The sequence below is a fragment of the uncultured Oscillibacter sp. genome (genome assembly GCF_900546705.1).
Classification (GTDB): Bacteria; Bacillota; Clostridia; order Oscillospirales; family Oscillospiraceae; genus Oscillibacter.
In genome coordinates, this window is sequence record NZ_URDP01000013.1 from 1 (window position 1) to 48,124 (window position 48,124).

Consider the following 48,124-nt stretch of genomic DNA (forward strand, 5'->3'; position numbering starts at 1 on the left):
AGGACGCCCTGTTCGCCCGGTACTGCACCCTGGCTGCCATCGGCACCATCGCCGATGTCATGCGGATGGAGGGGGAAAACCGGACCATCGTCTCCTGCGGACTGGAGGCTCTGCCCCACACGGACTTTGTGGGCGTCCACGCCCTTTTGAAAGAAGCCGGGCTTCTGGGCAAACCCATCACCTCCATCCAGATCGGCTTTGTTCTCTCTCCCCGCATCAACGCTGCCGGACGCATGGGCGCAGCAGACCTGGCCGCGGACCTTTTGGAGACTTCCGACCCGGCCCGGGCGGAAGCGCTGGCCAAGGAGCTGTGCGATCTGAACCGGGAGCGGCAGGCAGTGGAACAGGCCATCTGCGCCGACGCCGTGGAGAAAATCGGCCATCTGCCCAGTGAAGAGCGCAGCGCGCTGGTCCTCTCCAGCGAACACTGGCACCAGGGCGTGGTGGGGATCGTCGCCTCCCGCCTGAGTGAAAAATATGCCTGTCCCAGCTTCATGATCCATCTCAAGGACGGCACCGGCAAGGGCTCGTGCCGCTCCTACGGAGGCTTCAACCTCTTTGCCGCCCTGGAGTCCTGTGCAGATCTTTTGGACGGCTTCGGCGGCCACGAGCTGGCGGCGGGCTTCACCATCCCGGAGGAGAACATTGACGCTTTCCGCCAGCGGATGAACCGGTATGTCCGCTCCGTCTCCGGCGGCGAGGTGCCCGTCAGCTGTCTGGACATTGACGCGGCTGTGTCCTGCCCCTCGGAGATGACCCTGCAGGAGGTGGAGCACCTGAGCTTCCTGGAGCCCTATGGTGCCGGGAATCCCCGGCCCACCCTGGCACTGCTGGGGGCCACGGTGGACTCCATCCAGTCCGTGGGACAGGGCCGGCACCTGAAGCTGCGGCTCTCCAAGGGCACCTGCCGGTTTGACGCCATCTTTTTCTCGGTGACGGAGGCGGAGTGCGGCATCTGCGCCGGCAGCCGGGTGGACGCGGCCTTTTATCTCCAGGCCAACACCTTCCGGGGCAACACCACGCTGCAACTGCAGCTCATCGACATCCGTCCCTCCCTGACTCCCAGCCGCCACGAGGCCTCCGACCTGGAACTATTGAACCGGCTCACCGACGGCGGTCCCATTACCGCCCAGGAGACCGCCCGGCTCAGCGCCTCCCGGGACCAGTTCGGCGCGTTCTGGGTTGCGCTGGAGCGGCGGCTGCGCCAGGGCAAGCTTGCGGCAGACCGTCTGCCCTTTCTGCGGCAGCTGGCCGCCCAGGCCGGCGGTTCGGAGAGCTTCCTGCGGGCAGGCCTTGCCCTGCGGGTCTTTGCCGAGCGGGGCCTTTTGTCCCTGGCTGATTCCGGCGGTACCGTGACGCTCTCCCTCAACCCCATTCAGGGAAAGGTGGACTTAAACGCCTGTCCCTACCTCATGCGGCTGCACGGCTGTGCCGCCGCGCGGAACGGAGGCGATGGTCTGTGACCATTTTGGAACAATACGAGAATCTGGAAAAAACCGTCCGGGCCTATAACCCGTCGGCGGACTTTGCCCATATTCGGGCGGCCTTCGAGTTTGCCAACAAGGCCCACGAAAACCAAAAGCGGAAAAGCGGGGAACCCTATATCATCCACCCCCTGGCCGTGGCCCAGATCGTGGCGGAAGAGCTGCGGCTGGACTCGGAGTCCATCGAGGCGGCTTTGCTCCACGACGTGATCGAGGATACCCCCGCCACCCACGAAGACATCGCCAAGCTCTTTTCTCCCACCATCGCCGACCTGGTGGAAGGCGTCAGCAAGCTGACCCGGATCCAGTACGCCACCAAGGAAGACGAGCAGATGGAGAACCTCAGGAAAATGCTCATCGCCATGAGCAAGGATATCCGGGTCATTCTCATCAAGATCTCCGACCGGCTCCACAACATGCGTACCATGGAGTACCAGTCTCCCGCCAAGCAGAAGCAAAAGTCCCTGGAGACCATGGAGATCTACGCCCCCATCTCTCACCGGCTGGGCATGCAGCGCATCAAGTGGGAGCTGGAGGATCTGTCTTTAAAGTACCTGGACCCGGTGGGCTATGAGGAGATCGTCTCCAAGCTGGGCGCCAAGCAGCGGGAATACGAGGACTTCATGCAGCGCACCCAGATCCAGATCGACGATCGGCTCACGGAGCTTGGCATCGAGCACATCGTCTACGGCCGCATGAAGCACCCCTACTCCATCTACCGTAAGATGTTCAACCAGAACAAGTCCCTGGACGAGATTTTCGATCTGTTCGCCTTCCGGGTGATCGTGGAAAACGTGGGGGACTGCTACAATGTACTGGGCGTCATCCACGATATCTACAAGCCCATTCTGGGCCGCTTCAAGGACTATATCGGCACGCCCAAGCCCAACGGCTACCAGTCATTGCACACCACGGTCATGGGCACCGACGGCATCCCCTTCGAGGTGCAGATCCGCACCAAGGCCATGCACGAGATCGCCGAATACGGCGTGGCCGCCCACTGGAAGTATAAGCAAGGGGGCCAGGGCGCCGGCACCGAGGGAAAGTACGAGTGGGTGCGCCGCCTGCTGGAAAACCAGGAGGGTGCCGACGCCGAGGAGTATATCCATTCGCTGAAGGTGGATATGTTTGCCGACGAGGTCTTCGTGTTCACCCCTAACGGCGACGTGCAGAATCTGCCCGCCGGCGCCACCCCCATTGACTTCGCCTATGCCATCCACTCCGCCGTGGGCAACCACATGGTAGGCGCCAAGGTCAATAACCGCATTGTCACCTTCGACCACGTGCTTAAAAACGGTGACATTGTGGAGATCCTCACCTCCAAATCCGCCAAGGGTCCCAGCCGGGACTGGATGAACATTGCCAAGTCCAGCGAGGCCCGCAGCAAGATTCGCCAGTGGTTCAAAAAGGAGCGCCGGGACGAGAACATCGTCAACGGCCGCTCCGCCTTCGAGGCCGAGCTCAAGCACTGCGGCATCGCCATGCGGGATGTGCTGGCGGCGGACACCCTGCCGGTTTTGCTGAAGAAGGTGTCCTATCCCACTCTGGACGACATGTACGCCGCCATCGGCTACGGCGGCTTCACCGCCCAGAAGGCGGTCAGCCGTATGCAGGGCGAGCTCAACCGCATTGCCCGTCAGCACCAGGCGGAGCAGGCCGCCCTGGAGGCCGAGGCCAAGTCTGCCCGGCCCGAGGAGCCCAAGCCCGCCGCTCCCAAGCAGGTCAAAAGCGAGCAGGGGATCATTGTCGAGGGGCTGGACAACTGCCTGGTGAAGTTCTCCAAGTGCTGTACCCCAGTGCCCGGCGACGAGATCATCGGCTTTATCACCCGGGGCTACGGCGTATCCGTCCATCGGGCGGACTGCCCCAACGCCTCGCCCGCCAAGCGGGCCCAGCCGGGGCAGGAGGGCCGGTGGATTCATGTCTCCTGGGGCAAGAACACCAATGAGAGCTATCCCACCACCCTGGAAGTGGTGTGCAAGGACCGGCAGGGCCTGCTGCTGGATATCTCTGCGGCCCTGTCCACCACCAACACCTTTGTGCTGGGCATCCAGTCCCGCAGCACGGAGGATCAGTTTGCCATTTTCCGGCTGGAAGTCCGCATCCGGGACAGTAAGCAGCTCTCCGCCCTTATGCGCCGGCTCAACCAGATCTCCGGCGTGCTGAAAGTGAACCGGCCCGCGGGCTGACGGCGTCGCAAGCTCTGGATCGCTCCCTTTGCCCTCTGGGGCAAAGGTCTCTCCCGCCGCTGCTCCGCCGTTTCCTCCGCAAACGCTTTGCTGGTTTGCGTTCGGAGAAGAACGGGAGAACGATTCGAAGGGGGACCAGTCCCCCCTCGAACTCCCCCCACCCCAGTGACATCGGTCACTGGGGTGCGCGCCCCCGGCGCGCAGGTCCCGGTATGTTCGCCACGTACACGCCGCGGCGAACATCCTCCGCAAACGCTTCGCTGGTTTGCGTTCGGAGAAGAACGCCGGGTTGGTCGCAAGCTCTGGATCGCTCCCTTTGCCCTCCGGGGCAAAGGGAGACGGCTTTTCCCCATCTTCGCGCCTGTCCGGCGCCACACTGAAAGGAGTTTTTTCCTATGCGCGCAGTTGTCACCCGCGTTGACCACGCCTCTGTGACCATCGGCGGCCGCGTCAACGGCCAGATCGGCCGGGGCTTTCTCGTCTTGCTGGGCGTTGGTCCCCACGACACCGAAGAGACCGCCCGGCGCCTGGCAGACAAAATCTGCAACCTGCGGATTTTTGAAGATGAAAACGAGAAGATGAACCTGAATCTGGAGCAGGTAGGCGGAAGCCTGCTGGTGGTATCCCAGTTCACGCTGTACGCCGACACCTCCTCCCGCCGTCCGGGCTTTTCCGGTGCGGCCAAACCGGACCTCGCCATTCCCCTGTACGAGACGTTCATGGACCACTGCCGCAGCCGGGGCTTCACCGTCGAGCACGGGGAGTTCGGCGCCAAAATGGAGGTGGACTCCCTGAACCACGGTCCGGTCACCATTCTCTTCGACACGGATCAGACCTGATATTTTCTTGCTTCGGAGGCATCTATGAACATCCAGACCTTACAGGTTGGCCCCATCGGCACCAATTGCTACATTCTCAGCGACCCGCCGTCCGGCGTTTGCGCCGTCATTGATCCGGGCGGGGACGCCCCCCGGGTGGCCGCTGCCGTGAAAGAGAGCGGCTGCACCCCCTGTGCCATTCTCCTCACCCACGGCCACTACGACCACACCGGCGCTGTGGCGGCACTGCGGCAGCAGTGGCCGGGCATCCCCGTCTACCTGAGCCACCTGGACCAGGCGGGGGACAACCCCTATCTGCGGGAGCTGTTTCCGCCGGTGGAGGGCGCCGCGGACTATGACGAGGGCGACACGGTGTCCGTGGGCGGACTGACTGTGAACGTGCTGGCCACCCCCGGCCACTCCGAGGGCAGTGTGACGCTGCGCTGCGGCGACGTTCTCTTCTGCGGGGACACCCTCTTTGCCGGCTCCTGCGGCCGTGCGGACTTCCCCGGCGGCAGCATGAAAAAGATGCTCGCCTCCCTGCGCCGTCTGGGCCGCCTGGAGGGAGATCTGGCCGTGTATCCCGGCCACATGGAACCCTCCACTCTGGAGCGGGAGCGCATGTACAATCCCTATCTCCAGCAGGCCATGCAGATGGAGTGAGATGCCATGAAGCTTGAATTGCGGGGCAACGACGAGCGCTATATCGTCGAGCAGAGCCTTTTGAACCTGTTTCCCGGGGAAAAGCCCGTCTACGAGCCCATTACGCCGGAGGACGAGTCCTGGGCAGTGGTTTCACTGCACGAGGAGCCGGACCGGTGCCGTGTAACGGTGGAACTGTGCTTTGACGGCAAGACGGCGCCCTACAGCCTGGACGCCTCCCTCACCGGCACGGACTTTGAGCGGGAGGGGCAGCGCCGCCACGCCATCGCCCGGTGCTTTTTCCTGGCAGCCCGTGCCGTCACCGGCGTCACGCCTCCCTGGGGTATGCTCACCGGCGTGCGGCCCGACAAGCCCGTCACCTGGGCCCTGGAACAGGGGAAGACTCCCGATGAGGCCCGTGCCATGCTGGAAGAGGAATACTTCGTCACGCCGGAGCGGGCGGCTTTGGCCGCCGAGACCGGCGCGGTGGCGGCAAGCGCCGCCCGGGGCCTTGGAAAGCGGGACATTGCCGTATACGTAGGCATCCCCTTTTGTCCCACCCGCTGCGCTTACTGCTCTTTTGTGAGTCAATCGGTGGAAAAGAGCTTTTCTCTGGTGGAGCCCTATGTGGACGCCCTCATCGCCGAGATCCGTGCCGGCGGTGAGATGGTGCGCCGGGCGGGACTGCGGGTGCGTGCCTTTTACATGGGCGGCGGTACGCCCACTACGCTGACCGCGGACCAGATGGACCGGGTGCTCTCCGCCTTTGAAGAATCCTTTGACCGCACCGGGTGCGATGAGATTACCGTGGAGGCCGGCCGGCCCGACACCATCACCGCCGAGAAGCTCTCCGTCCTGAAAGCCCACGGGGTGGATCGGGTATCCGTGAATCCTCAGACCATGGAGGACCACGTGCTGCGGGCCATCGGCCGCCGCCACACTGCCGCGGAGCTGACGGAGGCCATGGCCCTGGTGAATTCCTTCGGCTTCGCCCATGTGAATATGGACCTGATTGCGGGGCTTCCCGAGGACACGCCGGAGGGCTTCCGGCGCTCTTTGGACCAGTGCCTGGCCTTCGGCACGGACAACATCACCGTCCACACCCTGTCCCTCAAAAAGGGCAGCCGCATTTTGCTGGAGGGGCTGAAGGTGCCCGCGCCGGAGGACGTGGCCGCCATGCTGGACTACGCCGCGCCCACGCTCCGCGCCGCCGGTTTTGCCCCCTACTACCTCTACCGGCAAAAGTACATGTCCGGCAGTTTTGAAAACATCGGCTGGTGCCGCAGCGGTGCCGAATGCCTGTACAACATCTACATTATGTCGGAGCTGTGCTCCATTTTGTCCTTCGGCGCCGGCGGTTCCACCAAGATGGTGGAACCGGGCACCAATCACATCCAGCGGGCCTTCAACCTCAAGTACCCCAAGGAATACACGGAGCGCCCGGAAAAGTGTCTGGATAACCAGGCCGCCTTTGCCGCGTTTTACGAATCTTTGAAAGGAGCATTGTGACATGCCGTATTCCCTGTCCCAGATCAACGAGGCCATCCGCTCAGACCCCAAGGGCTTTGCCGACGAATGCGACGCCGCCTTTGCCCAGAAAGTCACCATGGCCGCCGAGAAGATCGCCCGGCACCGTTCCGAGTCCCACGTGATTCTGCTCTCCGGCCCCTCCGGCTCCGGCAAGACCACCACCGCGCTGAAGATCGAAGAGCAGCTGGACAAGATGGGCATCGTGACCCACACCGTGTCCATGGACAACTATTTCAACACCATCGACCCGGAGACGGCCCCCCGGAACCGGGAGGGGAACATCGACTACGAGTCCCCCTTCTGCCTGGACATCGAGCTTTTGAACCGGCACTTTGCCATGCTGGACCGGGGCGAGACCATTCATGTGCCCAAGTACGAGTTCTCCCGTCAGATGCGCTCGGATATTCTGTCCCAGCCCCTGCACCTGGGTCCCGATGAGCTGGCCATCTTCGAGGGCATCCACGCCCTCAACGACATTATCGTGGGCAAGAACCCCCACGCCTTCAAGCTCTACATCGCCGCCCGCAGCAACCTGGTGGACGACGAGGGGAAGGTGGTGTTTCAGCACGCCTGGCTGCGGCTTTGCCGCCGGATTGTCCGGGACTTCAAGTTCCGGGGCAGCGACGCCGCCTTTACCCTGAAGATGTGGCCCAACGTGCAGCGGGGCGAAAAGCTGTATATTTCGCCCTACAAGGAAAACGCGGATCTCATGTTTGACTCGTCCCTGGCCTTTGAGTTTGCGGTGCTCAAGCCCTTCGTGGTGCCCCTGCTGGAGAAAATCCCCGTGGGCAAATACGCGGTGGTGGACGACATGCTCGCCGCTTTCCGGCGCATTGAGCCCATGGATGAGAGCTGCGTGGCGCCGGATTCCCTGGCCCGGGAGTTTATCGGCGGCAGCACCTACGACAATCACTGAGCGTTTCAGCCGGGCTGCGCCCCGTTCACTTCCGGGCGGCATGCCGCCCCTGGTCAGGAGGTCTTTTTATGAACGAAACCCTGAACCGTCTTTTCTCCAAGGCCCGCCGCACCGGCGGAGCCATCGCCTACGGCGCCGGAAAGCAGGCCGCCGCGGCCACCGACCGGGTCCGGCGGGGTGCCCGTCTGGTGCGGCTGCGCGCGTCCGTCCACAGCCGGCTGCAGACGGTGGGCCAGATGCTCTACGACACCCACTCCGGCCATCCCGCCGACTCCGAGCAGCTCTTGGACCAGCTGCGCCGGATCGACACGCTCAATGACGAGATTGCCCGCTGCCGGGGCACCTCGTCTCCCCGGCGGTGCCGCACCTGCGGTGCCGCCGCCCATCCCGGCGACCGCTACTGCCGTCAGTGCGGGCAAAAGCTCTGAGGATTGCTCCCCTGCGGCCTCCCGCACACAAGCGCAGTGCCCCGGCATCCGTCTTATGGGTGCGGGCATGTTTTTTCCCCTCCGGCCATACCCTTGGGTATGACCCGCCATCTTTGAATCAATTTGAGGTAATCGCTTCATGTCAAAAAACGAAAAAAAGCCGTCCTTCCTGGGCGGCGCCGCCGTGCTGGCCGCGGCTGTAGCCATTGTCAAAGTCATCGGCGCCATCTACAAGATTCCCCTGGGCAACATCATCGGCGACGAGGGCAAAGCCCACTTCACCGTGGCCTACAACATCTACAACCTGCTTTTGACCATCTCCACCGCCGGTCTGCCCCTGGCCATCTCCAAGCTCACCAGCGAGGCCCACGCTCTGGGCCGGGAGAATGAAAAGCGCAAGCTCTTCCGCACCGCCATCTGGCTGTTCTTCGGCCTGGGACTGGTCTTCTCCCTGGTGATGTTCTTCGGCTCGGCACAGCTGGCCGCCTTTATGAACGACTCCCTGGCCTTCTGGTCCATCCGGGCCCTGGCGCCGGCGGTATTCTGCGTGTGCCTGCTGGCCTGCATGCGAGGCTATACCCAGGGCCAGGGGAACATGACCCCCACCGCCGTCAGCCAGATTCTGGAGGCACTGTGCAAGCTGGGCTTCGGACTGTCTCTGGCCTGGTACTTCCTGCAGATCGGCCAGGGCGTGGAGATGGCTGCCGCCGGCGCCATTCTGGGCGTGACCATCGGCACCGTCATGTCCATGCTGTTTTTGATCTTCTACCTGGTGACCCACCGGGACAACACCAAGTCCCTGGACGTGCCGGAGAGCAGCGGCACACTCATGAAGAAGGTGCTGCTCATCGGCGTGCCCATCACGCTGAGCAACTCCGCCATGAGCATCATTACCCTGATTGATTCCAAAATCGTACTGGGTCGGCTGGAGTCCATCTCCGCTCTGCTGCCCGAAACACCCACCGCCCTCTACGGCCAGTACACCTTCGGCATGGACCTCATTAACCTGCCGCCCTCCTTCGTCTATCCCGTGACCATGAGCCTGATTCCCTTTGCTGCGGCGGCCATGGCCCGCAAGGACAGCGCCGGAGCCAACCGCATCATCTCCTCCGCCTTCCGGCTCATTGCCATTTTGGCCATTCCGGCCGGCGTGGGATTGAGCGTGCTCTCCGGCCCCATTCTGCGCATGCTCTATCCGGCCCAGCCGGAGGCCGCCGCGGCCGCCGGTCCCCACCTGCAGGTGCTGGGCATTGCCTGCATCTTCATCTGCCTCATGACGCTGACCAACGCCATCTTGCAGTCCTACGGCCATGAGCGCATCCCCATCTGCACCATGATCGCCGGCGGCGTCACCAAGATCGTCATGAACTACGTCCTGGTGGGCAATCCGGACATCAACATCCACGGCGCTCCCATCTCCACGCTGTGCTGCTACCTGGTCATCTGCGGGCTGAACCTGCTGTTCGTGTGGAAATACTCCCCCGAAAAGCCCAAGTACGTCCAGCTGTTTGCCAAGCCCGTGGTGGCCTCCGTCCTCATGGGCGTCATGGCCTGGGCAGGCTACGGGCTGACCATGCGGGTGCTCACCGGCGGGGAATACGCCTACGGCGCCAGCGCCCTGGCCACCGTGGTGGGCATCGGCGCCGGCGTGGTAGTCTACGCCGTGCTGGTGGTGGCGCTGGGTATTTTGCGGGCCGAGGACCTGGAGTCCGTTCCCAAGGGCCGGAAACTTATTAAACTTCTGCACTTGAAATAATCTTTTCCGGGATTTTCCCCCGGTTTACCGTTGAATTTTCTTGCAATGGGAGATAATGTATGGTAGATTTTCAATGTAAGAAACGCTATGACTATCAGGACTTTCTGACGGTCATGCGCCTTTTGCGCGGTCCCGGGGGCTGCCCCTGGGACGCTGAGCAGACCCATCAGTCCATCCGCCGGAATTTCCTGGAGGAGACGTACGAGGTCATCGACGCGCTGGACAAGGACAGTGCGCCGGACATGTGCGAGGAGCTAGGGGACGTTTTCATGCAGGTGGTGTTCCACGCCATCATGGAGGAGGAGCGGGGACGCTTTACCATGGACGACGTGGTGGACGGCGTCACCAAAAAAATGATCTACCGCCACCCCCATGTGTTCGGCGGGTCCATGACGGCCGACACCAGCGAGCAGGTGCTCACCAACTGGGAGGTTCTCAAGCGGGAGGAGAAGGGACAAGCCTCCACCTCCGACGCCATCGAGGCTGTGCCCCACACGCTGCCGGCCCTGTGGCGGGCGGAAAAGGTCCAGAAGAAAACCGCCAAGGCCGGTTTTGACTGGCCGGACGCCCTCTCCGCGCTGGACAAGCTGGAAGAGGAGGTCCGGGAGCTGCGCTCCGCCCTGGAGCGCGGCGGCAGTCCGGACGAGCCCCACGGCGTCCGGGAAGAGCTGGGGGATGCGCTGTTCATGGCCGCCAAGGTGGGCCAGATGTGCGCCGTGGACCCGGAGGACGCCCTGCACCGGGCCTGCGACAAATTTGACCGCCGCTTCCGCTATGTGGAGCAGCATGCAGACCGGCCTCTGGTCCAGTGCCCCCAGGAGACGCTGGTGAAGCTGTGGCAGGAAGCTAAAGAGAACGAGTCTTAAACGCGTACCCGCGTTGAGAAATAAAAACGAACTGCAATACTAGGAGGATATGTTCCATGAACAAGGCTGAACTCATCAACGCTGTCGCCGAAAAGGCGGACGTTTCCAAAAAGGACGCCGAGGCTGTAATCTCCGCCACTCTGGAGACCATCACCGCCGCGCTGAAGGAAGGCGACAAGGTCCAGCTGGTGGGCTTTGGTTCCTTTGAGGTGAAAAAGCGCGCCGCCCGTATGGGCCGCAACCCCAAGACCAAGGAGTCCATTGAGATTCCCGCCTCCGTCGTGCCCGTGTTCAAGGCCGGCAAGGCGCTCAAGGACAGCGTCGGTCAGTAAGGAAACCATACCGCACAAAATCGGGTAAGCAGGCTGCCGGCGCAAATGTGCCGGCAGCCTTTCTCTTCCCGGAAGGAGGATTTATGCGCCTGGACAAATATCTGAAGGTCTCCCGCCTCATCAAGCGGCGCACCGTGGCCAACGAGGCCTGCGACAACGGACTCATTACCGTCAACGGCAAGGCCGCCCGGGCCAGCTATGACGTGAAGGTGGGCGACCGGATTTCCCTGCGGTTCGGTCAGCGGACGCTGACGGTGGAAGTGCTGTCCGTACAGGAGACCGTGAAGCAAGCCGACGCAGGCACGCTGTACCGGGAGATCGCCCAGTAATATTTCCCGCCCTCCGCCCATATCATGGGGCAGGGGAGGGACGAGGAAATGAACGACTACAACACCATGCCCGCCGCGGGCCACCATTTGGAGCTGGAGGGCCGGGAGAAGCTCACTGTCTCCGGTGTGGAGGACGTGGAGCGCTTTGACGAAACCGGCATTGTCATGACGACATCCGCCGGCACCCTGGTGGTCACCGGCGATCAGCTGCACATCGGAAAGCTCTCCCTGGAGGGCGGGGAGCTCCACGTGGAGGGCCGGATCGACTCCATCTCCTACGAAGACGGCCCTCAGGTCCAGGGCGGCTTTTTCCGCCGGCTTCTGGGGTAGGCGCCTATGGAGATCCACATCTCCCAGCAGCTGGCCCTCTTCGGCCAGTCGGTGCTCCTGGGCGCCGGCGCCGCCGTGCTCTACGACCTGCTGCGGGCACTGCGGATGCATCTGCCCCGCACCACCGCCCTTTTGGACGGCCTGTACTGTCTGTGCATGGGAACGGGGCTGTTCCTCTTCACGCTGCGGCGGGCCGCCGGACTGCTGCGGGGATATGTGCTGCTGGGAGCCCTGGGCGGTGCCGTGCTCTACTTTTGCCTGCTGTCGGCACTGCTGCGGCCCGTGTGGGCCTTTTGGGTTGACACCCTGGCCTTTTTGGCGCACCTGCTGGCATTTCCTCTGATTTGGGCGAAAATTTTTTGCAAAAAAATCGCCGTTCGGGGAAAAAATGTCTTTTATTTTGCTTGGAAATGCTATACAATAAGGAAAACTGGATGCAAATCGTCCGCAGAGAGGGGAGTGGGCCATCATGGCAAGGCAGCAAAAGCGGCGCCGCGCGCGGGCAAGTCTCGTGACCAAAATCCTGGTGGTGGCCCTGCTGGGCGGAATCGGCTGGCAGCTCCATACGCTGCAGGGCCAGTTGGAAAGCGCGCAGGAACAGCGGGACGCGCTCAAAGCCCAGGTGGAGACCCAGCAGCAGGAGAACGACGCCCTCTCCGCAGACATCGCCGAGGGCAACACCCAGGAGAAAATGGAGGACATGGCCCGCCATGAGCTGGGTCTGGTCTATCCGAATGAGCGTGTGTTTTCAGATATCAGCAACTGACCGGTGCCGGGCGACGAGGGAGCTTTGCTCCCCCGCTTGCGCCAGCGCCGGTTTATTTTAACGCCGCGGTCCCGCGGGCCGCGGAAAATTACCGGAAGGAGAAACAACATACCATATGGAGCCTCAGGTTGGGAGCATTGTGGAAGGCAAGGTGACCTCCATCACCAAATTCGGCGCGTTTGTGGCCCTGGACAATGGGAAGTCCGGTTTGGTCCACATTTCGGAGATCGCCAACAGCTTTGTCAACGACGTACATGACTTTTTGCAGGAGGGGCAGACCGTCAAGGTTCTGGTCCTCTCCACGGAAAACGGAAAGATCAATCTTTCCATCAAGAAAACGCTGCCGCAGCAGGAGCGCCCGGCGCAGCGCGGACGCAGTACCGGCGGCCCCCGGCCCGGCGGTTCCCACTTCGGCGGCAGCGCTCATTCCAGCGGCGGTGCGCCCCGGCCTGCCCAGCAGTCCCGGCCCGCATTTTCCCGCCAGCAGTCCACACTGCCCCCGTCGGCAGATCAGTCCTTTGAGGACAAGCTCAAGCAGTTTCTCTCCTCTTCGGAGGGGAAGATGGCCGATCTGAACCGCAGCATTGACGGCAAGCGGGGCGGCGGCCGCAGACGCAGATAAAAAAGCCAGGAGAGACGCAGGTCTCTCCTGGTTTTTTTGTGCCTGTTTTTTTCTTCTTCCGTGCACGTTTCCGTGCAATTTTTCGCTCCCGGACGCATATACTGGCAGGGAACCAATTGCGAAGGAGGAAAAAATATGGTTGAACAGGCAGTACGATATGACGTGGACGATCTGATTTATCAGGATATCTGGCTCATCAGCGAGCGATGATGAAGTCCCGGGCGCCGCAAATGCGGCGCCCGTTTTGCGTCTTAGCAGATGATCCCGCCGCCCACCACGGCCTCGCCGTCGTAAAATACCGCCGCCTGTCCGGCGGTGACGGCCCGCTGGGGCTCCCGGAACTCCGCCCGAACCTTTCCGCCGGGCAGGGGATAGAGCACCGCCTCCGCCTCACGCTGGCTGTACCGGGTCTTGGCAGTAACCGCCATGGGCTCCGTCAGCTCCGGCACGGAGATCCAGTTCATCCGCTCCGCCGTCAGCGTCCGGGTATAGAGGGCACTGTCCGGTCCCAGCACCACATCGCCGGTAGCAAGGTCTTTGCGCAGCACATACAGCGGTGCCGGCGCGCTGACGCCCAGTCCCTTGCGCTGTCCGGCAGTATACCGCTCCAGTCCCCGGTGGGGTCCCAGCACCCGGCCGGACTCGTCTACAAAATTCCCCGGACGCAGCGTCACACCCTGCCGCTCCAAAAAGGCGGCATAGTCCCCGTCCGGCACGAAGCAAATGTCCTGGCTGTCGGGCTTCCGGGCGTTTTCCAGGCCATGCTCCGCTGCCAGGGCCCGAATCTCGCTCTTTTCGTATTCTCCCACCGGCAGCACCAGGCGGGAGAGCTGGCTCTGGGTCAGCTGGAAGAGAAAATAGCTCTGGTCCTTCCGCCGGTCCAGTCCCCGCAGCAGCAGCCAGCGGCCTTTTTCCTCATCGTACTCCACCCGGGCATAGTGGCCGGTGGCCATGGCGTCCATGCCGTTTTCCAGGGCCCAGTCCAGCAGGGCGCCGAATTTGATCTCCCGGTTGCAGTCCACACAGGGGTTGGGAGTCCGGCCCCGGACGTACTCCTGGGTAAAGTGCGCCATCACCGTATCCCGGAACAGCGCACACAGGTCCAGCACCGTGTGCTCCACGCCCATGGATGCAGCCACCTTCCGGGCCACATCGATATCGTCTCCGGAGCCGCATACGCCGGGCCGGTCGTCTCCCCGGCGCAATCGCAGCGTTACCGCCCGGACGTCATATCCTCTCTCACGCAGCAGCAGTGCCGCCACAGCGCTGTCCACGCCGCCGCTCATGGCGAGGCAAATCTTCTTGGGTGACATTGAGTGGTTCCTCCTTCGTGGTTTCGCTCTCTATTGTACCCGATTTTCAGGCAAAAGGAAAGCGGGGGACATTCCCCCGTCTTTCACGCCTGATTCCGCAGCAAAAACGCCCTGGCCGGCAGCGCGTCCGCCAGATACAAAAGTGTACGGTTGAAGCCGCCGGAGTAGTCCAGCGGAATGTCGCTGACCGATCCGCTCTCCGCCCGACGGTCCGGCAGCGACACGGTAAAGCGGCTGCCCTGCCCCTGGCGGGACTGGGCCATGATGCTGCCGCCGTGCCCCTGGGCAATGGCCCGGCACAGTGCCAGTCCCAACCCCAGACCGTGGGGACGGGGGTCCATGAGACTCTCGTGGAGGCACCGGTCAAACAGCGTCTCCAGACGCTCCGGCTCCATGCCACGGCCCGTATCCTCCACCGATAGGAGCACATGTCCCTCCGCCGTCCGCAATTCCACGGTGACCGTCCCGCCGGCGGGTGTGAACTTGAAAGCGTTGGACAAAAGCTGATACAAAAGGCGCTCGATCTCCCGGGGAGACACTGCACACACATGGTGTTCCATGGGACAGACAAATCGCAGGGTCAGTCCCAGTTCCGCTGCCAGCGGCTCCGCCCGACGGCAGATTTCCTCCGTCAGCTCTACCAGGTCCGTGTCCTTCAGGGAAAACACGGTCCGGCCGCTCAGCATTGCCGCGTCCGAGAGGTTGTTCACCAATCGCAGCAGCTGATAATAACTCTGGTCCAGCAGCGCAGCCTTGGCATCCAGCTCCGGGTCCTGCTCCCGCCGCTGGGGAGGCGCCAGCTGGGCAGCCGCCAGATGCAGCGTGCTCAGGGCATTGCGCAGCTGGGCAGCAAGGTTGGGAAACAACCTGGAAAGTTCTTCAAAATCCTGTTCCATGAGGTCTCCTTTCCGATGCGAAGAGCACCGAGTGGTAGCATTTGCACACCATGGCCTCCAAAACCGTGGAAAAGCCTGGCTGCGTTACCTCAAGCATAGCAAACCGCCGCCGCAAAAACAAGAATTTTGTCGAATCTTGTCGAAAACCTGATACGCAGACATGTTCGATTCTGTTTTTAGACAACCTGTCCCATATATTTACGCAAAATGCGGCGCAATTTTACGTAAATAACAAGGAAATTTTTTGTCCGGTATGGTACAATGAGACATCGCTGCCTGCAAGGCGGCATTACCAAAGAAAACGGGAGGCAAGACGGCATGGCAATCAAGGTAGGCATCAATGGCTTCGGCCGCATCGGCCGGGTGGCACTGCGGATTATGGTGGAGCGGGGCAGCAGCAGCTACCAGCTCTGCGGCATCAATCTGCGCAACGCGGATCTGGACTACATGGTCTATCAGGTGAAGTACGATTCCGTATTCAAGACGTTCCAGGGCACCGTGGAGCGGGACGAGCGGCATCTGATCGTCAACGGCAAAAAGATCCGGGTGTACAGCGAGAGCGACGCAGCTCTGATCCCCTGGGATGACTGCGGCGCAGAATATATCATTGAGTCCACCGGCGCCTATACCACCACAGAGCAGGCCTCCGTTCACCTGCGGGGCGGTGCCCGGAAAGTCATTCTCTCCGCCCCCGCCAAGGACGACGTAACCCCCACCTTCGTCATGGGCGTCAACCACCGGACCTACACGCCGGACATGGACGTGGTCTCCAACGCCTCCTGCACCACCAACTGCCTGGCCCCCATGACCAAGGTGATCCATGACACCTTCGGCATCCGCCAAGCCCTCATGTCCACCATTCACGCCGCCACTGCCAAGCAGAAGGCTGTGGACGCCCGGGCAGGGCGGGACTGGCGCACCGGCCGCAGCGTTCTGGGCAACATCATCCCCTCCACCACCGGCGCCGCCAAGGCAGTGGGACGGGTGATTCCGGAGCTGAAGGGCCGCATGACGGGCATGAGTTTCCGGGTGCCCACCAACGACGTCTCCGTGGTGGATCTGACCGCCCGGCTGATCCAGCCGGCCACCTACCACGACGTGTGCGTAGCCATGGAAAACGCCGCCCGCAACTCCATGAAGGGCATCATTACCTGCACCCGGGATCAGGTGGTGTCCTCCGACCTGACGGGCTTTTCCGAAACGTGCATCTTTGACGAAACCGCCGGCATCATGCTGGATGACGACTTTGTCAAGCTCATTGCCTGGTACGACAACGAGTGGGGCTACACCAACAAAATCCTGGATCTGATGGCCCACATGTACGCCGTGGACCACGCCTGAACGCAAAAAAGCCGCCGCGCCAATCGGCGCGGCGGCTTTTCCTGTTCGGTTATTCAGTGGACTTTTCTCCGCCCCGCTTGCGGCGGCCGCCCCGGCGGGAGCGGACGGGCTTGGGCTGCTTCTCCGGCTCCGCAGGCTTTTGGAACAGCTCCTGCAGATGGGTAAACAGCGCCTCTCCCTGGGCCTGGCCATACTCCCGGATCAGGCCCTCGTGCAGCTCCTGCACGCTGGCGGCCCGGCGCAGGAAGGCCAGGTGGAGGCAAGACTCGATGGACGGCCGCAATGCCACCTCCTGGAACGCGTCGGCATAACGGGCCCGCAGGGCGTCGATGGAGGCGGCATAGCCCTTGTCCTGACTGATCACATAGGCGTAGTCGGCCTCCTGCTTGCCCACCAGCACCCCCAGCTCCGTGATGATCTGAAAGTCGATGGAATTCTTGCCGCCCCGGACGCTCTCCACATACTGCACGTCCGCCTGTGTGCCCTCGCACAGCTTCTGGATCTTACTCAAGGCCAGACCGCTTTTCTGATAGAACACCAGCACCGCGTCCTCCTTGCAGAGCATGTCGATGCCCTTGAGTCCAGTACCGATGTTGTTGTCACCGTCTACTAAAAAAATCATTTTCATGCAAATAGTTCTTTCTTTCCCTTTATTTTCTCGCTTTTTACAGCAAATGTAAGTTCAGTATACCAGCTTTCCATAAAAAGCGCAAGGGCGGCAAAAGGAAAGAGGGCGGCCTGGCCGCCCTCTTCTCGGGATCTTCATTCCTCTTCGTCGGTCACGATCAATCCGTAGCCGCCGTTTTTACGCTGGTAGACGATGCACAGGCTGTCATCCTCGCTGTTGCGGAAGACGAAGAAGTTGTGGTCCAGCAGGTTCATCTGCAAAATGGCCTCTTCGGCGCTCATGGGCTTTACGGCAAAGCGCTTGGTCCGGACGATGTTGAACTCCTTTTCCTCGGCTACCTCAAAATCATCGGCAGGTGCAGGGGGCGGGAAGCCCTCGGTGCGCAGCCGCTTGGCAAGGCGCGTTTTGTTCTTCAGGATCTGGCGCTCGATATAGCCCACCGCAGCGTCAATGGCGCCGCGCATATCTCCGTCCGGTGCCTGGGTCTGGGCCCGGAGCAACGTTCCGCCATCCCGGATGGTAATCTCCACCGTGCACAGGTGATCTTTCTCCACGGAAAACGTTACGAAAGCCGTGGTATCATTCTCCCGGAAATACCGCTCCAGCTTGGAGATCTTTTTCTCGGCGTATTCCTTGATGGAATTGTTCAGGGAGACTTTCTTGCAGGCGTAGGTATACTTCATCGAGATCGCTCCTTTCGTGTGGAAGAGAGGGCTGCCTCTCTTTGGTACAGTATAACACACACATTTGTCTTTGGGAAGAGGAAAGCCGGAGATTTACAAAATGTTCAACCGACGCCTTCCGGCAAAAGAAGACCGCTCTCCCCAAAAGCTCCTATTTACACGGCTGTCCCCGGGTGCTATCATACTTTTGGAAGCTTTCCAATATCCCACCCGCTTGGGCCGCCCGTCGCCGCGCGTCGAGCGGCTCTTTTTTACCCGGGCCGGGGACGAACTTTGTCGAAAACTTTTTTTCGTAAACTCTTGACAGTTCCGGGGATAATGTGGTATTCTATTCATTGCCGAAAAGCTGCCGGTGTGGTGGAATGGTAGACACAGGAGACTTAAAATCTCCCGGCAGCGATGCTGTACCGGTTCGAGTCCGGTCACCGGCACCATTTTGGTTAATATCGCGGAGTAGAGCAGTTGGTAGCTCGTCGGGCTCATAACCCGGAGGTCGCAGGTTCGAGTCCTGTCTCCGCAACCATAAAACCGCTGATTTCTTACGAAATCAGCGGTTTTATTTTTTTTAGTTCTGAAAATCAACTTGTGATGCAATTGCCTTTTCCGGCATGATGCGTGTGATACAGCTTTTCAAAGGTCCTTTGATGCCAAACAAGACAGGCCATTTTCACATGCTGTGCAGCGCATATTTTGCGCGTTTCCATATAAATACAACATTAAATTTCCTGTAATGGGATAATTGAGGTTATCTGCCCGAAAAAGCAAAAACACAAGGTAAATATCCTGGCTTTGGTGCTGCATTGCTGACGGTTGAAATCGGAGTGGCAAAGTATTTCTGCGGTCTCCAGAGGGCGGCAGGTGCATTGCGGAACTGCGCGTATACCCCAATGGGGCTTTGGCCAAGGCGGCCCCTGGTACATGGGCTGGGAACAGCAGGCTTTATCATGTGGAGCTCCCAGAAGTGCCATGCAGTCTGGAAGACAACCTGCGGCTGACGATTGCCTACCGGACTGCTCAGGATATAGATATGAAGTTACAGTTGGCCGTTGGGAGATCACCTCCGATGGGGACGTCCAAAAAAGCCTGAACGAAGGACATTGACCCGGCTTTAACCTGGCCGCAGAAAGCCGGAAAAACGACTCAAAAGTTTTTAGCTCGTATCGTCTCCCATAGATCAGCTCCCTAGAGTCTTTGATTTTCCTGGCACAGCAGTAAGATGGCAAAGAAATTGCAAAGAAAACGCAAAGGCCTATGGATATAATAAAGAATATAAAAGTAGCTACTGTGCGACTTGGTCCGGGTCATCGTCTGCAGCGCGAACGAAACGTTTGGGAGGTATGTTCAATGGTCAATTTGGATTGCTGGTTGCCGGAAAAAGAGATGTTCGGCAGATTTTCTGTAGAAACGATCTGTGCAAAGCGGGAGCAGTTGGAAGTTGTCGTGTCCAACGAGGTCTTTCGATTTACGATTCACTTCCCCGGCGGTGTAAGTACGTATTGTGTGATGACCGCAGAGCAGGCACAGGGGCGATTGACTACTCTCCGGGCTGATCACGAGGTCTATATGCGGGGGAACACGTTTTTCAAGCTCAGCGGCAGCCCCTGCGAAGCAGAATACAGCCGGCCGGGGGATACACACTATCTGATTGCCTCCTCGAATTATGTGGTTGATATTTTTGCTGGTACACAGCCGACCGTGCAGTTGGCTCAGGCCAAGAAGGGCTGACGTCTTTCCGCAAAAGCCCTCTCTGCGCTTTCAGGCTCTTTTTCATGGAACTGATCTAAAAAGCACACCGGCCATACGGCCGGTGTGCTTTTTGGATTGCGGAACAGCGGGACAATGATACCACCCCCGCCGGAACCTCACTTTTTCTCATAGGTATAGAAACCCTCGCCGCTTTTACGGCCCAGCAGACCGGAGTCAACAAATCGCTGAAGCACCGGGCTGGGGCGGAAACGGTCACCGTAGGCGTCAAAGAGGATCTGATCCACGCTGATGTTGAGATCATGGCCCAACTGGTCCAGCAGCTTGCAAATGCCAATCGGATGGCCCAAGCCGTAAACGCAGATCTTGTCAATATCCTCCGGGGTGGCAACGCCCTCTTCGATCAGGCGCAGCGCCTCGCCGTAGAAACAATGGAACAGTCTGTTCAGTGCAAAGCCCGTAACATCCTTCACGCGCACCGGCTCTTTTTCAATGGAGAGCAGCAACTCGGTCGCCATATCCGCGGTCTCATCGGAGGTCAACAGGCCTGGGATCACCTCCACCAGTTTCATCACACTGGCAGGGGAGTTGAAGTGCATACCCAAAAACCGGGGCGCCCGTTCACGGCTGACCGAAGCCGCCAGCTTGGAAATGGAGATGCTGGAGGTGTTGGAGGCAAGAATGGTCTCCGGCTTGCAGATGGCGTCCAGCTTGCGGAACGTATCTGCCTTGATCTCCAGTTTTTCCAGAACCGCCTCAATGACGAAATCGCAGTCCGCCATCTGGTCCAGATCCACCGTGGGCGTTACGCGGGCCAGAATGTCCGCTTTCTGCTCTTCGCTCATGCGTCCCTTGGCCACCTGCTTGGAAAGGATCGCCTCCTGCTTGCGCTTTCCACCCTCCGCAAATTCCTGTTTGATGTCGGCCAAGATCACATTCATGCCGCTGCGGGCAAAGCACAGGGCAATTTCGGAGCCCATCATGCCCGCACCTACAACACCGATCTTTTTCATGCTCATATTCATTCTTTCCTTTCTCAGATGCAGTTTTCCACAATAATGGCCATTCCCTGACCGCCGCCGATGCACAGGCTCTCCAGCCCATAGCGCACATTCCGGCGCTTCATCTCATAAATGAGGGTAGTCAACAGGCGCGTGCCGCTGTTTGCCAGCGCATGACCGTGGGCGATGGCGCCGCCGTTGACGTTCACACGCTTGTACATCTCCGTTCCCATATCCATGCCAAGCTCTTTCAAGCAACCCAGAGACTGGGCGGCAAAGGCCTCGTTCAGTTCAATCAAATCCATGTCCTCCAGCTGCAAATCGACCTTTTTCAGGACCTTGCGGATGGCGGGGACCGGTCCCAGACCCATATAGCGGGGGTCCACACCGGCACTGGATGTGGCCAAAATCCGCACCAGCGGCTTCAGGCCAAGCTCCAGGGCTTTCTCCTCACTCATGACCACTACGGCGGACGCGCCGTCGTTCATACCGGAGGAGTTGCCTGCAGTCACGATTCCGTCCGGCTTGAATGCGGGCTTCAGCTTGGCCAGGGACTCCATGGTCGTATCTGGCTTGGGGTGTTCATCGGTGTCGAAAACAAACGAATGCTTTCGGTCCTTTACCTCATAGGGGAAGATCTCCTCTTTGAATTTTCCGGCATCCTGAGCTGCCTTGGTCTTGCGCTGACTGTCCACAGCGAACGCATCCAGCTCCTCGCGGGTCATATGATAGCGCTCAGCAACGTTTTCTGCCGTGATGCCCATGTTTGTGCCGGGGTACTTTTCCTGGGGCTGAACAATGGTCACACCGTGGGAAAATGTATCGTACAGAGGCTTGTCCCCCAGACGCAGAGGCTGAAAGCGGGCCGTAGGAGGAAGATAATACGTCATTCTGGACATAACCTCCACGCCGCCTGCCACGATAATATCCGCTTCTCCCGCGGCGATCTCATAGCAGGCGCTCTGCACGGCCTGCAGGGAAGAAGCACACTGCCGGTCCACCGTATAGGCAGGCGTCTCTTCCGGTACGCCCGCCATCAGGGCGGCGCAGCGGGAGACGTTGGGGGTATAGCCATACACATCTCCGAAAATCACCTGGTCGATCTGATCCAAAGTGATCCCGCCCCGCTTGGCAGCTTCCTGGATGGCGGCGGCGCCCAGGTCCTGCGCCTCCACCGTCTTCAGGCTTCCCAGATAGGCGCCTACGGCAGTACGGGCGGCGCCGGTAATCACAATATTTTTCATAGGTATCAGCTCCTTTTGTTTTTCGGTCATTGACCGGTGAATACAGGCTTACGTTTTTCCATGAAGGCCGCCATGCCCTCTTTTTGATCGTGGTGATTGAACAGCTCGGCCCACAGCTCGCCTTCGTGATTGCAGGCGCTGTCAAATTCCGGGTGGCCGATGCCATACTCGATGGCCGCCTTGGCAGCAGCCAGGGAAAGGCTGCTGCGGGTGCAGAGCTTCGCCGCCCACTGGTTTGCCGTTTGGAGCAGGTCCTCCGGTTCCACCGCCACGTTTGCCAGACCAATCCGCTCCGCTTCGGCCCCGTCCACGACCCGGCTGAGATAGATCATCTCCTTGGCCTTGCTCTCTCCCACCAGCCTGGGCAGCAAGACCGTACCCCCGGCGCCGGGGATGATGCCCAGGTTCAGCTCCGTCAGCCCCAATTTGGCAGTTTTTGAGACGATGCGGAAGTCACAGCGCAGCGCCAGCTCCAGCCCGCCGCCAAATGCATATCCATCCACAACGGCAATCGTCGGAATGGGGAGCGCCTGGATTTTGTTGTATGTGGGGGTAAACAAAAAGGCCCGTGCGCCCGCCTCATCGCAGCGTGCCATGTCCTTGATGTCCGCTCCGGCCGCAAAATTCTTTTCGCTGTAAAACAGCAGGACGCGGATGCCGGGGTCCTGCCGAACCTCATCCACCAGGACATCCATTTCATCCACAATGGACCGGGACAGTGCATTGAGGGCCTCCGGCCGCAGCACCTTGATGAAAGCGGTCTCTCCGTTCCGTTCCAGCACAATTTGCTTTGCCATGTTCTGCTCCTTTCCGCAGTGGGATTTTTTCAATTCCATGATACAAAGGAGCACTTTAGAAAAGCTTTTTTGAATCTTTGAAAAATCTTTGTTTTCATAGAAACTACTTAGTGTTATACTAAAAAAAAGCCGCGCAGGGAGGAAACGCAAATGGAATTGGAGCAATTGGGGCTCGGGCTTTCAAAACCGCGCTATGAAGCGGAGCGATCCTTTATACGGCAGTGGCTGGCGTCTGCGCCGGATCTGACGCTGCTCGCGCTGGAGGTCCCCACCCTGACAGATCTGGCACGGGAAGCCTCTGTTTTCCTGCGGGAGCAGGGCCTGTGCCTGTCCTTTCGGATGGGCAGCGGAGACGATGCAGACTGTCAGCGGCTTTGCAGGGCGCTTTGGAAGCTCTGGGCCAAGGAGCCCGCCCCGCAGACACCCACCGTTTGGGATCTGATGGACCGGCAACCGGAAAAAGACTGTTTTCTGCTGGTGTCCCAGGCAGAACAGCTGACCTGCGATATGCCGTTGGGAGAATTTCTGTTGGATCTGCTTTCCCACTGCAGCCCCATGCTGCATGTCGTCATGATGGCCGAGTATGCAATCCCCCTCCTTTCCCAGGCGGAGGATCTGCCCCGCCTGGCAGCCGCAGTGACACCCGGTGCGTTGGTGCAGGACACCGGGGCCATAACTGCTGTTTTGCAGGAGGCCTACCCAGGTCTGTCCGAGCTTGATTGCCAATCCGTCTGCCAGCACTGCGGTGGATGGATCTCCGCGCTGGATGCAGCAGTTGCAAATCTTACTGCACAGCAGGAGCAGCGGACCGACGCCGCATCTGACGAACCGACCTGCTTTGCCCCCGAGGTCAGCGCTCTGCTGGAACAGTGGGTATCCTTCTGGCCGGAGACATACCTGTCCTGTCTAGAACGGCTCTGTGTCTGTCGGGAAGCCCCGGAGAAGCTGGCAGAGCGCCTGGCAGGGGAAGCCTTCAGCACGCTGCTCCTCCTGGCGCAGACGGGCTTTCCTCTGCGCGCCTGCGGTGCCCCGGAGCCCACATACACGCTCAACCCCGTATTCCAGACGTGGCTGTATCATCGGACCGGGCAAACAAGAGGGCGGGGCTTTTTGCTGGAACAGCATAAAATCGCCGCGGAATATCACTTGGAAACGGAAAACTGGCCCGAGGTGTTCCGCCACCAGCTCAGCCGCGGATACGTTGAAGAAGCGGCCAAAGTCATGCGGTACCTGGCTTTTTCTGATCTGGACCCGACGCAGCTGGAGGCGTACAGGAGCCTGCTGCGCAAACAGCAGCCGGCCGCAATGGACCGGCTGCCCTGGGTACAGTTCGGATATGCCATCGCAGTGAAGTACCGTTATCCCAATATCGCATTTCGGTGTCTGGACCGTGCACTGGAGTTGTTCGAAGCTGCGGAAGATCATGTGGGTATCGTGCTGGTATGCTGCCAGAAAATCAGCCTTGGCTTTTTTGCCACCGAGCAGAAGAGCATGCTGGAGGAGGCCCTGCGGATCCTGACGGAAAACTCGTTTGATATCGATCAGCTGGATCCTATTCTGGATGGATACCGCAAAGTTTTTACCGCCTATGCCCTGCTTCAGCAGGGGAACACAGGCAGCCAAACGATCGATCTGCTGGAGCAGGCCCGCGAAAGCGCCATTATCCGCAACGACAGGAACCTTCGTCTTTGGGCCTGCTTTGTGCTGATTCTTGCCTACAAGCAGGATATCCGCTATACAGCCGGCCTGTCCGCAGTGCTGAATGAGGCCATGGAGCTTGCCGAATCTCACCATGTACAGAAATCCTTAAAAATGTGCCTTTACCAAACGGTGGCCTTTTTGTGCTTTGTGGAAGGTGGCCGCTATGGAGAGGCCTGCAGCTGCTGCGAAAAGGCCATCCGAATCGCCGACGCCATTGAAGCCACGGGCTACAGCGTCTATATCAATATGATCCACGCATACGCGCTGGACTGCCTGGGACGTTATGCAAAGGCCGAACAGGTGATTCTGGATACCGCCCGCAAAAGCAACAGCATTCTGAACGTCCGCAACGAACATCTCCTGGCATACTATTTCATTGGCCAGAGCTATCACTATTTTTCAAAAGGAGACTGGGGGCTGGCGCTGGACACGGCGGAAAAAGCCGTCAGGTACGCGGTCCGCTCCGGACGGACGTCCTACCTGGCAAGGAGTCTGCTGGCCCTGGGGAACATCCTGGCAGAGCACGATCTCTGCGACCGGGCCCAAGCGCTTGCCTGCCAGTGTCTGGATCTGTGCGCCCAGCAGGAGAAATATCGGTTTTATTCCATATCCGCCCGGTTTCTGCAGGCCCAGGTTCTGAAAAAGCAGAATCGCTGCGGAGATTTTGAAGAAGTCATGGCCGCGTTGGCGGAGGAGAGCAAAAACGCCGGGATCTTTCATTACAACTTTGCAAAGCCCTCCGTGATCTCCGGCCTGTGTCAGGGATATACACCGCCGGAACAACATCGTCGGTTCTTTATGCAGCTGCAATCCTGCAACACGGTGCGCACGCACTCCGGCGAGGCGCCCATATTGACGCAAATTCGGGCAACTACTCCTTTGGAGGTCTGCATTTTAGGACCGCTTCAGGTTTTTTCCGACGGACAGAGACTGGATGCCTGCGCTTCCGCCAGAGCGGGACAACTGCTGCGTCTGCTGGCACTGGACGGCAGCCCGCTGAGCGTGCACAAGCTGTTGGAGGCAATCTGGCCCGAATGGGATGAAAAGGCCGCAATGAACAGCTTTTATTTTACGCTGTATCAGCTGCGCAGCTATTTGAATATGAAGGACGCCATTTTGTACCGGCGCAGTCAGTGCAGCCTCAATCCCGCCCTGGTGACCGTCGACGCCGTGCTGTTCCGGGAGCTCATCCAGAGTGCGCGGCAATATCTGCGCGCGGACAATCTGTATGCCGCCAGCCGCTATTACGATCAGGCGCTGGTGCTGTGTCGCGGCCCTGTCCTGGACGGAGACGATTTGCCGGAGGACTTTGTTCTCCAGCAAGAGGACCTAGAGCGCAATATGTACGCAGCCATGCGGGAATACGGCTCAGTCTGCCTGCGTCAGCACATGGCGGACAAGGCTGAGCGAATCCTGAGCCGGGCGATGCAGAACACATTTGCAGATGAGGGAGCCGCCCGTCTGCTCATGCTGGCCCAATATCTGTCCGGCAACAAAAGCGGGGCGCTCTCCACCTATGAGCGCCTGTGCAGGCTGTTGCAAACAGAGCTGGGTGTGGAGCCCCACCGCCTCACCAACAGCCTCATCGATCGCATCCGCCGCAACCAGGAGGTCACCGACCTTTTTCAGGAGGCGCAGAGCCTGTTTTAATCAAAAAAGAACGCGCATCGGCTGTACGCCGATGCGCGTTCCTCGTTTAAGAAAGGCCATATCTCCGCATTTTCCGCACTACAGTGGACTGATCCACCCGGAGGTAGCGGGCCATTTCCCGGGTGGAGCCGCAGGTTTCCTTTGCCTGCTTCAAAAGCCGAATCTCCAGCTCCTCCACCGCCAGGTTGAGGTCCGTATCAGGCACCGGCTCGGTAACGGAGCCGGCATCCGCAGGGTCCGTCTGCTTTCCGTTGCACTGCTGGATGATCCACGGCACATCGCTGATCTGAAACTGGGTGTTTGCACTCATAATGACCATGCGTTCGATCACATTCCGCAGCTCCCGGACGTTCCCCTCCCAGTCATATTCTTCCAGCCGTTTGATGACCTCGGGCGTCATGGCCTTGTGCTGGTTGTATCTGTGATTGAAGATATTCAGGAAGTAGAGGCTCAGGGGCAGGATATCCTCCCGCCGCTGCCGCAGGGGCGGAACGGTAATGGAGACCACGTTCAGCCGGTAATAAAGGTCTTCGCGGAACGTGCCCTCCCGGACCATTTTGCTCAGATTGCGGTTGGTGGCGGCAATAAAACGCACATCGATGCTCTTGGATCGCACACCGCCCACCCGAGTCACTTGCTTCGTCTCCAAAACACGCAGGAGTTTCACTTGAAAAGACAGGGGCAATTCGCCCACCTCATCCAAAAACACCGTCCCGCCATTGGCCGCCTCCAGCAGCCCAATCTTCCCCGATACGGATGCGCCGGTAAACGCACCCTTCTCATAGCCGAACAGCTCGCTTTCCAGCAAGGCCTCCGGAATAGCGCCGCAGTTGATGGTCACCAGCGCGTGGTCTTGCCGAATGCTGCTGTTGTGTATTTTCCGGGCCACTTCTTCCTTCCCCACGCCAGACTCGCCTAAAATCAGCACTGTGGCGTCAAAGGGTCCTACCTGCTTGGCAAGAGAAAAGACCTTCTTGGTACTCTCGCTCACCGCCACGATCTGTTCTGTCCTCACGCCCGTCTCGTCGATCAGCGCCTCATAGTGCTGAAGCTCTCGGCTCTTTGCATTGAGCAGCTCCTCCCGAAGCTGAAAGATCTCCGTAATGTCGCGGGCATTGATCACAATCCGCTTGATATCTCCATTCTGGTCGAACACCGGCTTTCCGGTCACGATAATGTCCCGGCCGTCCTTGGTGATCTGGCGCTTGGAAACCGGCCGTTTTTCATCTCGCACCACAAAGGCCACCGAATTTTCCATCCATACGGGGTTGATAAGGGCACGCATATTGCGTCCTTCCAGCTGCTCCTTGGGAATGGCCGCCACCCGCTCATAGGAGCTGTTGAAAAACTGTACGTTTCCATCGCCGTCGGTTACAAGTATCCCGTCAAAAGACCCCTCCAGAATCTCCTCCATCTCGCTTGTCAGCTTCCACGCCGCCTCCAGCTCCGATTTGGATAAGAGTACCTCCTCCGATTCCATAATGATCAGTGCATATCCATACTGCCGTGTCTCTCCCCAGATGGAGATCACCCGATAGTGCACGGTTCCCTTATCCACCTGCATGGTAAACACCGCGTCTTCTTTCAGATTCCGCAAGTCGATGGTGTGGATCAGCGCCCGTATATCCACCACATCATGAAAGTTCAGCAGACGCCGCGCCGCCGGATTGGCAAATGTAATCTGATAGTCCTCTCCAAAAAAAACAATTCCATTGGAGGCATATTGCGCCAGTGTGAGCATGGCGGGAATTGGAAAGCAGTCCGGCATTTCTAAAGGCAACATAGCACAATCCTTTCATCTTGATGGAGTTTAGCGCTTGGAACGAGGCGTCCCCTTTCATAAACGCGCAGTATTATCGCTCATAAAGGCATGGTAAATTTTACAATTTTCATAACCTATATGACATCAGAACTGTTCTGATCGTCTCATTTTAGCATGAAACGGTACGTTCTTCAAGAAAATCGCTCCGCCCTCCCCACCCAGGCGCTCCCCGCCGGGCAGGCAGGGAAGGGCGGTCCTTTGCCGCCGCCCTTCCCTGCAGATGTGCGTCTGCGCTGCCGTCACAGGGTGACGCCGTCCCGCAGAATCCCCATCTGGTAATACCGGTTTTCCTCATTGCGGGTGTGGTAGTCGCCGTTGCAGGTGTCCAGCACAGCCTGATACAACGCGTCCGTCAGCGCCTCCAGTGCCTCCTGTGAGGTCTGCTCCAGCAGCACGCCCGCATCAAAGTCGATCCATCCGCTCTTTCTGCGGGCAAGCACGCTGTTGGACGAGAGGCGGAACGTGGGGCCCGCAAACCCGCAGGGCGTTCCCCGCCCGGTGGTAAAAATGGTGAGCACCGCGCCGGCGGCGATCTGTCCGGTCACGCCGGTGAGGTCGTTGCCCGGGCCGGACACCAGCACAAAGCCGTGCTCTGTCGCCCGCTGGCCATACTCCAAAACCTCCGTCACCGCGCAGCGCCCTCCCTTTTGAATGCAGCCCAGGGATTTTTCCTCAATAGTGGAAAGGCCGCCGGCCTTGTTGCCCTGGGTGGGATTGTCACTTACCTTTTCTCCGTAGCGGCGGAAGTAGTCGCTGTAATCGCGGATCATGCCCACCACCGCGTCAAAAATTTTCTCGTTGGCCGCCCGGTTCATCAAAAGGTGTTCCGCGCCGAACATCTCCGGAACTTCGGTCATGTTGACAGTAGCTCCCTGCCGCACCAGCCGCTCTGTCAGCCGGCCCACCAGCTTGTTGGCGGTGATGCCGGAAAAGCCATCGGAGCCGCCGCAGTTGACCGCCACATGAAGCTCGCTCAGATTCACTGGCTCTCTGCGGTCCTGCTCGATTTCCTCCATCAGCTCCCCGCACAGCCGCAGGCCGTCGGCAAATTCGTCCTCGCTTTCCTGCAAAACCAGGAACTTGACCCGCTTTTCGTCCACATAGTCCATGTATTTGCGCAGCGTGGCCAGGTCGTTGATCTCACATCCCAGGCTGATGACCAGCACGCCGCCGAAATTGGCGTTGCGGATGACACCCGCCAGAGTCTTGGCGGTCATGGCCAGATCCCGGCCCGTCTGGCTGCACCCGTAGGGATGGGTCAGGGGCAGTACGCCGTCAAAATGGTCGTTGCCGGGGTAGCGCTCCTTTACCATATCCGCCAGCTTCTGGAGCGGTCCGTTGGCACAGAACACCGACGGGATGATGGCCAGGTGGTTCCGGATACCCACGCCGCCGTCGCTGCGGCGGTAGCCCAGAAAGGTCTGCTCCGTACGCCCGGGATAGACTGCCTCCCCGTCCGGAACATAGGTATAGCTCCGGCTCCCGTTGGCCATCGTGGCCACATTGTGGTCGTGCACATAGCCGCCTTTCAAAATGGGTGCCGATGCCACGCCGATCCGGTTGCCATATTTCACGACCCGGCCTCCGGCGGGGATGTCCTCCAGGGCGATCTTATGCCCGTTGGGAATGTTCTCCAGAGCGGTGATGCGCTGTCCGTCCACCTCCACGGTCTCCAGGGCCTTTACATCCCGCAGCGCCACGGCAACATTGTCCGCGGCGTAAATTCTGATGAAATCCTTCATGACTACGCTCCTTTTCAAGATGGAAACACATACTCGGCCACTTCTTCGTTGACCAGGCACTCCGGCCGCCGCCCCTCCAGAACGGCACGCACCTGCTGGGCTGCCTTTCGCTGCAGCAATCGCTGGGACGAGGGGGAATACCATGCGGCGTGGGGCGTGAGCAGCACCTGCTCCATTTGCCGCAGCGGGCTTTCCAGCGGCAGTGGCTCTTCTTCAAAAACATCCAGTGCGGCATAGGCCAGATGGCCGGACCGCAGCGCCGCCGTAAGGTCCTCCTCACACAGTACAGACCCTCTGGCCACATTCACCAGGCAGGCGCCCATCTTCATTCTCTGAAAGACCGCCCGGTTGAAAAGATGGTAGTTTTCCGGGGTTCCGGGCGTATGGATGCAGAGGTAATCCGCCTGTGCGATGACCCGGTCAAAGGGCTGCTTCACCCCGCCCGCGGCCGCGATCTCCTCCGCGCCTGCACGGCTGGTCACCTGGATCTCCCGGCAAAAGGGCCGCATTTTCTGCATGACCCGCCGGGCGATCTTTCCAAATCCCACGATCCCCAACACCCCCTGCCGAAGATCCGGCAGAGATCTTGCCGCATGATAGTCATAGATTCCCCGCCGGATATTCCGGTCGTGGAGCGGCAGCCCCCGAGACAGCGCCAGCAGCATGGCGCAGGCGTGGTCGGAAACCTCCTCCGTGCAGTAATCCGTCACGTTGGTCACGCAGATCCGCCGCTCGGTGGCTGCCAGGAGATCCACCCCGTCGGTGCCCGTGGCATATTTGGCAAGGACGCGGCAGCGGTCCATGGAGCGGATTATGGGAGCCGTTAGCTTCGCCCACTGAAAAAGCACACCGTCCGCATCCCGGAGCGATCGCGCCAGAACGCTCTCATTCCGGACATTCAGCTTGACGATCTCGCAGCCAATGGGTTCCAGGATCTCTTGTTCCGCCGCGAAGTCCTCATAGTCACTGTCCGTAATGACAATCTTATAGTGATTCAACACACATCTCCTCCCGCTGAACAAAACGGCTGACGAAACCGAGGAAACCTCCGTTTCGTCAGCCGTGTGCTTATCTTCCCAGGAAGCCGCCGTCTACCGGCAGCACTACGCCGGAGAGATAATCCGACGCGGGCGACGCCAAAAACAGCAGTGCTCCTGCCAGATCTTCCGGATTTCCCCACCGCCCAGCAGGAATCCGGCTCAGGATCTCCTGATTGCGCACAGGGTCCGCCCGGATGGCAGCCGTATTGTCCGTAGCCAGGTATCCGGGCGCCAGTGCATTGACCTGGACGCCCCGTGCAGCCCAGTCGTTGGACAGAGCCTTTGTGATCTGCGCGATGCCGCCTTTGGAAGCCGCATAGGCCGGAACATGGTGGCCGCCGAAGAAACTGAGCATAGATGCGATATTGATGATCTTTCCGCTGCCCTGCGCCAGCATCTCCCGGCCCGCCAGTTGGGCCATCTGAAACGCCGACGTCAGGTTCACGCGGATCAGCTGCTCAAACTCCTCCATGGGAAAGTCCTCGCAGGGATAGCGGACCTGCGTCCCCGCATTGTTGACCAGGATATCCACACCGCCAAGAAATTCCAGTGCCTCTCGGAAGCAGCGTTCCACCGCCGCACCGTCCCGGAAGTCCCCGATGAACCCGCGGACCTTGTCGGAAGGTCCGATCCGCTCCGCCGCTTTATGGATGCTTGTTCCGCTGCCGGTAATCGCCACCGTGCAGCCGGCTTCATACAGTGTTTTGGCAAGGGTGAAGCCAATGCCGCGGCTCCCTCCGGTGACGATGGCCCGCTTGCCGGAAATATCAAAAAGATGGTTCATGGCACTTTATTCAATCATGCCCAGCGCGGTGGGAATGGCCTCCGTGATGGCAGGGACATAGGTGATAAGCAGCAGGCTGATGAACATGACCCCAATGAACGGAACGATCGCTTTGCAAAGATCCGTGAATTTGGTCTTTGTCATGCCGGAAGCCACAAACAGGTTCACGCCCACCGGCGGCGTAATAAAGCCGATGGCCATGTTGGTGACCATAATGAGGCCGAAGTGGATAATACCGATGCCGTAGGCCTGGGCCACAGGGTAGAGAATGGGGGAGAGGATGAGGATTGCGGGGGTGGTATCCATAATGCAGCCCACCACCAGCAGCAATAGGTTGATCAGCAGCAAAATAACGATCTTGCTGTCCGTCAGGGAGGTCATGCCTCTCATAATGGTGTCGGGAACGCGCTCCAGCGCCAGGATCTTACCCAGCACGGTGCCCGTACCGACCATGATCAGCACAGTGCCCACTGTTTCTGCAGAGCTGACCAGGGCATTGTAGAGCTTGGCCCAATTCAGCTCACGATAGATGAGCGTGCCCGCCAGCAAGCCGTACACACAGGCGATGACTGCTGCCTCGGTGGGAGTGAAAAAGCCGCCGTAAATACCGCCGAGAATGATAACAGGGACCAGCAGGGCCCAGATGGCACTGCGGAACTCCTTCAATAGTCTTGCAAAGGAGAAGTTCTCGCCGGTGCCCTTATAGCCGCGCTTTTTGGCAATGATCACACTCAGGACGCACAGGCCGCCGCCCAGCACGATGGCCGGACCGAAGCCGCCCATAAACAGCGTGCCTACGGACGCGCCGGTGGAAACGCCGTACAGCACCATGGGGATGCTGGGAGGTACGATGACACCCAGGCAGCCGGAGGCCGCGATCAGAGCCACGGAAAAGGACTTGTCATAGCCGTGCTCCACCATAGCGGGCACCATGACCGCGCCGATGGCCGCCACGGTGGCAGGACCAGAGCCGGAAATGGCGCCGAAGAACATGCAGGTGATGACCGTAACGATGGCAAATCCGCCGGTGACGTGGCCCACTGCCGCCGCGCCCAGATTGGCAAGCCGTTTGCTCAGGCCGCCGCCCTCCATGAGGGCGCCCGCCAGAACGAAGAAGGGGATGGCCATCAGGGGGAACGAATCCACGGCCGTGAACATGTTGGACGCCAGGTAGGTCATGGGCTGCGGGCTGCACAAGCCCAGATAAAGCGCCACGGACATGCCTACGGATACGCCGATGGGCACTTTGAGCAGCAGCAGGATGAAGAAAGAACCAAATAAAATCAAATTTGTCATAGGACATCAATCTCCTTTTTCCGCTCTTTGAAGCGGGCAATGGTGTCCTGGATCAGGCGAATCACCATGAGCGCGCTGCCCACCAGAACAGAACTGTACGGAATGGACATGGGCATCCGAATCGCCGGAGACAGCTGTGTGGTCACGCGCTGCACCACAAAAAAGCTGTAATAGGTCAAGATCACAGCGAAAATCAGGAAAACCACATTGGAGATGATGTTCAGGACAAACTTCCCGCGCTCTTTCAGAAAAAGATCCAGCAGCTCCACACTGATGTGCTTGCGCTTACGGATGGCACTGGCGCAGCCGATGTAGATCAGCCAGATGAACATATACCGTCCGATCTCCTCCGTCCAGGAAAGCGGAAGCCCCAGCAGACGCAGAACGATCTGCAGGAAGATCACGATGGTCATGACGGCAAGCAGCACCGCGCAGAGGATCTCCTCCAAATGCTTATCAATGAATGAGATTATTTTCATAACTTCCCTTTCTCCTCAGGTCTTTCCGGAGCGGCAGCCTTCTGCCGCCCCGGAACCCGCTTCCAGCTTCAGTTGGCCGCGTTCACTTCCTCGGCCTTGGCCAAAACCGTCTCCAAAGACACGGTGGGGGAGTAGTTCTCCTTGAAGAAGTCATAGCAGCCGGCAGTGGCTTCCTTAAAGGCTTCACGCTGCTCATCAGTCAGGAACGTGATCTCACAGCCGCCGTCCTCGATGGTCTTGATATACTCAGCTTCCATCTCGATAGACTTTTCACGGTTGACCTCCACCGCCGCCTTGGCAGCCTGATCCACCACCTCCCGCAAGTCCTCAGGCAGGCTCTGATAGAAATCATCATTGATGGAGTAGCAGGTAATGTCGAAGGTGTGGCTCAAATCGGTCAGGTACTTCTGGACCTCATAAAAGGCATTGGTGGCGGTGATGGCATAGGGGTTGTCCTGGCCGTCCACCGTGCCCTGCTGCAGGGCGGTATACAGCTCGCTGAAGGACATGGGCATGGGGTTGGCGCCCATCTCGGTAAACATTTCGATGTACAGGGGAGATTCCATGACCCGGATCTTCAGGCCCTTCATATCATCGGGCGTCACAACGGGATGCTTGGAGTTGGTCAGCTGGCGGATGCCGTTTTCAAAATAGCCGACGATCCGGATGCCGGTCTGCTCGCAGATGGCGTCGGAGATCTGCTGGCCCACTTCACTGTCGAAGAAATCATAGGCAGCCTCGCGGTTTTTGAACAGGAAAGGCAGACCCACGCTCATCAGTTCCTCTGTAAAGCTGGCATACATGGACTGGCTGGTCTCGCACATCTGCAGCTCGCCGGCCTGCACGGCTTCCACCAGCTCACGGCTGCCGCCCAGCGTATTGTTCACATAGGTCTCCACTTGGATGCGGCCGCCGGAAAGCTCCTCGGCCACCCGCTCAAACTCCATCATGCCCTGAGAAATCGGGTGCTCTTCGGGAACTGTGCCGCCGGCAGTGATGGTGTAGACCGTATCGTCGTCCGCGGGGGACTCGCTGCCCTTTTCACCGCAGGCAGCCAAAGACATTCCCATCGCCAGAGCCAGGAACAGAGCCGCAAATTTACGAACGTGCTTCATACCTAATTTCTCCTTTTAGATAAATTTTCATTTTTTGAGGATTACGTCGAATTATGTCAAATGCCGGACTTCTTATACAACTCAAAGAAGTCCCGCTCCAGCCCCTCCCGGAACTGCGGAGCCGCGATGCTGATGAGCGCCTTTGCCCGGTCCCGCAGGCACTTGCCGAACAAATCGGCAACGCCGTACTCCGTCACCACATAGAAAATGTCGTTCCTGGGCGTGGCCACCGGGGTGCCGGCCTGCATGCGGGCCACGATCCGGGAGATGGTGCCCTTCTTGGCCGTGGCGGGCAGCGCGATGATGGGCTTGCCGCCCTTGGACAGCGCCGCACCGCGGATGAAGTCCAGCTGGCCGCCGATACCGGAGAAAATGGTCATGCCCATGGAGTCCGCGGCCACCTGGCCGGTCAGATCCACCTCGATGGCGGAGTTGATGGCCACCATATTGTCGTTTTGGGCAATGACACCCACGTGGTTGGTGTAGTCCACGGGATACAGCGTCACCATATCGTTGTTGTCTACAAAATCGTACAGGTCCCGGGTGCCCTGGATAAAGGTGGAAACAATCTTTCCTGTATTGATGGTTTTTCTGGAGCCGTTGATAATGCCCTTTTCAATCAGGGGAAGCAGATTGTCGGAGAACACCTCCGTGTGAATGCCCAGGTCCTTCTTATCCCCCAGACACTTGAGGATGGCGTTGGGGATCTTGCCCTGGCCCATTTGCAGCGTGGCGCCGTCGTCGATTAGGGCGGCAATGTTTGCGCCGATTTTGTCCACCACAGGATCGCTGCTGTCGATGAGGGGCAGCTCGTACAGAGGGGTATCCGCTTCCACGAAATAGTCCAGTTCCGTAACATGGACCTTGGTATCGCCGCAGGTGCGGGGCATATTGCGGTTCACCTGGACAATTTTCAGCTTGGCCGCCTCCACGCAGGCACGGGCCATATCCACAGAAAGGCCGAAGCTGCAATAGCCGTCTTCATCAGGCGGGGTGACCTGTCCCAGATACACGTCGCAGGGAATCGCACCGGTGCGGACCGCCCGAGGCTGCAGCGAAAATGCCATGGGCGTAAACTCACCGCGCCCGTTTTGAATGCACTCTCGGTTCTTTGCCCCCAAAAACACAGAGCTGACCTTGAAGCTGCCCGCATACTCAGGCTGCGCATACTTGGCGGCGCCGATGTTCAGCCCCTGCCAGATCCGTACGTCTCTCAGCTCATCCTTGCGTTTGAGCAGCGCGTCAAACAGATACTCCGGTTCGGAAGCAGCGTGGGAAGGGACCACCCAATCTCCGGATTTGATGTGAGAAACGGCTTCTTCCGCAGAAACCAGCCTCTCCCTGTAATACTCTCTCCAATTCATCTTCGGTCTTCCTCTCATCTTTTATTTTCGCTTTCACTGGACCGGGATCCAGCAGATAGAACCGCTTCAGCGGGTCTTGTGATACTGCTCATGTGCCAGGACCGCGGCCCCGATAGCGCCGACCGCCTGGCAATCCGGAGCTGCCGCAACCGGATGCCCCAGTTCCTGGGACAGGATCTCCACCATGGTCTCATTCAGAGCCACGCCGCCGCTCATGGCAATCACATCCTCGATCCCCACCCGGCCGCAAAGGCCGGCCACCCGCTTTGCAACAGACCGCAACGCACCGCGCGCAACGTCATTGGGGTGTTTTCCCTGGGAAAGCTGGGAGATCGCCTCGCTCTCTGCAAACACCGTGCAGACACTGCTGATGGAAACATCTTCGGTAGATTGAGCTGCCAAGCAGCTTAGCTCCTGGATGCCGCAGCCCAAAACCCGCGCCATTACCTCCAAAAAGCGGCCGGTACCCGCAGCGCACTTTTCATTCATGGCAAAATTCTGTACGTTTCCGCATTTATCCATTCGAATAACCTTGGAGTCCTGTCCACCGATGTCCACCACCGTGCGGACCTGCGGCATCAGAAAGTGGATGCCCTTTGCATGGCAGGTGATCTCCGTGATCTGCTTATCCGCACCCTCATAAAGCAGCCGGCCGTACCCGGTGGCCACGGAATAGCGGATCTGACCCGCGGAGATTCCAGCCTGTGTATACAGCTCGTCCAGTGCAGTTCGGATCCCCTGGGTGCCTGTTCCCAGGTTTACCACCCGGGTCCCGACTACCTCTTTGTTCTCGTTGATCAGCGCCGCTTTGGAGGAGGAAGAACCGATATCGATTCCTAAATACATAGTCCCTCCTCAGCCCAGCATCTCCGCAAAACTCTGGATGCGGGTCCCAATCTGACCAAAGCTGTCCATCTGCTGTTCGACCTCCAGATACAAGTGCGGGATCTTTGCTTCCTCCAGTTCCGCTTTGTAAATGGGGTAATCAAACTCATCCGGGTCACAGAACTTCATCAGCAGCGTCACCACGGCGTCCGCATGGTACTTTTCCACCTGATCGATGAGCATCTGTCCGCGGGTCTTTTCCTTTTCATAGAGGAAGGGACAGCCCCGCTGGTCCACAATCCGCCACACCATTTTGGAAAGTGCGTCACCGTCAGGTCGGGCGGGGGTGCGGAACTGACGGCTCTCCTGGGCCAGATCATCGGCTACGATAGCCACATCATTTTCTACCAGCAGATCCAGCACCCCCACAGGCTCGGCGGTCAGGCCGGTGGCCACCACACGCACGGAACAACTCTCCTCGGGCATGTGCTTGAGTGCTTCGGTCAGCTCCCGGATCTTGCCGGTATAGTCCTTTTTGTCCGTAAACCACGCCGCCTTGATGACCAAGTGCCGCACCCGGGCGTTGATGGTCTTGGGATGGGAGGCGGCGGCTTCACAAAACTCGCGCATGGCACCGCGCCAGTCTTCATACAGGGCAAAGGCCTCCTCCAGTGCCTCATCCCGCACCGGCCGGCCGCCGATCTCCTCCAGCTCCCGGCGGACCCGGCTGAACTCATCCCTGAGGTACTGCTCTCCTGCGGCGATACCGCGGTTTTGCGGATACACCACCGGGATGACGGGGACCTGCGGAACCGCCACCTTCCAGTTTTCGCAGATGCATTTCAGCGTGTCGCAAAGCGTGGGCAGCAAAACGGCCTTCAGCCGATTGTAGACCCCCCGCATGCCGTATTCGATATTGGCGCGCATGATGGAACAGCAAAATCCCTGGAGATAGCGATCCGCCAGCTTGATCTCAGTGCTTCCGCCCCACATGCCCACAGGAAGAAAACCGGCCGCATAGACCAACTCCTCCGGCGTATAGATCGGGAAACATCCCACGGCCTCTTTCCCGGTGGCTTTGCAGCTTTCCGCAATCGTGCGGGCGGGATGCAGCGCCTGTTCGCAAAGGACATCGATGATTTTCTGTGCGCTGTTCATCGCAGGTCACCTCTCTGCTTTTTGATTTTGTTCTCTTCCATCATCTCCACCAGTGCCTGAATCCGCGTTTCATACTGCGCCTGGGAGAAAATGCGGGGATCTGTCTGATCGCCGTCAAACACCACGGACGGAATGCCGGTGGCCGCTTCGATCCGCCGCTGGACCTCATACTGCCGGAAGTCCATCAGCTTGCAGCTGCGGTTGGAGTGATACACAATGCCATCAAGGTCAAAGTCGCGCACCAGCTTGATCACGTTGCCTGTACCGTAATCCAGGTTACGGTTGGCGTAGTTGGCGCTGTATGCGCGGGCCATACCGTCCAGATCATTCTTTTCATAGACGATGGTCCAGGATTCTGGATAGGTGCTGGTCACCATATTGATGCCATACTTTTTCAGTGTCTTATAGGTGACGCCCAGGTGCGGCCAACAGGCGATGCCGTCCCACATGATGCGGTACTTCTCTTCTCCCTCTTTCCAGGGGCCCTTTCCCAGCCTGGCTTTTTCCGCCATCTCATCATGCCACAGCTTGAAAAGATCCCGGGTAGACTCCTTGCCTCTGGCGCAGACGATCATGGCCATGTAGTTGAACATGTCAAAGCCATTGAGCGGAGACGGATGATTTCTGCCCAGGTCCGTCGCCCGGCGCCACCAAAGCGCGCTCTCCGTGGAAACCTTCATAACCTCGCCGAATTTGTCGTAGTCGAACTTTTTTCCGGTAATCTCCACCAGCTGTTCAATGGCATGCTCGATCTGGCCGCGCATGTACTTGATGCTGTGATCCGGGACATCAAAGGTGTGGTTGAACGGCATGTCAAACATCACCAAAGGGACGTGCAGGGTTTTTGCCAGGTTTTCGTACCACTTGATGACCGTATTGCAGATATTGCTGCAGCAGAAAATCAGATCCGGCAGGGGAATGTTCTCCGCCTCTGAAAACTGAATATCCACATAACCCATATTGACGCGGGCATACGAGCAGATATCGGTGGAGTATCCCTTGGCCTCAGCATCTGCGATAAACCGCGGCGCATCCTTCCGCGCCCCGATGGCTGCTGCATGGTTTTCAGGATACACAACATCGATATCCAGGGTCTCCAGCAGTTCCTGGGGACAGATGGAAGTCGCCCAGGCAACCAGCCTGCCCTCTTTTTTTGCCTGCATCGCGCCGGCATAATGCTCTGCCTGCAGCTTTGCAAGAAGTTCTTTAGATGTCAGCTTATGCTCGTTTTCCATCATTGGCATTTCCTCACCTTCCCGGTTGGATTGGATGGCAGAAGAACGATTGGACGTTCTCATTCCCTTGTCCCGTCTATGTGAGCAATTTTTGTGCCAAAATTCGACATATACGAGTTCAAATATTTTCAATATTTTTGTGCATATATGACAATCACAAAGAAATTTCTCTACAGATCGATGCCGTTTTGCATCAAGCGATGCGCACTTGATTCAATTTTTCCGCATCGCACCCACGTCCGCCCGTGGTGCCGGTCAATTCTGATGCGAAAAACGCCAATTATATCTATAGCGGAAGAGCAATCCCTGCCGTTTTACGAAAAAATGACCGGCTATCGCGTTTTTGGCACGCGATTTGCTTTAATTCAAAATGAAAATACCCTATGAGGAGATGTAGCTATGAGAGCAAGCATGTACGAGGGAAATCACACATTTGGTCTCCACGACTATACCCCGGCTCCTCCTGGAGCACAGGAGGTGCAGGTGGACATATCCTACTGCGGGATCTGCGGTTCCGATCTGCATGTGCTGCACGGAGATTATGACTATCGGTTTTCTCAGCTGCCCCGCGCCATCGGGCACGAGTGCTCCGGCGTCATTTCCGCTGTAGGCTCGGATGTGACCGATTGGCGCATCGGCGACCGCGTGGTGATCTGCCCCCTGGACTATTGCGGAATCTGCGTTGCCTGCAGTACCGGAGACCACAACTGCTGTGCGCACCTGAATTTTATGGGGCTGGATTCTGCCGGCGCCATGTGCAACCGCTGGACGGTCCATCAGCGGACACTGCATCGGCTTCCGGATTCCATCAGTCTGCTGCACGGAGCTCTGGTGGAGCCCATGGCGGTGTGCTTCCACGCACTGCGCAGGTCCCGCTCCCGGGCAGGGGAGTTGGCCGTGGTCATCGGCTGCGGTCCCATCGGTCTGATGACCGCTCTGGTGGCCCGCCACCTGGGGCTGCGGGTGGTGATCTCCGAATTGAACGAAGCCCGCATCGCACTTGCGCAGAAGCTGGGATTCACCGTGGTAAATCCCACACAGGAAGATCTTCCGGCATTTGTGCTTGACCAAACCGGCGGCACCGGCGCCGACGCTGTATTTGAAGTGACCGGAACCCAGGCCGGCCTCGATACAGCGGTGGATCTGATCCACCCCCACTCCCGCATCGTGCTGGTAGCCGCTTACCCGCACCCCATGCAGCTTCAGCTTCAAAAATTGTTCATGCGGGAAGTGGATTTGACCATGACCCGGAATTATAACGAATCCGACTTTGAAGACGCCATTGGCATGATGTCTCACGCCTCCATCAACTTTGATCTCTTCATTACCGAAGTCCTGCCCTTGAGCCGGGTCCAGGAGGGGATGGAGCTGTGTGACTCTCACTCCGGCAACATCGTCAAGGTTCTGATTGACTGCCAAAAGGAATTCTGACTCCCCCACATAGTTTGATGATCGAAAGGAGAATCCCCTATGAAACTGGATCACGAGGCCGTACAGGCCATCATTCCCCATCGCGACCCCATGCTGCTGGTAGACACGGCGGAAGAGCTGGAGCCCGGTGTACAGATCATTGCTTCTTTTTATGTGGACCCCCAGCGAGAGATCTTCAAGGGCCATTTCCCCAACGACCCCGTCCTGCCCGGCGTATACTCCGTGGAATCCATGGCGCAGACCGCAGACCTCCTTCTGCTCTCCATGCCCCGCTACGCCGGAAAGACGCCGCTCTTTCTGGGCATTGACAAGGTCAGCTTTCGCAGAAAGATTCTGCCCGGTGATACGCTGGAGATCCACGCGGCAATGGCCTCCGAACGCCCGGAGAAAGCCATCGCCACCTGTTCGGCGGAGATCTATGTCCGCGGTGAGCTGGCAGCCACCGGCCAGGTGACCCTGGCCATGCGCTGAGGCCTCCGGGACTGCCGCAGACTCTACCCAAGGCCAATCCCGCCCCAGGGCGCATCCACAGCCGGCTTTCTCCCATTTTCCCAAGGCAGACCGCCAGTTCTATTGCTTGTATCCATTTTTGTATCACGGAGGTCAACATGAATTTTAATGAAACCTTTTCAGGGCTGCTGGTGACGGAAGACGCCATCATCCGCGGTGCCGTATTGCTGGGGCAAGGTGTCAGCGTCTGGTATCACGCGAAAATCAACGGCACAGACGGCGAAGTATCAGTGGGCGACCACACTAACATCCAGGATCATGTGCAAATCATCGGGCCGGTCAAAATCGGACAGGCCTGTACCATCGGCCACGGTGCAGTACTCCGGGGCTGCTTCGTGGGCGACCACACGCTCATCGGTATCGGCGCCGTGATCCCGGAGAACGTCCACATCGGAAATCACTGCATCATCGGCGCCGCCGCTTGTCTTGCGCCGGGAACCCAGATCCCGGACGGCATGATGGCTCTGGGAAACCCCGCCAGAGTCGTCCGTCCCCTGACCCAGGCAGATATCGAGGAAAATCAGGCGTATATCCATAAGTACGATCTGAACATCCAGCGATACCTGCGGGGAAAATGAGCTCTTTCCGTCACCCGCCAATAAAACCCAAAACCATATGATGCGGCCAGGTGACTCAATCCATAAAACAGAGCATAATAAAAAGCCCCCTGTTGTAGGATAACGGAAACTACTACAGGGGGCTCTTTATGTATAAACCAAACCGATGGATGGAATCACAGCTCTCCTATAAAAGTAAAGTTTATCTGATCGGCACTCCGCTCCGCCGCCACGGACCACGCATGCTGTCCGCAAGGTTGCCCCAGCAGGGGACGGGGCATACAGGTCCTCCCACAGATTGCGTACCCGCGGGAAAAATTGATCGTGTCCGGCTGCTTCTCCCGGCAGCCTCCATTTCCCGGTTCTCCACATTTTCCACGGAATTATCAACATATTGTGTTTTGGATGTTCTCTGCACGCCGAATATAGTAGGATTCTGAGAGATCGTGACGTTCCGACGCAGGCAGGCCCGCTCCTCCGGCTCCGGGAGCCACCGACGGAAGGCCCATGTATCCCCGGACTACGAGGGGTATCACTGGGCGGAGATGGCCGCATGCAGCCGCAGCGTGCACGATCCGCCCTCCGGCGGAGCGCGCCCATCCTTTACGGATAAAAAGGGGGGACGCTTTTACGCGTCCTCCTTTTCCGTCTCCTCCAGCCATCGCTGCAGCGTCTCTACATCGGGTACAAATCCCTCCAGACGGTGCTCACCGCACACCAGCGTGGGCACCATGCGGATCTCCAGCCCCTCCGCCGTCGCGTCCGTGTCCCGCTCCACCGCCTGGGCATAAATTCCGTCCTCCAGGGCCCGCCGCAGCGCCGCCGCGTCCAGCCCCACGTCCTGGGCCAGGGTACACAGCACCTCCACGTCTCCAATGTCCCGCTCCTCCTGGAAATAGGCCCGGAACACCCGCTTATAGAACCTGTCGCCTGCGCCCTGCTCCCGGGCGAAGTACCACCCCTGGAAGGCAAGGTCCGTATAGGGCCGGGGACTCACCCGGGGCGGCAGGTGCATGTCCACGCCCAATGCCGCGCAGGCAGGGGCCAGGGTCTGGGCATACCGGGCCCGGCGTTCCGGATCGGCTGCCACATCCACCGGTTCCTGGCCCCGCCGGGTCAGCTGATAAGGGGCATAACGCACCGCGGGATGCTCCGGCAGACGCTCCATCAGCGCCTCCAGCCAATAGCAGTAGGGGCATACAAAATCAGAAACCACCGTAATCTCCTGTGCCATAGAAATACTCCTTTCTCACCGGCGGTCCGTGCCGCCGTCTGAATGAACGCAGCCCGCCCGGTGTTTGCCGGGCGGGCTGCGTTATGGTTTTGCACTCTTACGTCCGGCTGAGGATCAGGTCCGCCGTCAGCTCCGCCACCGCCGCCAGTTCCTTTACAGAGGTATACTCCCCGCAGGAATGGCACCGATGCATGGCCGAAGGCAGCACCACACCGGTGATGCCGTGGGCCGAGAGCACGTTGTTGTCGCTGCCGCCGAAAGTATCCACTGCCGCCGTCTCATAGCCCCGGGACCGGCAGACGGCAAAATACCGCTGCACCACCGGTGCATCCTCCTTCACCCGGTAAGCCCGGATGAAACACCGGTCTGTAAAGTCCAGCACCGCGCCGCTTTCTGTGCACGCCCGTTCAAACGCCTGCCGCACCAGCTCCATCTGCTCCAGAGCCCGCTGGTGGCTCATGCTGCGGATTTCTCCCCGGACCGTACACGTCTCCGGCACGATATTGGTGCCGCTGCCGCCTTCCACCATGCCGAAATTCACGGTGGTATCCGGCGCCACCCGCCCGCTCCGGACACCGGTCACAGCCCGGGCCGCAGTCACCAGCGCGCTGATGCCCGCCTCCGGCGCAAACCCCGCGTGGGACGCCCTGCCGGTTACACGGGCAGTAAAATCCAGAATGGTGGGCGCTGCGGTCACCGCCTGTCCAAGCGGCCCCTCGTAATCGAGCACATAGGCCTCCCGGGAACGGATCCTGGAAAAATCAAAGGCGGAAGCCCCCACGCAGTAAGTCTCCTCCGAGGCGGAAAAGAGCACCTCGACAGGGCGGTGGGAAAGGCCGCTGTCCCTCAGAGCCTCCAGTACCTCCAAGATGACCGCCACCGCCGCCAGGTCATCGGCGCCCAGCACCGTATCCCCGGCGCTGCGGATGGTGCCGTCAGCTTCCCGGACAGCCCGTTTGCCCTGCCAGGGTGCCACCGTGTCCATATGGCCGCACAGCAGCAGGGGAGGGAGATCCAGCGTGCCGGGAAGAAAGCCGTAAAGATTGCCGCTGGTACCGCCGATCTTCTCCCCGGCATCGTCCTCCTCCACGCAAAGCCCCAGCGCCCGGAGCCGTTCCGTCAGCACATCGGCCATTTGCCGCTCCCCGTAGGAGGGACTGTCAATGGCCACCAGCGACATGAATGTGTCTGCCAGCCGCTCCGGCCGGATCGTAAGTTCCATGGTGCGCCTCCTTACAGGTATTCCTGAATCAGGGACGGCGTAATTTTCGTGCCGAAGCACCCCACCGCCGTAATGGAAACCCCTGCGAAGATATTGCCCAGACGCACGCACTCGCCCAGGGGCCGGTCCTGCAAAAGTCCGTAAATCACACCGGTGAGGAAGTTGTCCCCGGCGCCGGTGGTATCCACCGCCGGGAATTCCTCGATGGCCGGGGCATAGCGGATACCGCCGTCCTCCCAATAGGCACAGCCCCGGCTGCCCAGCGTCACCACGGGGCAGGGGGTATACCGGGCCAGAAAGCGGACGGCCTCCTCCACATCGTCCGTGCCTGCCAGCTTCATGGCCTCTTTGTCATTGGGCGTGTAGACATCAATATAGGGCAGAAATGACTTGAAATCGTCAATGGACAGATCGTCGCTCCAGCCGTTGTCGTACACCACCTTCACGCCCTGGTTGTGCAGCCGCCGGGTCACCTCCGGATGCCCCACCGGCGCAAACACCACCCGGGCGTCCTGCAAAAAGCGGTAGACGGTCTCCGGGTCCAGGGAGCTCTCGTAGACCCCCTGATTGTGAGACAAAAAGCCCCGGTCGTGGGCCCAGGAAAACACACTGGTGACCACCTCGGGGTCCGGGCAGTCAGTCTCAAAGACGTCGTAGCTGGAAAACCCCCGCTGGGCCAGCAGCTGCCGGCAAAGCTGGCTGACAGTGCTGCGGCCCAGGAACGTCCCCAGCCGTACCCGGCAGCCCAGCTGCTCCAGCACAATGGGGTAGACCATGGGGCCGCCCCCCAGCTGCATGGTAAACTGCCGGGCAAATACCTCTTCTCCCGGCTGGGGCAGACGGTCGAAGTCCTTGAAGATCAAGTCCAGATTCATTTGGGCAAAGGTCTTGAAGTCGTACATACGCATCGCTCCGGTCTTTCCTTAGTTTGGGGCCTGTTCGTTCATGTGAATAAAGTCCGCGTACTGACGGAAGAAAATGTCCGTCAGCTTCTGCGCCAGTTCAAAGTCATTGACCAGCGGGTGCAGGGCCAGACCCTTGATTGCCGCGTCAGGGTCGTTTTCCAGTACCGCCCGGATGGTGCAGCGTTCAAAGTACTTGAGCCGCTTGATCTGCTGGAGCTGGAACTCGTCGATGGCGCCGATGTGGACGGGATGGGCCCCGTCGCTGCGGATGTCGCAGGTGATCTCCACCACATCGTCGTCCGCCAGGCCCTCGATGGCGCCCGCATTGGGCACGGAGAGCACCATGCGGCATGCCTCGCCCTCCGTGATGGCCCGGATGAACCGCAGCGCCACGGCGGCGTAACCTCCCTCATCGGGAGTGGAGAGGAACTCCTCCACCGAGGGTGCCTTCCAGACTTTCTCACGGCAGGCGCCGCTCTCCACGGAAAAGTAGGCGTTCTCCCGCTTGCCGTAGGCGGTCATGTAGAGATTGAAGGCCTTCTCAAAGTCCCGGGGCAGCTCCAGCCGGGAGAGCTGCTGTTCCAATTCCCGGTTGATGAGATAAATCATCTCACCCCGGGGGTGCTCTGCCTTTTGAATCATGGACAGGGACTTTTCCCGCCGGTAGTAGAAATAGAGGTACTCGTTGAGCATGCACTCGCCGCTGATACGGGCCATTTCCCGGGTAAACAGGCGCATCTCTGAGTGCTGGTAGGTGCGGGGATTGTTCAAAAGCTCTTGCTGTACGTCCCGGCCGTGAAGCCGGGCATTGCGGAACCAGGAGAGGTGGTTGAGTCCATAGCACTCAATGTCCAGCTCCCCGTAGGGCACGCCCAGGATCTCCTCCAGCTGCCGGATAAATCCGCTGGGGGCGTCGCAGATGCCGTAGACGTTGTCGAACCCCCGGGAGCGCAGAGCCTGGGTGATGATGCCGCTGGGATTGGTAAAATTGAAAATCAGATGGCCGGGATGGGCCACCTCCCGGGCCAGGGTGCAGTAGTACACCAGCGTGGGAATGGACCGCAGCGCCATGGCAAAGCCGCCGGCGCCGGTGGTCTCCTGACCCAGCACGCCGTGGGCAAGGCACGTCTGTTCATCGAACAGCCGGCCCTCGTCTCCGCCGGCGCGGATGGTGGTGATGATGTAGTCCACATCCCGCAGGGCGGCCCGGGCGTCGTCTGTCACCCAAAACCGGACGGACGGGTCCAGCCGCCGGGCCAGCTCCTTGGAGATCTCGCCGTAGGTACGCAGTTTTTCCCGGTTGTTGTCCATGAGGACAATCTCATCCACCCGGATGTCCCCGGCCGCCTTTACCAGGGACTTGGTCAAAAACGCGGAGCGGGCTCCGGCTCCGCCGATCACACAAAGTTTCACGAAAACGCTCTCCTCCGCCCTTACCGGAACTTGGCAATCTCCGATTTGAGATAGTCGATGGTGTCACAGAGTATCTGATGGTGCTCCCCTGCGGGAACGCGGTCATACAGGGTATCCGCGTACGCCAGCACCATGTCCACGTTGATCTTCTTGTCGGTGCGGCGGATGAACTTGTGGTAGTTGTTGAAGTAGATGTCCCGCAGAGTCTGCTCCGGCAGATCCAGTCCCACGCAGTTTTCCTCGAAGGCCACAAAGGGCTCGTCGGTCTCCATCACCCTCCGCAGGCAGGTGACCGTCTCTCTCCAGTGGTCGGAGAAGGTGTCCGTACCGAAGAGAATCTTGTGGGAGTAAGCGTCAAAGAAGTGGCGCCAGTAATCCCGGTCCTTGGCGAAGTTCTCAAACATCTCCCAGCCGGGGGTGATGTCGAAGAACAGATTGGGATAGCGGTCCAGCATCTCCGCACACAGCCCCGGCTGGTCGGAGATGAAGAAGAAGTGGGGGATGCACAGGTTCAGGTTGGGATGCTTGCGCAAAAAGCCGAACGTCTCCTCGTCGATCTGGAACTTGTGGGGGAAGCGGCCGTCGCCATAGAAGAAATTCTTTTCCACCGCCCACTGGGGCAGGCGGTCCCGGTACCAGAACTCGATGGGGTCGTTGATGTGGTACAAAATGGGGAACTGGGTCCGCTGGGCGTAGTCAAACATCTTGTCGTAGTTGGGCGCGTCCAGCGGCAGGTTCTGCCGCAGCCGCACACCGGGCTTTCCGTCCAGCATTTTGATGCCGTCAAAGCCGGCCTGATCGAACCACCGGATCTGCTCAAGCAGGTTATCCGCGTCAGGCACCTCATTGCCGTTGTAGTGGAAGGAGCCGAATGCCTGGCAGCGTCCCTTTTCCCGGAGCTTGACCAGCGCGCACAGCAGGTTCTGGGTCAGGGCAAAGGGGCTGTCGATGACGGTGCAGGCCAGAAACGTCCAGTTGGTATAGCCGCACTCGTCCACCATGGCGATGCACTCGTCTATGTCCTTGGGATCAAAGAGGTGAATATGGACGTCGTTGATGGGGTACCGGTAAAACATGGGCTCACGTTCCTTTCCGTATGTCAATATCCGCAGGGCTCATCCCTTGATGCCGCTGTGGGCAATGCCCTCCACAAACTGCCGCTGGAAAATGACGAACAGCACAATCAGCGGCAGCACGGCAATCACGCCGCCGGCCATGACCTGCTCATAGTAGGTGGTATGCTCGCCGATGAGCATGGCCAGGCCCGCCGCCAGCGTCATCTTGCTGGCCTGGGAGTTGTTGATCAGAGGCCACATCAGGTCCTTCCAGGTGTTCAGCATGCCCAAAATGGCCAACGTGGTCAGTCCGGGCTTGACCAGAGGCAGCAGCACGTTCCAGTAGATGCGGAAGTAGCTGCACCCGTCGATGCGGGCCGCCTCATCCAGCTCTCTAGGAATGGTGGAGAAAAACTGGCGCATCAAAAACACGCCGAAGATGTTGAACAGTCCCGGCAGCACCAGGCCCACCAGCGTATTGGTCAGGTTCAGCGCCACCATCAGTTTGAAGCGGGGGAGAATGAAGATCTGTCCGGGCACCATCATCAGCGCCAGCATGCCCAGAAACAGTACGTTTTTCCCGGGAAAGCGCAGCCGGTCGAAGGCGTAGGCGCAGATGGTGACAATCAGCATCTGGCCCACGATCATCATGATGGTGACCAGGATGGTGTTCAGATAAAGCTGGGGAAAGTTCAGCTTTTCCGAGACGATGGAGTAGTTGACCCACTGGGGAATTTCCGGCAGGAACTTCATGGGAATCTGGATGGTTTCCTCGTAGGTCTTGATGGACGTGAGGAACATCCACACAAAGGGCCCGAAAGCCAGAAACGACGCGGCGATCAGGATCACGTGGGTCACAGCCCGGGAAAGCGGGGTCTCTCCGCCGAGACGGGACTTTCTCTTATTCATGCTCGCACCTCCTATTACAATATATTTACGGTTCAAGGCACGGCAGCCAGCCGTGTCTTTTT

44 protein-coding genes, 2 tRNA genes and 1 pseudogene are annotated in these 48,124 nt (G+C 59.3%); 23 read left to right on the plus strand and 24 right to left on the minus strand.

Features of this window, described 5'->3' with window-relative positions; genetic code table 11:
- The 15 genes and pseudogenes from QZS13_RS04320 to QZS13_RS04385 form a co-directional block, all read left to right on the plus strand.
- The coding region (locus tag QZS13_RS04320) for a DHHA1 domain-containing protein (RefSeq protein WP_295585938.1) at positions 1-1,463 on the plus strand (1,463 nt) is incomplete at its 5' end.
- A complete protein-coding gene (locus tag QZS13_RS04325; RefSeq protein ID WP_295585940.1) occupies positions 1,460-3,673 on the plus strand; it encodes a bifunctional (p)ppGpp synthetase/guanosine-3',5'-bis(diphosphate) 3'-pyrophosphohydrolase in 2,214 nt (737 codons plus the stop codon). The genes QZS13_RS04320 and QZS13_RS04325, both read left to right, overlap by 4 nt.
- 395 nt (positions 3,674-4,068) lie before the next feature.
- Positions 4,069-4,512 carry a D-aminoacyl-tRNA deacylase gene (gene dtd / locus QZS13_RS04330; protein WP_295585943.1) on the plus strand — a complete coding sequence of 148 codons (444 nt, stop codon included), beginning with the start codon at positions 4,069-4,071 and terminating at the stop codon, positions 4,510-4,512.
- Between the two features lie 24 nt (positions 4,513-4,536).
- The gene (locus QZS13_RS04335) at positions 4,537-5,154 is read left to right on the plus strand and encodes an MBL fold metallo-hydrolase (protein ID WP_295585946.1); all 618 of its coding nucleotides are present in this window, start codon (positions 4,537-4,539) and stop codon (positions 5,152-5,154) included.
- A 6-nt stretch (positions 5,155-5,160) separates the two neighbouring features.
- Positions 5,161-6,642, plus strand: a complete 1,482-nt coding sequence (gene hemZ / locus QZS13_RS04340; RefSeq protein WP_295585949.1) for a coproporphyrinogen dehydrogenase HemZ — start codon at positions 5,161-5,163, stop codon at positions 6,640-6,642.
- 1 nt (position 6,643) lies between these two features.
- Entirely contained in the window at positions 6,644-7,579 is a 936-nt protein-coding gene (locus tag QZS13_RS04345; protein WP_295585952.1) for a uridine kinase, read from the plus strand.
- A gap of 68 nt (positions 7,580-7,647) precedes the next feature.
- The gene (locus QZS13_RS04350) at positions 7,648-8,007 is read left to right on the plus strand and encodes a hypothetical protein (protein WP_295585955.1); all 360 of its coding nucleotides are present in this window, start codon (positions 7,648-7,650) and stop codon (positions 8,005-8,007) included.
- A gap of 139 nt (positions 8,008-8,146) precedes the next feature.
- Positions 8,147-9,763 (plus strand): polysaccharide biosynthesis protein, encoded by a 1,617-nt coding sequence (locus QZS13_RS04355; RefSeq protein WP_295585958.1) that lies wholly within the window; start codon positions 8,147-8,149, stop codon positions 9,761-9,763.
- Between the two features lie 59 nt (positions 9,764-9,822).
- A complete protein-coding gene (gene mazG / locus QZS13_RS04360; protein WP_295585961.1) occupies positions 9,823-10,629 on the plus strand; it encodes a nucleoside triphosphate pyrophosphohydrolase in 807 nt (268 codons plus the stop codon).
- A gap of 56 nt (positions 10,630-10,685) precedes the next feature.
- Positions 10,686-10,961: an HU family DNA-binding protein gene (locus QZS13_RS04365; RefSeq protein ID WP_295585964.1), complete on the plus strand. Its 276-nt coding sequence runs from the start codon at positions 10,686-10,688 to the stop codon at positions 10,959-10,961.
- A gap of 83 nt (positions 10,962-11,044) precedes the next feature.
- Complete coding sequence (locus QZS13_RS04370) at positions 11,045-11,290, plus strand: RNA-binding S4 domain-containing protein (RefSeq protein WP_295585967.1); 246 nt, start codon at positions 11,045-11,047, stop codon at positions 11,288-11,290.
- A gap of 48 nt (positions 11,291-11,338) precedes the next feature.
- Positions 11,339-11,620, plus strand: a complete 282-nt coding sequence (locus QZS13_RS04375) for a YabP/YqfC family sporulation protein (protein WP_295585970.1) — start codon at positions 11,339-11,341, stop codon at positions 11,618-11,620.
- Between the two features lie 6 nt (positions 11,621-11,626).
- A pseudogene (gene yabQ / locus QZS13_RS10185) lies at positions 11,627-11,878 on the plus strand (spore cortex biosynthesis protein YabQ); the annotation flags it as partial.
- A gap of 211 nt (positions 11,879-12,089) precedes the next feature.
- A complete protein-coding gene (locus tag QZS13_RS04380) occupies positions 12,090-12,386 on the plus strand; it encodes a septum formation initiator family protein (protein WP_295585973.1) in 297 nt (98 codons plus the stop codon).
- 115 nt (positions 12,387-12,501) lie between these two features.
- A complete protein-coding gene (locus QZS13_RS04385; protein ID WP_295585976.1) occupies positions 12,502-13,008 on the plus strand; it encodes a S1 RNA-binding domain-containing protein in 507 nt (168 codons plus the stop codon).
- 251 nt (positions 13,009-13,259) lie between these two features.
- Here QZS13_RS04385 and mnmA read toward each other — a convergent pair whose 3' ends face one another.
- Together mnmA and QZS13_RS04395 are read right to left on the minus strand one after the other, a co-directional pair.
- Positions 13,260-14,321, minus strand: a complete 1,062-nt coding sequence (gene mnmA / locus QZS13_RS04390) for a tRNA 2-thiouridine(34) synthase MnmA (protein ID WP_295585979.1) — start codon at positions 14,319-14,321, stop codon at positions 13,260-13,262.
- 83 nt (positions 14,322-14,404) lie between these two features.
- On the minus strand, positions 14,405-15,217 hold the full coding sequence (locus tag QZS13_RS04395; RefSeq protein ID WP_295585983.1) for a sensor histidine kinase KdpD: 813 nt from the start codon (positions 15,215-15,217) through the stop codon (positions 14,405-14,407).
- Positions 15,218-15,535: 318 nt separating this feature from the next.
- Between QZS13_RS04395 and gap the strand changes: the two genes are divergently transcribed.
- Positions 15,536-16,558 (plus strand): type I glyceraldehyde-3-phosphate dehydrogenase, encoded by a 1,023-nt coding sequence (gene gap, locus QZS13_RS04400; protein ID WP_295585986.1) that lies wholly within the window; start codon positions 15,536-15,538, stop codon positions 16,556-16,558.
- Between the two features lie 49 nt (positions 16,559-16,607).
- Here the strand turns inward: gap and QZS13_RS04405 are convergent, their stop codons facing one another.
- Together QZS13_RS04405 and raiA are read right to left on the minus strand one after the other, a co-directional pair.
- Positions 16,608-17,186 carry a PIN domain-containing protein gene (locus QZS13_RS04405; RefSeq protein WP_295585989.1) on the minus strand — a complete coding sequence of 193 codons (579 nt, stop codon included), beginning with the start codon at positions 17,184-17,186 and terminating at the stop codon, positions 16,608-16,610.
- Between the two features lie 134 nt (positions 17,187-17,320).
- A complete protein-coding gene (gene raiA, locus QZS13_RS04410) occupies positions 17,321-17,869 on the minus strand; it encodes a ribosome hibernation-promoting factor, HPF/YfiA family (RefSeq protein ID WP_295585992.1) in 549 nt (182 codons plus the stop codon).
- A gap of 348 nt (positions 17,870-18,217) precedes the next feature.
- On the opposite strand from raiA, the gene QZS13_RS04415 reads away from it, so the two are divergent.
- The 3 genes from QZS13_RS04415 to QZS13_RS04425 all read left to right on the plus strand — a co-directional run bounded on the left by QZS13_RS04415 (position 18,218) and on the right by QZS13_RS04425 (position 19,594).
- Positions 18,218-18,303, plus strand: a tRNA-Leu gene (locus tag QZS13_RS04415).
- Positions 18,304-18,316: 13 nt separating this feature from the next.
- A tRNA-Met gene (locus tag QZS13_RS04420) sits at positions 18,317-18,392 on the plus strand.
- Between the two features lie 821 nt (positions 18,393-19,213).
- Entirely contained in the window at positions 19,214-19,594 is a 381-nt protein-coding gene (locus tag QZS13_RS04425) for a hypothetical protein (protein ID WP_295585995.1), read from the plus strand.
- A gap of 137 nt (positions 19,595-19,731) precedes the next feature.
- Here QZS13_RS04425 and QZS13_RS04430 read toward each other — a convergent pair whose 3' ends face one another.
- The 3 genes from QZS13_RS04430 to QZS13_RS04440 are packed head-to-tail and all read right to left on the minus strand — an operon-like array spanning position 19,732 to position 22,615.
- Entirely contained in the window at positions 19,732-20,592 is an 861-nt protein-coding gene (locus tag QZS13_RS04430; RefSeq protein ID WP_295585998.1) for a 3-hydroxyacyl-CoA dehydrogenase family protein, read from the minus strand.
- 17 nt (positions 20,593-20,609) lie between these two features.
- The gene (locus QZS13_RS04435) at positions 20,610-21,818 is read right to left on the minus strand and encodes a thiolase family protein (protein WP_295586001.1); all 1,209 of its coding nucleotides are present in this window, start codon (positions 21,816-21,818) and stop codon (positions 20,610-20,612) included.
- Between the two features lie 26 nt (positions 21,819-21,844).
- Positions 21,845-22,615, minus strand: coding sequence for an enoyl-CoA hydratase/isomerase family protein (locus tag QZS13_RS04440; RefSeq protein WP_295586004.1), 771 nt, complete (start codon positions 22,613-22,615; stop codon positions 21,845-21,847).
- A 150-nt stretch (positions 22,616-22,765) separates the two neighbouring features.
- Between QZS13_RS04440 and QZS13_RS04445 the strand changes: the two genes are divergently transcribed.
- A complete protein-coding gene (locus QZS13_RS04445) occupies positions 22,766-25,966 on the plus strand; it encodes a BTAD domain-containing putative transcriptional regulator (protein WP_295586007.1) in 3,201 nt (1,066 codons plus the stop codon).
- Between the two features lie 46 nt (positions 25,967-26,012).
- Here QZS13_RS04445 and QZS13_RS04450 read toward each other — a convergent pair whose 3' ends face one another.
- The 11 genes from QZS13_RS04450 to QZS13_RS04500 form a co-directional block, all read right to left on the minus strand.
- Positions 26,013-27,749 (minus strand): sigma-54-dependent Fis family transcriptional regulator, encoded by a 1,737-nt coding sequence (locus tag QZS13_RS04450; RefSeq protein ID WP_295586011.1) that lies wholly within the window; start codon positions 27,747-27,749, stop codon positions 26,013-26,015.
- A gap of 278 nt (positions 27,750-28,027) precedes the next feature.
- On the minus strand, positions 28,028-29,530 hold the full coding sequence (locus QZS13_RS04455) for a UxaA family hydrolase (RefSeq protein WP_295586015.1): 1,503 nt from the start codon (positions 29,528-29,530) through the stop codon (positions 28,028-28,030).
- 14 nt (positions 29,531-29,544) lie between these two features.
- Entirely contained in the window at positions 29,545-30,528 is a 984-nt protein-coding gene (locus QZS13_RS04460; protein WP_295586018.1) for a C-terminal binding protein, read from the minus strand.
- 70 nt (positions 30,529-30,598) lie between these two features.
- On the minus strand, positions 30,599-31,354 hold the full coding sequence (locus QZS13_RS04465; RefSeq protein ID WP_295586021.1) for an SDR family oxidoreductase: 756 nt from the start codon (positions 31,352-31,354) through the stop codon (positions 30,599-30,601).
- Positions 31,355-31,360: 6 nt separating this feature from the next.
- Complete coding sequence (locus tag QZS13_RS04470; protein WP_295586024.1) at positions 31,361-32,650, minus strand: TRAP transporter large permease; 1,290 nt, start codon at positions 32,648-32,650, stop codon at positions 31,361-31,363.
- A complete protein-coding gene (locus QZS13_RS04475) occupies positions 32,647-33,129 on the minus strand; it encodes a TRAP transporter small permease (RefSeq protein WP_295586027.1) in 483 nt (160 codons plus the stop codon). The genes QZS13_RS04470 and QZS13_RS04475 overlap by 4 nt, the downstream gene beginning before the upstream one ends.
- Before the next feature lie 68 nt (positions 33,130-33,197).
- Positions 33,198-34,244, minus strand: a complete 1,047-nt coding sequence (locus QZS13_RS04480; RefSeq protein ID WP_295586031.1) for a DctP family TRAP transporter solute-binding subunit — start codon at positions 34,242-34,244, stop codon at positions 33,198-33,200.
- 56 nt (positions 34,245-34,300) lie between these two features.
- A complete protein-coding gene (locus QZS13_RS04485; RefSeq protein WP_295586035.1) occupies positions 34,301-35,608 on the minus strand; it encodes an acetyl-CoA hydrolase/transferase family protein in 1,308 nt (435 codons plus the stop codon).
- Positions 35,609-35,674: 66 nt separating this feature from the next.
- Positions 35,675-36,454 carry an acyl-CoA dehydratase activase gene (locus QZS13_RS04490; RefSeq protein WP_295586039.1) on the minus strand — a complete coding sequence of 260 codons (780 nt, stop codon included), beginning with the start codon at positions 36,452-36,454 and terminating at the stop codon, positions 35,675-35,677.
- Positions 36,455-36,463: 9 nt separating this feature from the next.
- A complete protein-coding gene (locus QZS13_RS04495; RefSeq protein WP_295586042.1) occupies positions 36,464-37,591 on the minus strand; it encodes a 2-hydroxyacyl-CoA dehydratase subunit D in 1,128 nt (375 codons plus the stop codon).
- On the minus strand, positions 37,588-38,826 hold the full coding sequence (locus QZS13_RS04500) for a 2-hydroxyacyl-CoA dehydratase subunit D (RefSeq protein ID WP_295586045.1): 1,239 nt from the start codon (positions 38,824-38,826) through the stop codon (positions 37,588-37,590). Before QZS13_RS04500 ends, QZS13_RS04495 begins: the two co-directional genes overlap by 4 nt.
- Positions 38,827-39,225: 399 nt before the next feature.
- Between QZS13_RS04500 and QZS13_RS04505 the strand changes: the two genes are divergently transcribed.
- From QZS13_RS04505 to QZS13_RS04515, 3 genes are all read left to right on the plus strand, one after another.
- Complete coding sequence (locus QZS13_RS04505) at positions 39,226-40,257, plus strand: zinc-binding dehydrogenase (protein WP_295586048.1); 1,032 nt, start codon at positions 39,226-39,228, stop codon at positions 40,255-40,257.
- A gap of 39 nt (positions 40,258-40,296) precedes the next feature.
- The gene (gene fabZ, locus QZS13_RS04510) at positions 40,297-40,728 is read left to right on the plus strand and encodes a 3-hydroxyacyl-ACP dehydratase FabZ (protein WP_295586050.1); all 432 of its coding nucleotides are present in this window, start codon (positions 40,297-40,299) and stop codon (positions 40,726-40,728) included.
- A 137-nt stretch (positions 40,729-40,865) separates the two neighbouring features.
- Positions 40,866-41,345 carry a gamma carbonic anhydrase family protein gene (locus QZS13_RS04515; RefSeq protein ID WP_295586053.1) on the plus strand — a complete coding sequence of 160 codons (480 nt, stop codon included), beginning with the start codon at positions 40,866-40,868 and terminating at the stop codon, positions 41,343-41,345.
- Between the two features lie 607 nt (positions 41,346-41,952).
- On the opposite strand, the gene QZS13_RS04520 is transcribed toward QZS13_RS04515, so the two are convergent.
- From QZS13_RS04520 to QZS13_RS04545, 6 genes are all read right to left on the minus strand, one after another.
- Complete coding sequence (locus QZS13_RS04520) at positions 41,953-42,558, minus strand: DsbA family protein (RefSeq protein ID WP_295586057.1); 606 nt, start codon at positions 42,556-42,558, stop codon at positions 41,953-41,955.
- A gap of 97 nt (positions 42,559-42,655) precedes the next feature.
- Complete coding sequence (locus QZS13_RS04525) at positions 42,656-43,780, minus strand: M20/M25/M40 family metallo-hydrolase (protein ID WP_295586060.1); 1,125 nt, start codon at positions 43,778-43,780, stop codon at positions 42,656-42,658.
- Positions 43,781-43,791: 11 nt separating this feature from the next.
- Complete coding sequence (locus QZS13_RS04530) at positions 43,792-44,682, minus strand: carbohydrate kinase family protein (protein WP_295586062.1); 891 nt, start codon at positions 44,680-44,682, stop codon at positions 43,792-43,794.
- 21 nt (positions 44,683-44,703) lie between these two features.
- The gene (locus QZS13_RS04535; protein WP_295586065.1) at positions 44,704-46,098 is read right to left on the minus strand and encodes a 6-phospho-beta-glucosidase; all 1,395 of its coding nucleotides are present in this window, start codon (positions 46,096-46,098) and stop codon (positions 44,704-44,706) included.
- Positions 46,099-46,118: 20 nt separating this feature from the next.
- Positions 46,119-47,174 (minus strand): amidohydrolase family protein, encoded by a 1,056-nt coding sequence (locus tag QZS13_RS04540; RefSeq protein WP_295586068.1) that lies wholly within the window; start codon positions 47,172-47,174, stop codon positions 46,119-46,121.
- A 39-nt stretch (positions 47,175-47,213) separates the two neighbouring features.
- Positions 47,214-48,062, minus strand: coding sequence for a carbohydrate ABC transporter permease (locus tag QZS13_RS04545; protein ID WP_295586071.1), 849 nt, complete (start codon positions 48,060-48,062; stop codon positions 47,214-47,216).
- Positions 48,063-48,124 lie beyond the last annotated feature (62 nt).

Bases quoted from the DNA above. Each gene is read 5' to 3' on its own strand.
- dtd (WP_295585943.1), top strand. From the start codon at position 4,069: ATGCGCGCAGTTGTCACCCGCGTTGACCACGCCTCTGTGACCATCGGC.
- QZS13_RS04335 (WP_295585946.1), top strand. From the start codon at position 4,537: ATGAACATCCAGACCTTACAGGTTGGCCCCATCGGCACCAATTGCTAC.
- hemZ (WP_295585949.1), top strand. From the start codon at position 5,161: ATGAAGCTTGAATTGCGGGGCAACGACGAGCGCTATATCGTCGAGCAG.
- QZS13_RS04345 (WP_295585952.1), top strand. From the start codon at position 6,644: ATGCCGTATTCCCTGTCCCAGATCAACGAGGCCATCCGCTCAGACCCC.
- QZS13_RS04350 (WP_295585955.1), top strand. From the start codon at position 7,648: ATGAACGAAACCCTGAACCGTCTTTTCTCCAAGGCCCGCCGCACCGGC.
- QZS13_RS04355 (WP_295585958.1), top strand. From the start codon at position 8,147: ATGTCAAAAAACGAAAAAAAGCCGTCCTTCCTGGGCGGCGCCGCCGTG.
- mazG (WP_295585961.1), top strand. From the start codon at position 9,823: ATGGTAGATTTTCAATGTAAGAAACGCTATGACTATCAGGACTTTCTG.
- QZS13_RS04365 (WP_295585964.1), top strand. From the start codon at position 10,686: ATGAACAAGGCTGAACTCATCAACGCTGTCGCCGAAAAGGCGGACGTT.
- QZS13_RS04370 (WP_295585967.1), top strand. From the start codon at position 11,045: ATGCGCCTGGACAAATATCTGAAGGTCTCCCGCCTCATCAAGCGGCGC.
- QZS13_RS04375 (WP_295585970.1), top strand. From the start codon at position 11,339: ATGAACGACTACAACACCATGCCCGCCGCGGGCCACCATTTGGAGCTG.
- QZS13_RS04380 (WP_295585973.1), top strand. From the start codon at position 12,090: ATGGCAAGGCAGCAAAAGCGGCGCCGCGCGCGGGCAAGTCTCGTGACC.
- QZS13_RS04385 (WP_295585976.1), top strand. From the start codon at position 12,502: ATGGAGCCTCAGGTTGGGAGCATTGTGGAAGGCAAGGTGACCTCCATC.
- mnmA (WP_295585979.1), bottom strand. From the start codon at position 14,321: ATGTCACCCAAGAAGATTTGCCTCGCCATGAGCGGCGGCGTGGACAGC.
- QZS13_RS04395 (WP_295585983.1), bottom strand. From the start codon at position 15,217: ATGGAACAGGATTTTGAAGAACTTTCCAGGTTGTTTCCCAACCTTGCT.
- gap (WP_295585986.1), top strand. From the start codon at position 15,536: ATGGCAATCAAGGTAGGCATCAATGGCTTCGGCCGCATCGGCCGGGTG.
- QZS13_RS04405 (WP_295585989.1), bottom strand. From the start codon at position 17,186: ATGAAAATGATTTTTTTAGTAGACGGTGACAACAACATCGGTACTGGA.
- raiA (WP_295585992.1), bottom strand. From the start codon at position 17,869: ATGAAGTATACCTACGCCTGCAAGAAAGTCTCCCTGAACAATTCCATC.
- QZS13_RS04425 (WP_295585995.1), top strand. From the start codon at position 19,214: ATGGTCAATTTGGATTGCTGGTTGCCGGAAAAAGAGATGTTCGGCAGA.
- QZS13_RS04430 (WP_295585998.1), bottom strand. From the start codon at position 20,592: ATGAGCATGAAAAAGATCGGTGTTGTAGGTGCGGGCATGATGGGCTCC.
- QZS13_RS04435 (WP_295586001.1), bottom strand. From the start codon at position 21,818: ATGAAAAATATTGTGATTACCGGCGCCGCCCGTACTGCCGTAGGCGCC.
- QZS13_RS04440 (WP_295586004.1), bottom strand. From the start codon at position 22,615: ATGGCAAAGCAAATTGTGCTGGAACGGAACGGAGAGACCGCTTTCATC.
- QZS13_RS04445 (WP_295586007.1), top strand. From the start codon at position 22,766: ATGGAATTGGAGCAATTGGGGCTCGGGCTTTCAAAACCGCGCTATGAA.
- QZS13_RS04450 (WP_295586011.1), bottom strand. From the start codon at position 27,749: ATGTTGCCTTTAGAAATGCCGGACTGCTTTCCAATTCCCGCCATGCTC.
- QZS13_RS04455 (WP_295586015.1), bottom strand. From the start codon at position 29,530: ATGAAGGATTTCATCAGAATTTACGCCGCGGACAATGTTGCCGTGGCG.
- QZS13_RS04465 (WP_295586021.1), bottom strand. From the start codon at position 31,354: ATGAACCATCTTTTTGATATTTCCGGCAAGCGGGCCATCGTCACCGGA.
- QZS13_RS04470 (WP_295586024.1), bottom strand. From the start codon at position 32,650: ATGACAAATTTGATTTTATTTGGTTCTTTCTTCATCCTGCTGCTGCTC.
- QZS13_RS04475 (WP_295586027.1), bottom strand. From the start codon at position 33,129: ATGAAAATAATCTCATTCATTGATAAGCATTTGGAGGAGATCCTCTGC.
- QZS13_RS04480 (WP_295586031.1), bottom strand. From the start codon at position 34,244: ATGAAGCACGTTCGTAAATTTGCGGCTCTGTTCCTGGCTCTGGCGATG.
- QZS13_RS04485 (WP_295586035.1), bottom strand. From the start codon at position 35,608: ATGAATTGGAGAGAGTATTACAGGGAGAGGCTGGTTTCTGCGGAAGAA.
- QZS13_RS04490 (WP_295586039.1), bottom strand. From the start codon at position 36,454: ATGTATTTAGGAATCGATATCGGTTCTTCCTCCTCCAAAGCGGCGCTG.
- QZS13_RS04495 (WP_295586042.1), bottom strand. From the start codon at position 37,591: ATGAACAGCGCACAGAAAATCATCGATGTCCTTTGCGAACAGGCGCTG.
- QZS13_RS04500 (WP_295586045.1), bottom strand. From the start codon at position 38,826: ATGGAAAACGAGCATAAGCTGACATCTAAAGAACTTCTTGCAAAGCTG.
- QZS13_RS04505 (WP_295586048.1), top strand. From the start codon at position 39,226: ATGAGAGCAAGCATGTACGAGGGAAATCACACATTTGGTCTCCACGAC.
- fabZ (WP_295586050.1), top strand. From the start codon at position 40,297: ATGAAACTGGATCACGAGGCCGTACAGGCCATCATTCCCCATCGCGAC.
- QZS13_RS04515 (WP_295586053.1), top strand. From the start codon at position 40,866: ATGAATTTTAATGAAACCTTTTCAGGGCTGCTGGTGACGGAAGACGCC.
- QZS13_RS04520 (WP_295586057.1), bottom strand. From the start codon at position 42,558: ATGGCACAGGAGATTACGGTGGTTTCTGATTTTGTATGCCCCTACTGC.
- QZS13_RS04525 (WP_295586060.1), bottom strand. From the start codon at position 43,780: ATGGAACTTACGATCCGGCCGGAGCGGCTGGCAGACACATTCATGTCG.
- QZS13_RS04530 (WP_295586062.1), bottom strand. From the start codon at position 44,682: ATGTACGACTTCAAGACCTTTGCCCAAATGAATCTGGACTTGATCTTC.
- QZS13_RS04540 (WP_295586068.1), bottom strand. From the start codon at position 47,174: ATGTTTTACCGGTACCCCATCAACGACGTCCATATTCACCTCTTTGAT.
- QZS13_RS04545 (WP_295586071.1), bottom strand. From the start codon at position 48,062: ATGAATAAGAGAAAGTCCCGTCTCGGCGGAGAGACCCCGCTTTCCCGG.